The 57,671-nt window shown below is 48.0% G+C and carries 42 protein-coding genes (2 of these 42 cut by a window edge); 14 read left to right on the top strand and 28 right to left on the bottom strand.

Annotated features, from left to right (window positions below; genetic code table 11):
- Positions 1-1,096, bottom strand: the 5' portion of a protein-coding gene (dnaA, locus tag QZT80_RS23375) for a chromosomal replication initiator protein DnaA (RefSeq protein WP_295128081.1). 338 nt of this gene lie to the left of the window's left edge; only the first 1,096 of its 1,434 coding nucleotides appear in the window; its start codon is at positions 1,094-1,096; its stop codon lies off the left edge, out of view.
- A gap of 557 nt (positions 1,097-1,653) precedes the next feature.
- Between dnaA and QZT80_RS23370 the strand changes: the two genes are divergently transcribed.
- The 9 genes from QZT80_RS23370 (at position 1,654) to QZT80_RS23330 (ending at position 11,839) form a co-directional block, all read left to right on the top strand.
- On the top strand, positions 1,654-2,046 hold the full coding sequence (locus tag QZT80_RS23370; RefSeq protein ID WP_295128078.1) for a DUF3127 domain-containing protein: 393 nt from the start codon (positions 1,654-1,656) through the stop codon (positions 2,044-2,046).
- A gap of 335 nt (positions 2,047-2,381) precedes the next feature.
- Complete coding sequence (locus QZT80_RS23365) at positions 2,382-3,947, top strand: NAD(P)/FAD-dependent oxidoreductase (RefSeq protein WP_295128075.1); 1,566 nt, start codon at positions 2,382-2,384, stop codon at positions 3,945-3,947.
- 571 nt (positions 3,948-4,518) lie between these two features.
- The gene (locus QZT80_RS23360) at positions 4,519-5,439 is read left to right on the top strand and encodes an ABC transporter ATP-binding protein (RefSeq protein ID WP_295128072.1); all 921 of its coding nucleotides are present in this window, start codon (positions 4,519-4,521) and stop codon (positions 5,437-5,439) included.
- Between the two features lie 15 nt (positions 5,440-5,454).
- A complete protein-coding gene (locus QZT80_RS23355; protein WP_295128069.1) occupies positions 5,455-6,750 on the top strand; it encodes an ABC transporter permease in 1,296 nt (431 codons plus the stop codon).
- 358 nt (positions 6,751-7,108) lie between these two features.
- Entirely contained in the window at positions 7,109-7,969 is an 861-nt protein-coding gene (locus QZT80_RS23350) for a hypothetical protein (protein WP_295128066.1), read from the top strand.
- 298 nt (positions 7,970-8,267) lie between these two features.
- Positions 8,268-8,660 carry a hotdog domain-containing protein gene (locus QZT80_RS23345; protein ID WP_295128063.1) on the top strand — a complete coding sequence of 131 codons (393 nt, stop codon included), beginning with the start codon at positions 8,268-8,270 and terminating at the stop codon, positions 8,658-8,660.
- A 177-nt stretch (positions 8,661-8,837) separates the two neighbouring features.
- Positions 8,838-9,548, top strand: coding sequence for an RNA ligase family protein (locus QZT80_RS23340; protein WP_295128060.1), 711 nt, complete (start codon positions 8,838-8,840; stop codon positions 9,546-9,548).
- Positions 9,517-10,641 carry an AAA family ATPase gene (locus QZT80_RS23335; RefSeq protein ID WP_295128058.1) on the top strand — a complete coding sequence of 375 codons (1,125 nt, stop codon included), beginning with the start codon at positions 9,517-9,519 and terminating at the stop codon, positions 10,639-10,641. Before QZT80_RS23340 ends, QZT80_RS23335 begins: the two co-directional genes overlap by 32 nt.
- A gap of 94 nt (positions 10,642-10,735) precedes the next feature.
- On the top strand, positions 10,736-11,839 hold the full coding sequence (locus tag QZT80_RS23330; protein ID WP_295128055.1) for a mechanosensitive ion channel domain-containing protein: 1,104 nt from the start codon (positions 10,736-10,738) through the stop codon (positions 11,837-11,839).
- A 72-nt stretch (positions 11,840-11,911) separates the two neighbouring features.
- Here QZT80_RS23330 and QZT80_RS23325 read toward each other — a convergent pair whose 3' ends face one another.
- From QZT80_RS23325 to dusB, 3 genes are all read right to left on the bottom strand, one after another.
- Positions 11,912-12,499: a hypothetical protein gene (locus QZT80_RS23325; protein ID WP_295128053.1), complete on the bottom strand. Its 588-nt coding sequence runs from the start codon at positions 12,497-12,499 to the stop codon at positions 11,912-11,914.
- A gap of 144 nt (positions 12,500-12,643) precedes the next feature.
- The gene (gene pepE / locus QZT80_RS23320) at positions 12,644-13,351 is read right to left on the bottom strand and encodes a dipeptidase PepE (RefSeq protein ID WP_295128050.1); all 708 of its coding nucleotides are present in this window, start codon (positions 13,349-13,351) and stop codon (positions 12,644-12,646) included.
- Positions 13,352-13,357: 6 nt separating this feature from the next.
- On the bottom strand, positions 13,358-14,395 hold the full coding sequence (gene dusB, locus QZT80_RS23315) for a tRNA dihydrouridine synthase DusB (protein ID WP_295128048.1): 1,038 nt from the start codon (positions 14,393-14,395) through the stop codon (positions 13,358-13,360).
- Between the two features lie 225 nt (positions 14,396-14,620).
- Here dusB and QZT80_RS23310 point away from each other — a divergent pair, with 225 nt between their 5' ends.
- A complete protein-coding gene (locus QZT80_RS23310) occupies positions 14,621-16,165 on the top strand; it encodes an alpha-L-arabinofuranosidase C-terminal domain-containing protein (protein WP_295128045.1) in 1,545 nt (514 codons plus the stop codon).
- 170 nt (positions 16,166-16,335) lie between these two features.
- On the opposite strand, the gene QZT80_RS23305 is transcribed toward QZT80_RS23310, so the two are convergent.
- Genes QZT80_RS23305 through QZT80_RS23295 form a run of 3 tightly spaced genes read right to left on the bottom strand, consistent with a single transcriptional unit; the run spans position 16,336 to position 17,883 of the window.
- Positions 16,336-16,740, bottom strand: coding sequence for a hypothetical protein (locus tag QZT80_RS23305; protein WP_295128042.1), 405 nt, complete (start codon positions 16,738-16,740; stop codon positions 16,336-16,338).
- Between the two features lie 21 nt (positions 16,741-16,761).
- On the bottom strand, positions 16,762-17,295 hold the full coding sequence (locus QZT80_RS23300; protein WP_295128039.1) for a YceI family protein: 534 nt from the start codon (positions 17,293-17,295) through the stop codon (positions 16,762-16,764).
- An 18-nt stretch (positions 17,296-17,313) separates the two neighbouring features.
- Entirely contained in the window at positions 17,314-17,883 is a 570-nt protein-coding gene (locus QZT80_RS23295) for a YceI family protein (RefSeq protein ID WP_295128036.1), read from the bottom strand.
- A 183-nt stretch (positions 17,884-18,066) separates the two neighbouring features.
- Between QZT80_RS23295 and QZT80_RS23290 the strand changes: the two genes are divergently transcribed.
- Positions 18,067-18,432: a helix-turn-helix domain-containing protein gene (locus QZT80_RS23290; RefSeq protein ID WP_295128033.1), complete on the top strand. Its 366-nt coding sequence runs from the start codon at positions 18,067-18,069 to the stop codon at positions 18,430-18,432.
- A gap of 512 nt (positions 18,433-18,944) precedes the next feature.
- On the opposite strand, the gene QZT80_RS23285 is transcribed toward QZT80_RS23290, so the two are convergent.
- Entirely contained in the window at positions 18,945-20,990 is a 2,046-nt protein-coding gene (locus QZT80_RS23285) for a M13 family metallopeptidase (protein ID WP_295128031.1), read from the bottom strand.
- Positions 20,991-21,112: 122 nt separating this feature from the next.
- On the opposite strand from QZT80_RS23285, the gene QZT80_RS23280 reads away from it, so the two are divergent.
- Together QZT80_RS23280 and QZT80_RS23275 are read left to right on the top strand one after the other, a co-directional pair.
- Positions 21,113-21,646 carry a hypothetical protein gene (locus tag QZT80_RS23280; protein ID WP_295128028.1) on the top strand — a complete coding sequence of 178 codons (534 nt, stop codon included), beginning with the start codon at positions 21,113-21,115 and terminating at the stop codon, positions 21,644-21,646.
- A gap of 14 nt (positions 21,647-21,660) precedes the next feature.
- The gene (locus QZT80_RS23275) at positions 21,661-22,932 is read left to right on the top strand and encodes a replication-associated recombination protein A (protein WP_295128026.1); all 1,272 of its coding nucleotides are present in this window, start codon (positions 21,661-21,663) and stop codon (positions 22,930-22,932) included.
- Here the strand turns inward: QZT80_RS23275 and pbpC are convergent.
- The 3 genes from pbpC to QZT80_RS23260 form a co-directional block, all read right to left on the bottom strand.
- Positions 22,926-25,319, bottom strand: a complete 2,394-nt coding sequence (gene pbpC / locus QZT80_RS23270; RefSeq protein ID WP_295128023.1) for a penicillin-binding protein 1C — start codon at positions 25,317-25,319, stop codon at positions 22,926-22,928. The genes QZT80_RS23275 and pbpC overlap by 7 nt on opposite strands.
- A gap of 67 nt (positions 25,320-25,386) precedes the next feature.
- Entirely contained in the window at positions 25,387-30,957 is a 5,571-nt protein-coding gene (locus QZT80_RS23265; RefSeq protein WP_295128020.1) for an MG2 domain-containing protein, read from the bottom strand.
- Positions 30,958-31,024: 67 nt separating this feature from the next.
- Entirely contained in the window at positions 31,025-32,587 is a 1,563-nt protein-coding gene (locus QZT80_RS23260; RefSeq protein ID WP_295128017.1) for an ATP-binding cassette domain-containing protein, read from the bottom strand.
- A 42-nt stretch (positions 32,588-32,629) separates the two neighbouring features.
- Between QZT80_RS23260 and QZT80_RS23255 the strand changes: the two genes are divergently transcribed.
- Positions 32,630-33,073: a GNAT family N-acetyltransferase gene (locus QZT80_RS23255; protein WP_295128014.1), complete on the top strand. Its 444-nt coding sequence runs from the start codon at positions 32,630-32,632 to the stop codon at positions 33,071-33,073.
- Between the two features lie 6 nt (positions 33,074-33,079).
- On the opposite strand, the gene QZT80_RS23250 is transcribed toward QZT80_RS23255, so the two are convergent.
- The 17 genes from QZT80_RS23250 to QZT80_RS23170 all read right to left on the bottom strand — a co-directional run.
- Positions 33,080-33,802, bottom strand: a complete 723-nt coding sequence (locus QZT80_RS23250) for a DUF6048 family protein (RefSeq protein WP_295128011.1) — start codon at positions 33,800-33,802, stop codon at positions 33,080-33,082.
- Positions 33,774-34,262: a DUF6452 family protein gene (locus tag QZT80_RS23245; RefSeq protein ID WP_295128008.1), complete on the bottom strand. Its 489-nt coding sequence runs from the start codon at positions 34,260-34,262 to the stop codon at positions 33,774-33,776. Before QZT80_RS23245 ends, QZT80_RS23250 begins: the two co-directional genes overlap by 29 nt.
- Positions 34,263-34,289: 27 nt before the next feature.
- Positions 34,290-37,166 carry an excinuclease ABC subunit UvrA gene (uvrA, locus tag QZT80_RS23240; protein WP_295128006.1) on the bottom strand — a complete coding sequence of 959 codons (2,877 nt, stop codon included), beginning with the start codon at positions 37,164-37,166 and terminating at the stop codon, positions 34,290-34,292.
- Positions 37,167-37,414: 248 nt separating this feature from the next.
- Positions 37,415-38,785, bottom strand: coding sequence for a metallophosphoesterase family protein (locus QZT80_RS23235; protein WP_295128003.1), 1,371 nt, complete (start codon positions 38,783-38,785; stop codon positions 37,415-37,417).
- A gap of 24 nt (positions 38,786-38,809) precedes the next feature.
- Positions 38,810-41,836, bottom strand: a complete 3,027-nt coding sequence (locus QZT80_RS23230; protein WP_295128000.1) for a TonB-dependent receptor — start codon at positions 41,834-41,836, stop codon at positions 38,810-38,812.
- 10 nt (positions 41,837-41,846) lie between these two features.
- Entirely contained in the window at positions 41,847-42,854 is a 1,008-nt protein-coding gene (locus QZT80_RS23225; RefSeq protein ID WP_295127997.1) for a FecR family protein, read from the bottom strand.
- Positions 42,851-43,417 carry a sigma-70 family RNA polymerase sigma factor gene (locus QZT80_RS23220; protein WP_295127994.1) on the bottom strand — a complete coding sequence of 189 codons (567 nt, stop codon included), beginning with the start codon at positions 43,415-43,417 and terminating at the stop codon, positions 42,851-42,853. The genes QZT80_RS23225 and QZT80_RS23220 overlap by 4 nt, the downstream gene beginning before the upstream one ends.
- Before the next feature lie 167 nt (positions 43,418-43,584).
- Positions 43,585-45,186 (bottom strand): RagB/SusD family nutrient uptake outer membrane protein, encoded by a 1,602-nt coding sequence (locus QZT80_RS23215; protein WP_295127991.1) that lies wholly within the window; start codon positions 45,184-45,186, stop codon positions 43,585-43,587.
- Positions 45,187-45,211: 25 nt separating this feature from the next.
- A complete protein-coding gene (locus QZT80_RS23210) occupies positions 45,212-48,406 on the bottom strand; it encodes a TonB-dependent receptor (RefSeq protein ID WP_295127988.1) in 3,195 nt (1,064 codons plus the stop codon).
- 238 nt (positions 48,407-48,644) lie between these two features.
- Entirely contained in the window at positions 48,645-49,805 is a 1,161-nt protein-coding gene (locus QZT80_RS23205) for a FecR family protein (RefSeq protein ID WP_295127985.1), read from the bottom strand.
- A gap of 209 nt (positions 49,806-50,014) precedes the next feature.
- A complete protein-coding gene (locus QZT80_RS23200) occupies positions 50,015-50,608 on the bottom strand; it encodes an RNA polymerase sigma factor (RefSeq protein WP_295127982.1) in 594 nt (197 codons plus the stop codon).
- Positions 50,609-50,782: 174 nt separating this feature from the next.
- A complete protein-coding gene (locus QZT80_RS23195) occupies positions 50,783-51,652 on the bottom strand; it encodes a hypothetical protein (RefSeq protein WP_295127979.1) in 870 nt (289 codons plus the stop codon).
- Between the two features lie 288 nt (positions 51,653-51,940).
- The gene (fabF, locus tag QZT80_RS23190) at positions 51,941-53,203 is read right to left on the bottom strand and encodes a beta-ketoacyl-ACP synthase II (protein ID WP_295127977.1); all 1,263 of its coding nucleotides are present in this window, start codon (positions 53,201-53,203) and stop codon (positions 51,941-51,943) included.
- 167 nt (positions 53,204-53,370) lie between these two features.
- The gene (locus tag QZT80_RS23185) at positions 53,371-54,858 is read right to left on the bottom strand and encodes an MBOAT family O-acyltransferase (protein WP_295127974.1); all 1,488 of its coding nucleotides are present in this window, start codon (positions 54,856-54,858) and stop codon (positions 53,371-53,373) included.
- A 4-nt stretch (positions 54,859-54,862) separates the two neighbouring features.
- Entirely contained in the window at positions 54,863-56,110 is a 1,248-nt protein-coding gene (locus tag QZT80_RS23180) for a GDSL-type esterase/lipase family protein (RefSeq protein ID WP_295127972.1), read from the bottom strand.
- Positions 56,082-57,470: a hypothetical protein gene (locus QZT80_RS23175; RefSeq protein WP_295127970.1), complete on the bottom strand. Its 1,389-nt coding sequence runs from the start codon at positions 57,468-57,470 to the stop codon at positions 56,082-56,084. Before QZT80_RS23175 ends, QZT80_RS23180 begins: the two co-directional genes overlap by 29 nt.
- Positions 57,471-57,546: 76 nt before the next feature.
- On the bottom strand, positions 57,547-57,671 hold the 3' portion of the coding sequence (locus tag QZT80_RS23170; protein ID WP_295127967.1) for a glucosaminidase domain-containing protein. 397 nt of this gene lie beyond the right edge of the window; the window shows 125 of its 522 coding nt (coding positions 398-522); the start codon falls outside the window, past its right edge; its stop codon occupies positions 57,547-57,549.

The following is a 57,671-nucleotide window of genomic DNA, read 5'->3' as shown; positions in this document are numbered from 1 at the left end:
CAAGGTCCAGGTCGATTTCCTTACGATTGAGGGAAGACTGCGCCAACAGGGAAATAAGGGCCCCTTCAAGCTCGCGTACGTTACTCTGGATATTATAAGCTACGTACTTGATCACCTCTTTAGGCATTTCCAGTCCGTCGTTACGCATTTTCATTTCAAGAATCTCCATGCGTGTTTCGAAGTCGGGCAACTGGATATCTGCACTAAGTCCCCAGCGGAAACGGCTCAGTAACCTTTCCTGTACGCCATCGAGATCTTTCGGTGGCTTATCGGAGGTTAGTATCAATTGTTTGCCAGACTGGTGCAGGTGGTTAAAGATGGCAAAAAACGCATCCTGTGACTTTTCTGCGCGGGCAAAAAATTGTATATCGTCTACGATCAGCACGTCGATGAGCTGGTAGAAGTGAATGAAGTCGTTAATAATATTGTTCTTCGAGTGATCGATAAACTGGTTGATGAACTTTTCGGCACTTACGTAAAGCACGGCCTTGTTTGGGGCCTGGCGCTTAACCTCATTACCGATAGCCTGCGCAAGGTGGGTTTTACCCAAACCTACGCCGCCATATATAACGAGTGGATTAAAGGAAGTTCCTCCGGGCTTATCGCTCACGGTTTTACCGGCGCGGCGTGCCACACGGTTGGAATCACCTTCGATGAACATCTCGAAAGTATAATTGGGATTCAGCTGCGAATCAATCTGCACACGTTTGATACCGGGAATTACGAACGGGTTCTTTACCGGGTTTTGGATGGTAAGTGGAAAATCCACTTCGCTATCCTTTTGGGGTTTAGAGAACTGCGTTGGCATATTCACTGTTTTGGGATGTTGGTGGGGCGTTCCATTCTCCACGACAATGCGATACTCCAGTCTTGCTTCTTTTCCTAATTCCCGTTTAATTGTTTTGCCCAACAAACCTACGTAGTGCTCTTCGAGATATTCGTAAAAAAACTGACTTGGTACCTGAATAGTTAAAACATTGTTTTCAAGCTTGATAGGTTTTATTGGTTCAAACCACGTCTTAAACGGCTGCCACTCCACTATATCCCTGATTATATTCAGACACCTTTCCCAAACTTGTTCGCAAGTTTTATTCATTTAGTAAAAAATAATTATTCGTTTATTAATTAGGGTGATCTCGAATACAAACTTTTCAACGTAGGCTGTTGAAAAATTATTTGACAGGACGACGAATATCTGTAGAAAATGTTGAAAAAAAAAATTTATCTAACCTTGTTTATTAATCTACAATTACAGAATGTCTATCCCCGGCCCGACCCTTTTGCTAATCCTCTCAAACCTCCATTGCATCGGGGTTCTAGCCTTCCCGGGTGCTAAACCCAATGCTAAATTATCCCCATGTTGCTCACAATCATTTTCATATGTTCATACACCATTTAATACAATACTACAGCATACCCGGTAAAATAATATTGGCCTGGCCAGTTACCGCTTCAGCTCCCTCCCGAACCACTTTATGAAGGTCCGTTTGGAGGGGCCGGATTGGGCCCTTGATTTACCGGGCCGGCAAAGGTCGTGCAAATTTAGAAGGATGCAAGCGTTTTTGTGTAATAACTTGTGGAAAAATTTATTTTCACCTGACGAAAGCGAATGACTTATCTTTGGCGCACTGAACTTTTTAAATCAATTTTGCTATGAGTTTTGAAATTACCGGAAAGCTGGTTGTAAAGTATAATACAATGCAACGCAGTGAAACGTTTAAGACGAGAGAATTTGTGATCGAGAAATCCGACGACATTAACGGCCGTATCATCACCAACTATATAAAGTTTCAGGCGGTTCAGGACAGAACAGCGATAGTTGATCGTTTTAACGAAGGTGAGACCGTTAAGGTTTACTTTAACATCAGGGGCACCCGCTGGGAAAAAGACGGCAAGGTGAACTACATTACCAACCTGGACGCATGGCGCATGGAAGCTATGATGCAGGATGGCTCCGGCGGCGACCGTATGCCGGATTACAACGCTCCTCAGGCTCCCTCCTTTAATGGTGGCGGCGCAACTGGCGGCGACGATCTTCCTTTCTAATAGAATTACCTCTCTATACAGAGCCGCGTTCCTCGGAGCGCGGCTTTTTTGTTGGTTACATAATAGGACTACACACATGTATATATAATATCCGCCTGATTCAATATGTCGTCCGTACACATCACCGGTTTGCGCATTCGCTTTTGCGACATCATGTCAGTATAACTGCCAACATCATCTATATCGGTGTATTAATCATTAACAAATCGCTTAACCGCCCATGCAGTTAAAATACGAGTACGTGAGAAGATGCGGGCCGCCCGTGAATGATGGTCGTTTTATCCGTTCTCCGTATATTTGCCCTGTTTTAGGATAAATACCTAACCAGTTCTAACATGATACAACAGGTTTCTCTCAAAGTGCTTCCTGCGGAAGCGTCCTCTCATGTCGCTATTACCCAGCACGCGGCAAAATCCCTGGGCATTAAGCCTTCTGCCATTACCGGCTACAACTTATTGAAACGTTCTATTGATGCCCGTTCCAGGCAACAGGTTTATTATGTATTGACGGTACAGGTATTTATAGATGAGCCCTTCCAGGACAGGCCGCACCTGAGCTTTGATTACGATACGCTGCCATCCACTGCGCCAAGTGCTATTATAATAGGTGCCGGGCCTGCCGGGTTATTCGCAGCCCTTAGGATGATAGAGCTTGGTATTAAACCGGTTATACTGGAAAGAGGTAAAGATGTACGCAGCCGCAGACGCGATCTTGCAGCCCTGAACAAAACAGGCATCGTAAACCCGAACTCCAACTATTGCTTCGGCGAAGGAGGAGCAGGCACATACTCTGACGGTAAACTCTACACCCGCTCCAACAAACGCGGCGACATCAACCGTATACTCCATATATTCTGCCACTTCGGTGCCACAGAAAAAATTCTGTATGATGCACACCCGCATATTGGCACCAATAAGCTGCCGCATATCATTACTGCGATGCGTGAGCAGATCGAGGCCTGCGGGGGCGAGGTACACTTCGAACAAAAGGTAAACGATCTTATTATCGACAACAGTACGGTCACCGGTGTAAAAACAATGAGTGGCAACAGCTATCACGCCAACCATGTTGTACTCGCCACCGGCCACTCCGCCCGCGACATCTTCATCATGCTGAATAACAGGCAGGTGCTAATTGAAGCCAAACCTTTTGCACTGGGCGTTCGTGTAGAACATCCGCAATGGCTCATCGATATGGCACAATACCATTGCACACATCGTGGCGACTTTTTACCTCCCGCCAGCTACAGCCTGGTTGAGCAGGTAGATGGACGAGGCGTATTCTCTTTCTGTATGTGCCCGGGCGGCATTATCGCTCCGGCAGCAACCGACCCGGGCGAACTTGTCGTTAATGGATGGTCGCCCTCCAAGCGCGATAACCCATTTGCCAACTCGGGTATGGTAGTTACAGTCGATGAATCTGACTTCGCACCATTCGCCCAACACGGCCCACTGGCGGCCATGTATTTCCAGCAGCACGTGGAAAAAAGTGCGTTTAATGCCGGCGGTGGCAATTTTGTGGCGCCAGCTCAACGTATGACCGACTTCGTAGAGAAACGTATCTCGTCATCACTACCCGAATGCTCTTACATACCAGGCCTGGCCAGCGCAGACCTTCGTACGGTGCTTCCTGCAGCGGTACACAAACGCCTGTCCGGAGCATTTAAAGCCTTTGGCAAAAAGATGAAGAACTATTACACGTCCGAGGCTGTATTGGTCGCTACGGAGTCCCGAACCTCTTCTCCTGTGCGCATCCCACGCGATACCGATACACTCATGCATCCGCAGATCAAAGGTCTTTACCCCTGTGGCGAAGGCGCCGGCTATGCCGGAGGCATTGTTTCCGCAGCGATGGACGGAGAACGGATAGCAGAAATGATCGGAGCAATGTCCAAAGTCTGACATACGATCCTATTACCATAACACCCTGACAAAAATCCCATGGCTAATTGTAGCTGTGTAGCTATTGCGTCATGCGGTGTTACTGCATTACCATGCAACAATCCCTGCACGAAGTTATACACGCAGCGTTATTTATATTACCTGCATACCCAACGGGTTGCAACAATTTAAGCCCCGGACGAACGTTATTCTAGCCAGTTGGCGCGAATACCCTAACAGGACTCACCATCCCCCCCCGCGCCTGACAACTTACCAGATTGAAGGCGTAGTTAAACATAGAGATCAGCAGCAACCAAAGCCTGCCTGCTGCTATTAACTCCTTTAGGAACAACATTCTTATCCTCCGTACCCAACCAGCAGGTACGATTAAAGGAGGGATTGTAAAGCCCAAAGCGGATTTCAAGACATCACGGCATTGCTGTACAATAATCTCAGGCTCCCCTGCCCGTTCACCGTGCAGCCAAAGGTGTGGCTAAGCATAGCCAGCTTAGTACCGACAAAAAGCCGGTTTGTGTAATTTCCCTTGTAACGCCGCTAATAATCCCGTAATTTGAAGTGATTAATTATTGCTATGAACCTACTCGACATTCAACACCTGAAAAAGTACTATGCTACTCACAAAGCGGTTGATGATGTGAGCTTTGCAATTCCACAGGGCAGCATATTTGGCCTGCTTGGCCCTAATGGCGCCGGCAAAACCACACTTCTTCGCATGATAACAGGCATCTTTTACCCCGATGAGGGTGAAATCCTGTTCGATGGCAGAAAATTCGACCCGGGAAACGACATCCGCCACATTGGCTACATGCCGGAAGAACGCGGCCTGTATAAAAAGATGAAAGTTGGCGAACAGGTTAAATACCTGGCGCAACTGAAAGGCCTCAGCGAAAAAGAAGCGAAACAGAAAATAGACTACTGGTTCACCAAATTCGAAATCACTTCCTGGTACAATAAAAAGGTAGAAGAACTCAGTAAGGGCATGGGACAAAAGGTACAATTCATTTCTACCATTCTTCATGATCCCAAACTTCTTATTCTCGACGAACCCTTCTCGGGTTTAGATCCTATCAATTCTAAACTGATACAGGACGAGATATTCGAACTCAGCCGTAAAGGCACTACTATTATTTTCTCCACACACCGTATGGAGCAGGTAGAGGAAATCTGCAACCAGATCGTACTGGTGAATAAAGGCAAAAAAATATTAGATGGAAGTGTGAAACAAATCAAACATGATTTTAAACACAACCTGTTCCGTATTGGCGTTGGACAAATGCCCAACCCTGCGCAAATGGCTACCCATCACTTTACTATTGTGAAGCAGGATGATCACGCTTATACCGTTAAGGTGAATGCAGATAGCAAAACGAATGATATTCTTTCGCACTTCATCCATCATGATATACCTATTACGTATTTCGAAGAACTGCTGCCAACGATCAACGATGTTTTCATTGAACGCGTAAAATTCACAGAACAGATTCCCAACTAACCAAAATCTTCCGCTATGAACAAAATATGGCTCATCATAAAACGGGAATATATTACCAGGGTGCGCAAAAAGGCATTCCTGATCACCACGCTGCTCATCCCAGTGTTTTTTGCGGCTACCATCGTAGTGCCCATCCTCATGGCCAAATCGGGCAATAGTTCGCAGCGTATTGCCGTAGTAGACGAAAGCAAAATGTTCCAGGATAAGCTGGCAGACTATGACAACGTGCATTTTAAATTTGTGGAAGCACAAATAGACACGCTGAAAAAATCCTACCAACAACTCGGCTACAATGGCCTGCTCCATATTCCGGCGATGGATATTAACCGTCCCTCCGGTATCGTATATTACAGCGAAGGGCAAATGAACTTATCCCTTAGAAGTAAACTCGAAAACCGCCTTCAGGACCTGATCGAAGAAAAGCGCATGGCCGCTGCTGGCATCGATCAGGGTAAACTAAAGGAAATGCGTGCGGATATAGACATTATCAACAAAACCGGTAAGGAAGAACGAGAAGGCAGCTCCGGTGTTGCTTTCGCCGTTGGTTATGCGAGTGGTTTTATCATCTATATCATCCTGCTCGTATTCGGCATGTCGGTGATGCGCGGCGTAATGGAAGAAAAGATGAACCGCATCGCCGAGGTAATGGTATCGAGCGTTAAACCCTTTCAGCTGATGATGGGTAAAATACTCGGCATCGCTGGCGTAGGACTCACCCAGTTCATCATTTGGGTAGGTTTGATCATCGCCATCTACTCCGGCATCATGCTCACCTTCTCACAAAACGAGATCCAGGCCGCACAATCTATGCAGAACGGCAACAGCGCCGCCACTGCAGAAATGATACGTAATATGAAATACGTAGCCGGCAGCGTTAACTGGACGCTCATCATTTCCTGCTTTATGTTTTACTTCCTGGGCGGCTATCTTTTTTATGCCTCTTTGTTTGCCGCAGTCGGAAGCCTCGTAAACGAAGATCCAAACGATATACAGGGACTCACCTTCCCGATTACCTTACCCGTTATCATTGCCATCATCATCATGTTTAAGGCAGTGCAAGACCCTGGCAGCCCAATCGCAGTATGGGGCAGCATCATACCTTTCACTTCTCCTGTGGTAATGATGGCGCGCCTTCCATATGGCGTACCCGGCGGCGTACCGGTATGGCAACTCCTTCTTTCGATGGCCTCCCTGATCGTAGGCTTTATTTTCTCTACCTGGGCTGCCGCAAAAATATACCGCACCGGCATATTACTGTATGGCAAAAAAGTAACTATGAAAGAAGCAATTAAATGGATCGCCAGAAAATAATCCTGCTAACACCAGATAATTTGATCCCCTGCAAAATTGCAGGGGATTTTCTTTTTCCGGAAGCACATTCTAATGCTGCCATTCATACTTCAATTAACCATCACTATATTATTAGCGAAATGTGTTTAAAAATCACAGTTGCCCTGGTCTTTTTTTTAACATCATCCGGCTGGTACCGTAAACGCTGTACAGGACTACATTTTCCTTCTCTTCAACTCATTGCTTCTACACTTTAAGTCTTAGGTATTACACTTGAAACGTAATGACCTTTGCATCCCCATCAACAAAAAAAATAATGATTTAACTTGCAGCGGCCGTTAACCGATACACAAATTTTTTACCCCTAAATCAATACGCCATGCTTAAACATTTGGCAGCCCTGTTTGTTGGCTGCACTCTCATTGTATCATGTACAAAAACAAACGACCCCATCACCCTGGAAAAAAGAGCGGATATCCATTCCCATTTTCCTGACCAATTGGCAAAGGTAACGCTGTACGACACTATAAACGGCGACTATTATGGATACCGCAGGTATGAGTACAACCATCTTAAACAGGTAAAAAGCGTACACACAAGGTTATATTTCGAGCCACAGGAAGCCAACTTTTACATCGCGTATGATACGAACGGCCGCGTAGATTCTGTGATACTCAGGCCATATATAACTGAGCTTAACCGCGAATGGAAATACTTTTATGATGAAAAAGGCCGGCTGGCAAAAACGATTCGTTACCCTTCAAGTCCATTTGAGATTGAGCGCATGCATGACACGTTGTTATTTAATCATGAACCTGTAATTAACATGCCCTGGTTCCCGAAACCGAACTTTCGCATGCACGCTCCTGACGGATATCGCAACCACTTTTACACTTATGGTTACCACGACGAACTAACAGAAGCAAGTGAGGCTACATTTGAAACCTACCGTGAGGTGCGCTACGTGCTAAGAAACACGAGTATTACCAACCCGGAATATCTCTTCCATAAAGCTTCCAGGCTACACGACATGGTAGTTAATTCTACCTGGGACTCGCCGCTCGATATTTTTGAGACCGGCTCCACCATGTTTGATGAACTTCAATACTTCATGTATGACGAAGATCCGGTACTATACCGTTATACACTGGAATCAGATAACCGGCAGCGCCTCAGCAAAATTTATTACATCAATTCAAGGGGCGTAAAAATATTATACAAAGAATATCAGTATCTATAATCCTGATCAATGGGAGAACAACTGCTGTTTACATAACCCTGCAATCAAACGGCTCATCAAAAATACCTTTACGAATGATGCCTGTAACAAAATCGTAGCCGTGGAAGAAACTGTTCTGTTCAGTTTTATTGCCGGCAGGATCAGGCCGATTACGACAGGAAAGGGATTATGAATATCTGAACTAACACGCCAGTGTTTGTCCCCTTGAGGGTTAGGGACCACCATATCCTTAACCCTTTCCTATTTTATGATATATGCCACAATTGCAGTAATTTTCCGGGGGCAAAATTGATATGCAATGAATTTTTATACGCGTAAATGGGTAAAGCCGCAGGATCTGAACGCGCACGGCACTTTGTTTGGCGGATCGCTGCTGGCCTGGATTGACGAAGAAGCGGCTATCTATACTATTATTCAGCTTGGCACGAACGGCGTGGTAACCAAATACATGTCCGAGATCAATTTTATCAACTCTGCACGCCAGGGCGACATCGTAGAGCTGGGAATTAAAGCTACCCACTTCGGCCGCACCTCCCTTACGCTTACCTGCCAGGTACGTAACAAAATCACGCAAAAAACAATTCTTACCATTGATAAAATGGTGTTTGTGAGCGTAGATGAAAATGGAGTCCCTTCTCCACATGGTAAAACAGAAATTACTTATACAGACGAGCGTTTAAGAGAAGAATAATCTCCTGACCCATTTCCCGCTTCTTCCATTTAAGAAGAAGTTGTATCTTTGTGCCCATTATTCAAAAAGCTATAAAGCCTTGAGCCGTGTAATTACATTCACATACTAACATTGGGTTAGCTGCTCCATCCCCCGGAGCGGAAGTGATTGTATTGTTTAATTTAACTATCTTATTACATGGCTATTTCTCAAAAATATGGCCGTACGTACCATTATCCGTTTTCGCCAGGTACTACCAGCGACGACAGGATAAGTCACGATTACTGGCCACTTATTAATAATATTCCGCAGCTCGTGCATACAGAAAAGCTGGACGGCGAAAATAATTGCCTGTCCCGCCTGGGCGTATTTGCCCGCTCGCATGCCGCGCCCACCACATCGCCGTGGACCGAAAGTCTGCGCCGTTACTGGCAGCTTATTAAGCACGACCTGGGTGAACTGGACGTATTTCTCGAAAACCTGTACGCCGTACATTCCCTGCAATACCATAAACTGGAACACCACTTCTACGTATTCGCTGTTCGCGAAGCCGACCGGTGGCTCAGTTGGGAGGAAACGAAGTTTTATGCAGCGATGCTCGACTTGCCCGTTGTACCGGAAATAAAAATCTTTCCCTCACCGGCAAACCGCACGGAATTTGAGCAGGAAGTATTATCCATTACCGCAGGCCCGGGCGCACTGGCGCCACACGACGCCATCAGCGGAAAACCTTCTGTAATGGAAGGCATTGTAACGCGCAATACCGGCAGTTATGCCGTGAACGCATTTTCTGAGAACGTGTTTAAATACGTCCGCAAAGGACATGTTAAAACCGACCAGCACTGGACGCGCAACTGGAAACGCGCACCGCTGGCAAATGAAGGAGGTAAATATGTGGACACTCACTAACAATAAAGAATGGTCACAGCTCGAAGCACAATTCGACTGGGTACGTGATATGCAACATGTACCGCAGGACGCTGTACACCATGCCGAAGGTAACGTGGCCATCCACACGCAGATGGTACTGGAGGCTTTACAACAACAGGAGGCATGGCTGTTATTAGCCGAAGAGGAAAAGGAAATGCTCTGGGCGGCTGCTTTACTACACGACGTAGAAAAACGCAGTACTACGGTAACTGAACCCGATGGGCGCATTACCGCGATTGGCCATACCCGCAGAGGTGCTGCTACCGCCAGGCAAATTCTTTACCGCGATATAGAAACACCGTTCGCCATCCGTGAAATGATTTACGGACTGGTCAGGCATCACAGCCTGCCGTTATGGTTACTGGAACGTCGCGATCCTTTAAAAGAACTGGTGAGCGCCAGTCTGGAAGTAAACACCGCGTGGCTTGCGCTGCTGGCAAGGGCTGATGTTATCGGCCGTTTTTGCCAGGATAAGGCCGACCTGTTGTACCGTATCGATTGCTTCGAAGAGTTTTGCAAGGAAAACGACTGCTGGGGCACTTCGCGCAACTTCGCTGATAACCACGCGCGTTTTCACTACCTGCAACATGATAATACTGATCCCGGTTATGTTCCGTTTGAGCAACCCGTGATGGAAGTAATAGTCATGAGTGGACTACCAGGAGCCGGAAAAGATACCTTTATTAAAAGGAATTACCCGCAACTGCCCGTTATTTCCCTGGATGATTTGAGGGAAGAGCTGGATGTAGCGCCAACAGACAAACGCGGTAATGGACAAATTATACAGGCTGCAAAAGAACAGGCCCGCGTATACTTACGCAAACAACAACCGTTCGTTTGGAACGCCACCAATACCACGAGGCAAATGCGCGCACAACTCATCAGCCTCATCCTTACTTACAAAGCAGCAGTAAGGATCGTGTACCTGGAAGTACCTTACCGTAAGTTGCAGGCGCAAAACAAAAACCGGGAAGCAGTAGTACCTGCCGCAGCCCTGGATAAACTGGCAAGGAAGCTGGAAGTGCCTGCCAGGTGGGAAGCGCAGGAAGTGGAGTATCACGTGGCAGGATAATCTATCCATATTCTTACCATTTTTTAACTTTCAAATACCTAAGCTGGACTGCTTTTTGCGGCAGTCCAGCTTCATTCACTAAACAATCGGCCTAATGTGGACAAACCTGGAGAACTACTTTGAAACGCTTCCCCCTATATTCTGGAATCTCTTACTGGCTTTTTTAGCCATCGTTTCGGGTCTTATTTTAAAGACGCTTTTTACACTCGCCTCAAAGTTTTACTCAAAAAGAAGCAATGATTTTTCCTGGTTTTACTCCATTATACGAAGGCTTGGCAAACCACTGAACTACTTTCTGCCATTGTTTATATTCAATATGGTGCTGCCCCTCATGACTTTAGGACCCAAAGCCTATAATGTGCTGGACCGCATCACTGGCATCCTGATCATCATTTCCTTTGCGTTCCTGCTTATTGGAATTATCAAAATCATTGAGGACTACATGTACAGCATCTACGATCTTTCCAAAACAGATAATCTGAAGGAAAGAAAGGTGCGTACCCAATTACAGTTCATCCGCAAATTCGCGGTGTCTGTTATCGTAATACTGGCAACCTGCGCTATCCTGCTTAGCTTCGATCATCTTCGTAAAGTAGGCACCGGCCTGCTTACCGGTGTGGGCGTGGGCGGTATCATTATCGGTTTTGCTGCACAACGTTCGCTGGCCAACTTCCTGGCGGGTTTACAAATAGCCTTTACACAACCTATCCGAATAGATGATGTGTTAATTGTAGAAGGTGAATGGGGAAGGGTAGAAGAGATCACACTTACTTATGTAGTGCTTAGCATCTGGGATAAAAGAAGACTGATACTCCCTATCAATTACTTCATTGAAAAACCTTTCCAGAACTGGACACGTAGTAGTTCAGACCTATTGGGCACTGTTTTTCTTTACCTCGATTATACCGCACCAATTGACGCTATCCGGGAGGAATACCGCCGGTTGTTAAAAGAGAATGAATTATGGGATGGAAATGTGCAGGTAGTACAGGTAACGGATGCCAGGGAAAAAGTGATTGAAGTAAGGATGCTCATGAGCGCCGCTACCTCAGGCCGTGCGTTTGACCTGCGTTGTTATATCCGGGAAAACCTTATCAGCTTTATCCAGAAAAATTATCCTGATGCATTGCCTAAAACACGGGCGATCATTGAAGACAGGTCCTTCAAAGATGAAATTAAAGATCTGCCTGAAGCATAAAAGCATTGCTTCTGCAAATATTAAAACAACCATATCCGCAACAGGCGGAATAACCCAAAGGATATAGCGCCGTTACGCAACATTGATATTTTCTGTTTCTTTTTTGACAGATACGGAAACAAAGTGGGTGGCTTTTTCCTGCAAATCATCGTCGCTTACCAACACCACGGCCGAGCCGCCGATATCGGCATATTGTTTCACCACTTTATACACCTGCCTGGCACCCGCTTTATCCAGTTCGCCCAGGTCAATGATCATGCGGTGGGACCAGGACAATGCGGTGTACAAAGCCACCAGCTTACGACCTGCCGGGGTAAGTGAGTTAAAACGATCGTTCGGAAAAATGTTCTCATCGGTATCGTATACCTGCCTTGCCACTGCATTGGCCGGACTGCCGTACTTCCTGATATAATCTTTTACGCTTACCGGGTGTAGCAAACGGCCCATAAACGATTGCTGCGCCTCATCCACATAAGTAAACGGCACTTCCGTTCGTACCGCCATATCAGTTACGGAAAGCAGCATGTCCAGGCATACCTTTTTCATTTCCTGACGCCTCGCGCCGGCGGGTATACGAATGACTGCAATTTCTCCATCCTGCAGGGTAAACGGCGGAATAAACACATCGCCGTGTTGTTGTCCTTTAAAGCTAATTAACATAGGGATCTGATTAAGCCAAACTGCTGCATTACTATTTGTACTATGAAGATCGCAAAAAATACTCCAATAAATACGCAGGCCGCCTAAATTAATAAGCGGCCTGCGTACTACAGGTTTAACCTGTTAATAATGAAATATTTGTTGCTATAATTTATCCAGTGTGCTGCCTGCAGGTAATTCGTAGGGATCGTTCCCCGCAGTAAAAATCCTGGCCGGTTGCGAACCCTCCATCGTAATTACGCTTCCTTTCACCCTTATCCAGCTCCCTTCGCGGAGGCCAACTACCGGAATATTGTTTTGGGTATGAAACTCTTTGATGCGGGTTTCCCTGGTTTCGCCCATATGCACTACTCCGGGGATCGGGTCGAGATAGTGAGGATTGAGATTGAACGGAACGAGTGCCATCGTTTCGAAGCTGGGCGGATAAACGATAGGCATGTCGTTGGTAGTTTGCATATTGATACCGCCGATATTGCTGCCTGCACTTGCGCCCATATAGGGTTTACCACTTTCAACGGCTGTTTTAAGCACGTTCATCAACCCTAACCCGTGCAGTTGTTTAACGAGCAGAAAAGTATTACCTCCGCCCGTGAAAAAACCTTTCGCACTGGTAATCGCTGCTGCTGGATCACTGTAAGTATGGAGACCTGTAACCTTAATACCAAGTGCTTCAAAAGCACCTGCCGCCCTGGCCGTGTATTCGTCGTGCGAAATACCACCCGGGCGGGCAAAGGGGACGAATATAATTTCATCTATCCCGGCAAACAGTTCTTTAATTACAGGCTGCAGATAGGCCAGGTAAGCTTCTCCAAACAATGTAGAGGTACTGGCCAGTACGATATTTTTATTCATAGCCGTTTAAACCGGGCATTTTTCGTGATAGTTAATCAGTTCGATGGGGCTGCGTTCGATCTCTACCCCGTCGTAAGTGGTAAGCACTTCGTCCAGCACAGCTTCCACTTCTTCTGGTGTTTTTAATACCACCAGCCTGTTGCGGAATTCCTTGATATTGGGCAAACCTTTCAGGTAACTCGCGTAGTGACGGCGCATTTCGTTGATACCAACGATCGGGCCTTTCCATTCTACAGATTTACGCAGGTGATTTTTGCAAACCAGCACACGTTCCTGTACGGTTGGTCCTGCCAGCACTTCGCCCGTTTGCACAAAATGTTTGATTTCGCGGAAAATCCAGGGATAACCGATGGCCGCGCGACCGATCATGATACCGTCCACACCGTAACGGTTTTTATACTCCAGCGCCTTCTGTGGGCTGTCGATGTCGCCGTTGCCGAAAATAGGTATTTTGATACGAGGGTTGTTCTTCACTTTGGCGATGAGCGTCCAGTCGGCTTCGCCTTTATACATTTGGGCACGGGTGCGGCCATGTATTGACAGGGCTTTGATACCCACATCCTGCAGGCGCTCGGCCACTTCTTCAATATTTTTGCTTGAATCATCCCAGCCCAGCCTGGTTTTTACTGTTACCGGCAGCTTGGTGGCTTTCACACAGGCGTCTGTAAGACGCACCATCAGGTCTATATCTTTTAAAACACCGGCGCCAGCGCCTCTGCAGGCCACTTTTTTAACCGGGCAGCCGAAGTTAATGTCCAGCAGGTCCGGATTAGTTACATCTACGATCCTTGAGGCCATAGCCAGGCTGTCCTCGTCGCCGCCGAAGATCTGAATTCCTATAGGGCGCTCATAATCAAAGATATCGAGCTTTTTACGGCTCTTAATCGCATCGCGTATGAGGCCTTCGCTGGAAATGAACTCCGTATACATCAGGTCGGCCCCGTTTTCCTTGCAAACCGCGCGGAAAGGGGGATCACTCACATCTTCCATCGGCGCCAGCAGCAGCGGGAAGTCAGGCAGCACTATGTTTTCGATCTTAACCATTAGCTATAAAATGAATATATTCCTTTGAGCCTGCAAAGATACTCCAAATCCGGGATATTAGAGGGAGATGGGCAGCAACCCGCTGACCCGGCCGCCGTTGTGTCACTCCCTTCAGCGGCACTGCAAAAATAAGCAGTAGAAATTGCGCTACCACCGGTCTAAAAAATACTTGTCAAACCGACATTTATTATTATTTTGTCGGTACAAACAACACAAACATACGTTATGAAGAAAACGATACTCCTGGCCGCTGTTATGGCGGGCGCAGTAATTTCAACCTATGCGCAAAACCCAGCCCGGCTCCTTGTTAACGCTCACGCACCCAAAGAAACTATTAGCCGCCATATTTACGGGCATTTTTCGGAACACCTTGGCCGTTGTATTTACGACGGTTTTTGGGTAGCCGATAGCATGCAGGTACCTAAAAAGGACCGCATCCGTTTGGACGTGGTGGATGCGCTGAAAAAGATTAAAGTACCTAACCTTCGCTGGCCCGGCGGCTGCTTCGCCGATGAATACCACTGGCGCGATGGTATTGGTCCGCGCGAGAACCGGCCTAAAATGGTAAACAGCAGCTGGGGTAACGTTACGGAAGACAATAGCTTTGGCACCCACGAATTCCTGGAACTTTGCGAACTTATTGGTTGCGACCCTTACATCAGCGCCAACGTGGGCAGCGGCACCGTACAGGAAATGAATAACTGGGTGGAGTACCTCAACTTCGACGGACTGAGCCCCATTACTGATACGCGTAAAAAGAACGGCCGCGACAAACCATGGAAAGTGCAATTCTGGGGTGTTGGCAATGAAAGCTGGGGCTGTGGCGGTAATATGACACCTGAGTATTACGCAGGCGAATACAGGCGTTATGCCACTTTCTGCAAAAACTATCCTGGCGTAGCGCTCAAAAAAATCGTATCGGGCGCTAACAGCAACGATTATAACTGGACAGAAGTGATGATGCGTAATATCCCACTTGGCATGATGTGGGGCGTATCGCTGCACCATTACACTGTTCCTAAAACCTGGCGCGAGAAAGGTTCTGCCACACAGTTCGATGAAAAGGAATACTTCCTGGCCATGAACAGTTGCCTTAAAATGGAAGAACTGATCAACAGGCATTCCACTATTATGGACAAATACGATCCGGGTAAAAGAGTAGCACTGGTAGTGGACGAATGGGGCATCTGGACAGATGTGGAGCCTGGCACCAATCCAGCCTTCCTGTACCAGCAAAACAGCATGCGCGATGCGATTATTGCCGGCACTACCCTCAACATCTTTAACAACCATGCCGACCGTGTAAAGATGGCCGAACTCGCACAAACGGTGAACGTGCTGCAGTCGGTTATCCTAACCAAAGGGCGCCAGATGGTATTAACACCTACCTATCACATTTTCGATCTGTACAAGGTACACCAGGATGCAAAGTTGCTGCCCGTACAACTCTCCGCGCCCGATTACAGCTTAGGTGGCGATAAACTGGCTGCGGTAAACGTTTCTGCTTCGCAGGATGCTTCCGGCGCTATCCACATTTCCTTCGTAAACATCGATCCGAATAAAGATATTACGATCCGTACTTCGCTGAACGGCGCCAATTGGAAAACGATCGACGGGCAGATTATGACTTCTCCAAAATTCACCGACATCAACAGCTTCGAAGAACCTAATAAGGTTAAACCTGCTGCGTTTAAAGGTGCTAAGAAAGAAGGCAATGACCTTACCGTTACACTTCCTAAATTATCAGTTGTGGTGCTTGAACTAAAGTAACTGCATCAACGTAAAATGAAGAAGCCCGCTCCGGAAAAGAGCGGGCTTCTTCATTTATCAACTTCGATAAAAATGCTTTTATAACTATAACAGTGAATAAACCCATCCACCTAAAAAAAAGCCCGCTCCTGAAACGGAACGGGCTTTTAGTATAGTACTTACCTTATTACTTATGCATCCGGTGCCGGTTTAAAAAACAGCGGCTTGAGGGTATACCAACCCAACGCAGGGAAAAAGTGCATCGGAATTGTGAGGCCGAGGAATAACTCGGGTAAAGTCTCAGCATCCAACGGCAGCCTGTGCGAGATGGGACCCAGCAACGAAGCGAAAGTAAAAATGGTAAAGAGCAGATTAAAAACTGGCTCCGTCCGTTGTTTCAACAGTTTGTGCAGCAGCCAGTAACCAACAGCTGCCAGCAAGGTACCGCCGATACAGGTGATGAACATGCCGGAAGTAGTGACTACGCCCGGGAATTCGCCCGCTGTATTTTCTGCATACACCTTGGCATATACCGTGGAGGCTATGCCTGCGAGTACACCGGAAACAACCGCCAGCAACAAAAGTTTCTTAAACATGCGCTATCGTTTAAAGTTGAATTATTTGGTAACAGGAACAGATACTTCCAGTTTGATTTCGTTAGATACATCGCCACCGGCTTCACCGATTTTGAAATCGGAACGGTTTACCGTAAACGTGCCTGCGAAAACGCCACCAGCACCTACTTTCTTAAATGTGAAAGGAAGGGTAATTGCTTTTTTAACACCGTGCATCTCGAGTGTGCCCTGTGCCTGGTAGCCAGTACCTGCCTTTACAATTTTAGTAGTGGTAAAAGTGATGTTGGGATATTTCGCCGCATCGAACCAATCCGTGCCTTTGGCATGTTTGTTCATCATTGCATTGCCTGTATTGATAGAGGCAACGGGGATGGTAACATTGAATTTAGAAGCGTTGAGGTTATTTTCATCAAAGCTGATCGTTCCTTTTAGCTCCTTAAATATACCTGCCGCTTCCCCTGCCGAAAACTTAACGGAGTAACCTCCGGCAATCTTCCAATCTATGCCCGCTACGGGTTTGAATGCGCTGGCCGCTACCGCGACAACGAGCGCTATTGCATAAAATAACCTCTTCATAAATCCTTTGTTTTAAAATTAGCCTTTTACAAACTCAGTATCGGCCTGGATCGTTACCACGTCGCTCAGGATAGCTTCTGGCATACCTTGCGCCACGCCAAAGTCAGAACGTTTGAAAGTACCGGTTACTTTGAAACCAGCGATTTCTTTCTTGTTCATTGGGTGTGTAGCAGTGCCCACCAGTTCAGCTTTCAGGATAACAGGTTTAGTTACACCGTGGAAAGTCAATTCGCCTGGTACATCGTAAGTTTTAGCACCTGTTTTTTTGAAGGTAGTGCTTTTGAAAGTAACTGTGCCGAATTTAGCAGCATCCAGCATATCTTCTTTCTGCAGGTGCGCATCACGCTGAGTATTGTCGGTATTGATGTTTGCTACTTCAGCTTTGATATCGATAGTAGCGTCGGTAAAGTCAGGCTTAGCGGAAGTGATAGTAGCATCGGTTTGTTTAAACGAGCCATGGAATTCGTTAACACCATAGTGTACCAGGCTAAAACCTACACGTGAGTGAGCGGCATCCAGTTTCCAGGTTTGTGCAAATGCGGATACAGAAAAAATTAAGCTTGCTGCAATAAATGTAATCTTCTTCATTTTTGTTCTTTTAAATTTAGGTAGTATGTTTTTTGTAAATTTAGTTACCTTTAGTAACTCAAAGCTATTTAATAACTCGATTACCACCAAGAGGGTACCGCGTCAAACCTTGGTAACATGATAGTAACTAATACTGAAAATCAAGAACTTACAATCGAAAATAAAATTGAAAAAGTTTTCGATATGGAACATTGTGAAACGGTTCTTTGTCCAATTAAAGATGTTTTAGCGCATCTTGGCGACAAATGGTCGATTTTTACGATACTCGCGCTCGGCCAAATTAAGGTAGCACGATTTAACGAGTTAAAAAAACAGGTAACCGGTATCTCCCAGCGTATGCTGACGGTAACCCTTCGTTCCCTGGAAGAAAATGGCCTGGTTTCAAGGCAAATCTTCCCGGAAATTCCTCCCCGTGTAGAATACTCCCTTACCTCGCTCGGCTGCAGTTTACTGGGACAAATGCTGCAACTGGCCGAATGGGCCACTTCGCACCAGGACGAAATCGAAACGGCCAGAAAGAACTTCAAAGAAAAGAAACTCGCTTTTTAAGGCTATCCCCCACAATATCTCAGGCTAAAGCTTACGGCGTTCGCGCTGTTAAGGTTGCCTTTTATCCTACACAGCCAGCGGATTACACCCGCTAATTTTTCAAATATAGCGACTTTAAACATCCTGCAAAGCCAGGTGATGTGTATTTGCATCAACAACCATGAAATAGACATTAAAAGGTGAAGGCGTATCAACGAAGCAGCTTCCTACAAACCACCGGTAGTAATTACATATAAAACATGCAAAAAGGCTCAATACCTAACAACCAGGTATCAGATTTGAACAAAAATGATAAAACCCTGCATAAAAAAGAGTTAACCTAGAACGAAAAAGATGCGACGTTGAATGAAAAAGAGTCAAGATTGAACAAAAAAGATAGAGGTTAAACGAAAAAGGTGCAAGGTTGAACGAAAAAGAATCAACCTCCCACGAAAAAGAATCAGGGTCGCACCAAAAAGAATCAGGCTTGATGCAAAAAGCACCAAGCCTGATGAAATAAATATCTAAGTTTCTTACCAGATCACTACACGGGCAGAGTCGCCCAATACCATCTTATCGCCGGGTTTACAGCCCCATGCTTCAGAAAACTCTTTCAGGTGCGGCAGCGGACCATTTATCCTTTCGCGGGCCGGAGAGTGCGGATCGGTTTGGATCTGGTTGCGCAAAGCGGCTTCCGTGATATTGGCGTGCCATACCTGCGCCCAGCCCAGGAAGAAACGCTGTTTCCAGTTATAACCGTCCACCAGTGGAGGTTCGGCTTTACCCTCGAGGGATTTCTTAAGGGCGTAGTAGGCCAGTGTAAGACCGCCCAGATCTGCGATATTTTCACCGATCGTGAGCGCACCGTTCACTTTAAAGCCTGGCAGCACTTCAATACCACTAAAGTAGTTGATGTATTTACCAGCAAGTGTGTCAAAACGTTTACGGTCCTCTTCTGTCCACCAGTTTTTCAGGTTACCCTCTGCATCGAATTGCGAACCCTGGTCGTCGAAACCATGGGTAAACTCGTGACCGATTACGGCAATGATACCACCGTAGTTAATCGCATCATCCGCATCCGCATTAAAGAACGGTGGCTGCAGGATGCCTGCGGGGAACACGATCTCGTTGTTCAGCGGATTGTAATACGCATTCACCGTTTGTGGCGTCATCAGCCATTCTTTACGGTCTACGTCTTTACCTATTTTAGCTATATTTTCGTTGTGCTTGTAAAGGGCGGCGTTAATCACGTTCTCTACCAGTTTGTCGCCCTGAATATCGATGCTGGAATAATCTTTCCATTTATCAGGATAACCGATTTTGTAGGTGAAAGCTTTCAGCTTTTTATGTGCCATCTCTTTTGTTTCCTTACCCATCCAGCTCAACTGATCTACGCGTTCGCCATATACTGTGCGTACGTTCTCGATCATTTCTGATACCTTTTCTTTAGAAGATTCGGGGAAGTATTTCTTCACGAACAGTTTGCCCAGCGGCATGCCCATAATACCATCTGTAGAACGGATAGCCCTGTCTACACGCGGACGCTGTGCTTTGGTACCGCGCATCACGGTAGCGAAGAAGCGGAAGTCCTCGTCGTCGAGCGGTTTGGGAAGAAAACCTGCGAAGTGTGTAAGCAACTGCCAGCGGGAATACGTTTTCAATGTTTCCAGCGGTGTTGCTTTCAATAACTTGTTCAGGTTAGAAAGGTACGCTTTGTTCTGGATGATCACCGAATCGGATTTAATACCCTGCGCAGTGGCAAAGCCAGTCCAGTCGTAGTCGGGCATCAGTGTTGCCAGTTCTGCGAAGGCGGCCTTGTTGTATGTTTTAACAGGATCGCGCAGTTCTACATTCGTAAGCTGCAGCAGTGCTACTTTCTTCTCGAATTCGAAGATCGTTTTGCCTGCGGTGGTATCGCTCCAGCCGGCAAGGGCAAACATTTTGTTGATGTGTTGTACAAACTCTTTACGTACGTTCTCCGTGCTTTCGTCGGCACGTTCGTAGTAACTTCTTTCACCGAGGCTCAGGCCATCCTGCCCCTGGTACAATGCATTTATCTTACTATTCTTCAGATCGCCTTCCACGCCAAAACCGGCCACGGTGGGTACGCCGAACTTCTGCATTTCGCCTGTCACGGCCGCCCATTCTTTCAGGCTGGTCACTGCAGCAATCTTATCGAGGTAAGGTTTCAGTGGTTCCACCCCACGTTTTTCGATGGTGGCAGAATCGAGGAAGGATTTGTAATAATCGGCTATCTGTTGTTCTTCGGTCCCTTTCTTAAGATCGGTTTTGCCTACTATTTCATTGATGATACCTTTAAGGCGAACTTCTTTATTCTCCTTGTCCAGCACGTTAAAAGCACCCCAGCGGCTTTCTGTACCGGGTATGGGGTTCGACTTTTTCCAGCCGGCGTTCGCAAATGCGTCGAAGTCTTCGCATGGAGCAATGCTCCGGTCCAGCGAAGCGGTGTCGAAGGCAGGCACAGCCTCAGCCTTCGCTTCCTGCTTGGGCGCGCATCCTGTAAATGCGGCGGCGCCAGCAACCAGCGTTGTTGCAACTACCAAAAAATGTTTGTACATGAAGTCAGGTTTTTAGATCGGTTAAAGTTATGGAAAATCCGGTTCCGGCAGTCAACCTGGCAGGCCGCCTGAAAATTTCGTACGTTTGCAGGGTTATTAGTTTGCAAAATTGTATATATATTATGACATTCCGGTTTGGGCTCTTCCGTTTTCTAACGATTGGTAATACAATAGTGCTTTCCTTCTTTGGTTTGATTCTGTTTATGGCGATGTTCGTGAATCCAATGGCAGCCATGTTCAGTCTGCTGCTTATTGTTGCAGCGTTCCTCCATAACTGGAACTGCCTGTCCTTACAGCGCCACTTCCTTACACCAGGCACTCCTGCAAAACCAGGTTTGCCGATGGCTATCAACTTAACTTCAATTGGCGCATTTATCTGGGGTATCAGCATCGTGACGGGTATCATCAATACGCTCAGAACACCTGCTACCGAAATGCAGAAAACGTTGAAACAGATGATCCCGAAAGATGCGACTGCGGAAGAGAAGCAGTTGTTTTTATCCAGCGCTCATGCCAGTATAAATATTGCCCTCATATTAGTGGGCATCCATGCTATTGCTATTATCGTGAACTGCATCATCTCCATCCAATACTCCAGGCAACTAAGAGCTACATTACCGGAGGAAGAAGAAACACCCGATGGAGACAATCAATAAATTAACCATATAGTATGCAACAGAACTCCGCACCACTGGCGGAACGCCTCCGCCCGGCCACGCTCGCAGATCTTGTAGGCCAGGAACATCTTACCGGCCAGGGTAGCATATTACGCAAGGCACTGGAACAGGGTAAAATCCCCTCCATGATCCTCTGGGGCCCTCCAGGTGTAGGCAAAACTACGATCGCGAACATCGTGGCGCATACGCTTAATGTACCCTTCTATACGCTCAGCGCTATTGCTGCAGGCGTTAAAGAAGTAAGGGAGGTGATAGAGATGGCGAAACACCAGCAACAGGCGGTGTTGTTCATCGACGAGATCCACCGTTTTAATAAATCGCAACAGGATGCCTTACTGGGCGCTGTTGAAAAAGGCACCATCACACTCATTGGCGCTACTACCGAAAATCCATCGTTCGAAGTAAATGCGGCCTTGCTTTCGCGTTGCCAGGTATATGTTTTAAGAGGATTGGGCGAAGAACAGCTGATGCAGTTGTTACAACAGGCCATCGACCGCGACGAATGGCTCAGAAGAAAGCCGATCGTATTTTCGGAAACGGAAGCGATGTTCAACATCTCCGGCGGCGATGCGCGAAAACTGCTGAACCTTTTCGAACTGGTGGTACAAACACTGGGTACTGAAGATACGATCGAGATCACGAATGAAAAGGTGATGGAGATCGCGCAACAGCGTGTGGCGATCTACGACAAAACAGGCGAACAGCATTACGATATCATTTCTGCTTTCATTAAATCCATACGCGGCAGCGATCCTAACGGTGCTGTGTACTGGCTGGCGCGCATGCTGGCAGGTGGCGAAGATGTGAAGTTTATCGCCCGCAGGTTATGTATACTTGCTTCGGAAGATATCGGTAATGCAAATCCCAACGCACTGCTGCTGGCTACGAGTTGTTTCCAGGCGGTTAACCTGATAGGCAACCCTGAATCGCGCATCATCCTGTCGCAATGTGTTACTTACCTGGCCTCTTCGCCAAAAAGTAATGCTTCTTACGAGGCGATTAACCGTGCGCAAAGTGTGGTGTCGCAAACAGGTGACCTGGCTGTGCCCATGCACATCCGTAATGCACCCACTAAACTGATGAAGCAGCAGGGATACGGTAAAGATTATAAATACGCACATAGTTACGACGGCAACTTCTCCGAGCAGGAGTACCTGCCGGACCGCCTTGCAGGTACTAAGTTTTACAACCCGGGTAATAATGCAAGGGAAGATGAATTACGCCGGTACCTGAAAAATCTCTGGAAAGATAAATACGGTTATTGATCTGCCCCTTTGTCCTTATTCAGTATCTCGAACTGCAACTGTAGTTCCTCCCCGCTTTCATCAACCAGCGTAATCGTATGTTTACCTTCCGATGGCCGTAGTGGCAATTGGTGGAAGGTAGCGGTAGTACCCACATAAGCATTGTCCAGGTGCCAGAATATTTTTGCTTCCGGATCGCGGTGGGTGGCGCGGAATATGGTTTCACCACGACTCCCGTCTAGTTCCAGCGGCACATAAATCCGGGCATCAGGTCTTGGATAAATGAGTCCCATCGAATGCCCGCCTGCTTCGCCGGTATTACAACCTGGTTTATAGGCAGGCAGCGGCTCGTAAATATGTTTACTGCGATAATAATACTCTATGGAAGGTGGCAATACAAACCAGCTTTTATGCACCATCTGCTGCGGTAATTCACAAGCCTCTGTTACCCGCCATTTACCGGTAGCATCAAGATGCACCAGCTGGTGGTACGGACACACGGCAGAACGTAACCCGGGCGTGGGCACCAACACCGAATCAATGTCGTTACAATACTCGCCTGCCCGTTGACCGCTTTGCCTGCACACACTTATTTTACTCATCTTATTAGCCGGCATATCGAACCAGCGCGAAATATTCAGTTGCCTGAAAATATCGAACATCACCGGCGCCGCAGTGGCCACACCTAATAAACCCGGCCGTCCTTCTCCATCTGTATTACCTACCCACACGCCTACTACGTATTGGGGCGTTACACCAATCGCCCATCCATCTCTAAAACCAAAGCTGGTACCTGTTTTCCAGGCTATGCGCTGGGAGGAGGAGAATTGCTGCCAGAGAAATTCTTCTCCAGGTCGCATCACATCTTCCATGGCCTGAAAGGCGTACCATATCGCTGCGGCATCTACGACGCCGTACGGACTTAGCTTATGTTTAGATGGCCTTGTTTCGCGCAAACGAAACCCGGCAGCATGAAAATCATCTTCATCATATTTACCTTCATTTTGCTCCATATGATCGAGCGTGCGGGCCAGGCTGGCGTATACACCTGCCAGCTCCCAAAGATTGGTACCTCCACCGCCCAATATCAGCGAAAGACCGTAGTGATTGGCGGGTTGTGTAAGTGTAGTAATACCCAATCTTCTTAACAGTGCATGAAAACGCTGGTAACGGTATTGCTGCAGCATACGCACCGCCGGAATATTCAACGAGCGCGAAAGCGCGCGATTGGCCGGTACTGCCCCATCAAAATCAAGATCGAAGTTCTGCGGTGTATAGCCCGCTATCTGCGTGGGAATATCCGGGATAAGGGTGTTCGGTAAAATCATCCCATCGCTCATCATGGCCGCATACAATAAAGGTTTCAGCGTACTACCCGGACTCCTTACTGCCTGTATCACATCTACATAACTTTCTAATTCGCTGTTGGAAGGATCGTATACATTACCTACGTAAGCGAGCGCATTGCCCGTTTCTACATCCAGCACCAGGGCAGCAGCGTTGTTAATGCCGTTAGCCCGGAAGCCCGTATGGTAGCGATTCAAAATATCGATCACGTTGCGCTGCAGGCTACCGTCGATAGAACTGCGCACGCGTGTATCTTCTTTGTTGCTGGCCTGCTGTGTGCGGAATAAATCCAGCAGGTGGGGTGCAGATTGTGGTAAAGCGAGCGGCTGATCGGGAATAGGTTCGAGTTTGGCCAGTGAACAGGCGGCGCTATCCAGCTTACCATCTTCCATCAGTTTATCGAGCAGCCTGTTTCGTTTGTTCAGTAAGGTTTGCCGGTTACGCCCCGGATGCACCAACGCCGGACTGTTAGGCAATACGGCGAGGGCAGCCATCTCGCCCCACGATAACTGCGTGGGTTTACGGCCGTAATAACGCCACGATGCCGCTTCGAGCCCTACTACATTACCACCGAAAGGGGCATTGGCCGCATACAGACCTAATATCGTTTTTTTGGAATAGCGAAACTCCAGCCTGGTAGCCAGCACGGTTTCCACCATCTTTTGCCAGATGTTACGGGGCTGATTACGATACAAACGAATAACCTGCATCGTCAACGTACTGCCACCGCTCACGACTTTTCTTCCACCAAGGTTTTGCTTTACAGCGCGGCCTATCGCAATAGGATCTACGCCCCAGTGATAATAAAATCGTTTATCCTCATACGCCACAATGCAGTCGGCAAACTTTTCCGGCACTTCTTTATCACCGGGAAACCGCCACTGCCCGTCCTTTGCGATAGCGGCGCTTAACAGCTCGCCATTATTATCTTCTACCACGTATGAAGTTGGCGCCAGGAACAGTTTACGGGGCAGGCAGAAATAATAGCAAATGAGTAATACCGCGAAGGCTGCCAGCCACCACTTCCTTTTAATCGCCCATCTTTTCAATCGTTCCTTCATACTTTTCTTTAAGCGCAAGCCCCATTCCGGGTTACGGAATGGGGCCGGCTGCCATTACATATTGTTCTTACTTCGTTACTTCTACCCACTTGCCCGGTACAAAGGCATGTATGCTGTTGTCATACATCGCTTCGGCCGCGGTGGCGGGGAGGTAGTATTTACCGGTGTATGCTGCGTTCAGCAACACCTGGTAAGTAACAGTTTTTGTTTCTTCAATATTGAAATAAGTATACACCCTGTCGTCGCGAATGTCCTGGTAAGTAAACGGCGATACACGTACCGCGCTGTCGTTACCCATCAGGCGGGTGTTAATAATTTCCCATCCAGATGGAAATACCTGTGTAAGTGCCATTTGCTCGTAGTAACCACGTTTACCAGGATTACGCATGGTTACGGTGGCTACGAAGTCGCTGCCCTGACGCAGTTGCGCCGGATCAATAGCCTGACCGTTGCGGTTTTTATATTGTACGTCCATCGTTAACACATCGGGATTATTGGATGCGTATGGATTTTCGCCAATCTCTGGCTGCCCTTCGAGGATGAGGCGCACAAACAACAGGCTCTGTCCCCTGTTAGTCACACCGGCGTTTCCTTCGGCTGTACCACGAATGGTGATAGGCACCTGTGCCAGGTAGGTGGCGCTGTTAAGGTTACCCGCCGTTCCGTTCAGGGTGTACGCTGCATTCATCTTTGTACCTGGCTTATTCGCGCCGCAGTATTTAGCGATCGCGATCAGTGAGTACGCAGTAGTTTGCGTGCTATACCAGGTGTCTTTCGAGAGATCAGCGGCTACCTGCCTTAACAGGTTGCCTGCCGATGCACGTTGCCCCATCAGCGTCAATGTTTCCAATATCATGGCGCGGTCGCGGAGGTCGGAACCGTACGTACCGCTCAACTGATTGTAAGGCTTAATTTCCGTGCCCAAACCTTTCAGCAAGGCAGCCGCAGTTTCCGGCTGACCCGCTAATTTATAAGCAGCAGCCAATCTCCATTTAGCGGTAACAGATAAATATTTGAATTCTTTCAACCTGTTCATCGCTCCCAGTTCCGGCGCTTTCGCCATGGCGAGCAGGTACAGGCGATAAGATTGATCAAGGTCTGCGCCGTAGAAGTTCGAAGAGTTCACCGTCCAGCTCACTGCTTTGTTCTTCTGGTATTTCTTCCACTGGTCCAGGAAGCCCGGAGGCAGGGTGTAACCTTTCTCCTGCGCTTCTAACATAAAATGACCAGCATAGTTGGTGCCCCATTCGTCGGAGCGGGAAGCACCAGGCCAGTAACCGAGTCCGCCATCAGACAATTGGAAACCACGCAGCCTGTTAATACCTGCTTTTACGTTTTTGTCCATCTCGGCCTGCTTGTTAGGCGACAGGTCGGTAATGCTACCCAGGAATAATTGCGGGAATACGGATGATGTAGTTTGCTCTACGCAACCGTGCGGATATTGTATCAGGTAGTTCAGTCGTTTACCAAGGTTTAACGGTGGTATGGACGATACTTCCAGTACACCGGTATTGCTGCCCGCCATGCCCACAGGTTTGTAAGCCGAATTCCAGTTAGTGCCCGGTTCTACGGTGGCTTCTATTACATTACTGATGACAGGGTTAGGATTACGAACGACCAGCTCTACGCTCTCTTCTGCTTTCTCTTTACCACTGGTAGCGGTTACGGTGATTTTACCCACGCCTGTTTGCGCCCTTACCTGTACATCGAAGTATACCATCTGCTCGCCGGGCTGGCTAAATGTTACTGTTTTAGTACGCTCGCCCACCACATCGAATAATCCGTTGGGCGTGATGGTTACGTTAGCACTGCGCACGTGCGGCTCCAGGCCAAACACGGTTACAGGCAGTTGTACGGTTTCGGTAGGACCTAATACACGCGGCATAGAAGTAAGCAGCATCAGCGGCTTTTTAACGGCTACTGTTTTTTCTGCATTACCGTATGCACCTTCGTAACCAGCAACCACCATCGCTTTTACAGAACCAATGTAAGGCGGCAGCTGGAACTGGTGGGTTTGTTTTTCTCCTTTTTTAAGATAGAATGGACCCATGAATTTCACCACTGGTTTAAAGCGGTTCGCTTTCGCGCCACTGGCGTTTTTATTCAGCCCCTCGTCACCACCGATACTTAATATTCTTTCAAGATCGGTACCCCATGCACCAATTACATAATCGAACAGGTCCCAGGTTTTAACACCCAGTGCTTCGCGGGCGTAGAAGGAACTGTGCGGGTCAGGCGTTTTGAAACGCGTGAGGTCCAGCAGGCCTTCGTCTACGATAGCGATGGTGTACGTCATGGCTTTACCGCCTGCCTCTGCTACCGTAATACTTGCTTTATCTTCCGGACGCAGTTTATCGGGCATTGTAATGGTTGGTTTAAGGATCGTGTTAGGATCTTCTACCAGGATAGGCACGGTGCCGTACATGCGGATAGGGAGGTCGTTAACGGTTTGTGCATGTGGCTGCAGCAGGCTGATATTCACATACACGTTAGGTGCCATGGTGGCATCGGCCTTAAACTTATAAATGGTTTGTCCTTTTTCGGTATTCACCCAGTCGGTCTTTAATACCTTACTGCCCGATTCAATACTGATCAGGGCACGGCCACCTGTTCCGCTGGGGATGGTCAGTTTCACTTCTTCTCCAACCTTGTACTTCTCTTTATCCGCATTAAACACCAGCATGGCTGCCTCTCCAGGATTCTCTTTCGCCATACGGCCTGCCCAATCGGGCCAGTCGATATATACCGTCTGACCAGCGGCGTGACCACTTTCCTTATCTTTCACACGGATCAGGTAACGGCCCCAGTTGGGTTCATCTACACGCAGCAGGTATTTACCCTTGCCACCCGTTAATACCACATCTTCTTTTGTCAGGAACTGGTTATAGCTATCATTGAAGAAGTTGGAGTAATCGTTCTCATTCTCATCCCACCACCATCTCCATCTTACTTTATATACACTTACTTCTACGGTACGGGTGCCGCTCAGCAATCTTCCATTATCATCTACGTTTACAATGCTTACTTCATGATTCTTGCCCGTTACCAGCATACCCGTAAGCCTGTCGCCCTCAGGAGCGCTTACACCTACATAACTTTCGTAAACATGGTAAGGCATGGAGAAGTGGTCGATGCTGAAGTCGCCGCCCGGCTCAAATACCTTTACTTCGAAGTTGGCATTCAGTACACCAGGTGCCTGTTTCTCCACGTTTAGTGCGGTAGACAATGGCGCGCTGCCACTTTCGCCTAAACTACCTTCGAATATCGTTTTGTTCTCTACCTCAAACCGCGATGCAGGATCGTCGAAGTGATAGGATTCAAACTTAGGGAAGCTGGTATTTTTAGAGGTGAGCGATACATCTACTTTCGCCTTTAAGTTCTGCGCGGTAGCGCCAAACAACCACATCGCACTTAAAGTACCTGTGCTACCTTTGGACAATGATTCTTTTCCAAAGTCTACTTTTATCTTCAGTCGGTTAGGTTTTACCGTTTCTATGCGAACGTTTTTGCTGAAGGTGGCGCCACCTACTTTTACTTTAGCAGTGTAACTGCCCGTAATGGCTTCTGACTCCGTAAATGTCTGGAACTTATAAAAGCCGTTCAACGACTGGCTTTGCGTAATGCGGCGGTACAACTGTCCTTTCGGGTTATACAGTTCCATCGTCACCGGGTGGTTTTCAGGAAGTTTATTATCCTTGTCTTCCAGCACGAAGGTGAGGAACAGGGAGTCGCCGGGGCGCCATACACCACGCTCGCCGTAGAGGAAACCTTTAATACCGCTTTGTATTTCTTCTCCTTTTACATCGAAGCGGCTAAGGGGCAGGGAGTTGCCATCGTCCAGTTTCAGGTAACCTCTTTCGGTTTCCTTTTTGGCGATGAGCAGGTAAGGTTTACGTTTAAGCTGGATGTGCGCAATGCCATCTCCATCGCTCTTCACTTTTTCCAGTACCAGGCCCTGGTAATCGAGCAGTTCCAGTTCTACGCCACTTAAAGGTTTGGCGTCGCGGATGTCTGTTACGGCTACCACCATGCTGTTATCGTTACCACGTTTGGCGATGATGCCAATGTTGGAGGCGATAATGTTACGGCTGGCCCATTTTTCTTTATTGTAGTAGGAATTTGAACAGGGGCTGTTACGTTCGTCCCAGTTGTATCCATAAGGATAATAGCTGTCGTAACGGCTCCAGAAGTCGTCGTCCTCATCGATCTTATCTCCATAATAACGGCCGTCCTCTTCTTCACCATCACTATTTTCACCGGATGCCGTGCCTTCGCCGGCACAGCTACTCAGCGAATAATCTTTACGGAAACCGATGGTCACGCGATAGATAGCGCCCGGCTCTGTGCGCAGCAGTTGCTCCAGGTCGAGGTTAAAACGGTTGCTACGGTGCAGGTTCAGCGATTTATCCAGGTCCAGGCGAACTGTTTTTCTTACCACCGGCGTACCTACGCGGCGCAGTTCATCCTGCCCGTCGAGGTTGTTCCTTTGTAAATATTGAGGGATATTTCTTTCGTAGATCTTGATCACTGTTACATCTACCGCGTTCAGGTTTACGGCTTCGAACGGCAGCACCAGTTTACCGGACGAAGGCAGTATCACACCTTTACCGGGAATGCTTACCGAAGGCAGCCTGTTCTCGAAGGTTACAGCACTTGAAAAGCTATTATCGAGTTTTTTATCGTTCGCATTAATAACACCTTCGTTAACGGCAACGTTATAACTTCCCTGTAAACGCTCGGGAGCGTAAACTTTCACTTCACTTCCCTCTATGGTATAACGTAAATCGCTGATACCCGCAATACCCAGCAGGCCTTCCAGCGACTGGGTGGCATTAAGGGGATCGGAGAATTGTACCAGCAGGTATTGTTCAGGCTCGTATACCGGGCGAACGTCCAGCACTTTGAAGTCACCGATCGCCGGCACCTGCAGGTTACGCGCGCCATTTACATCGGCCGCAATCGTTTTTCCGTCCCAGGAAATATTGAGCTGTGTTGCTCCTTCTGCCCGGCGGATATTATCGATGGTAAATTTATATTCACGGTTAGTGGCGTTATGCGCCCAGGTAACGGGCAAACGTTTACCCTGGTGTTCGGCCGTAAATACTTTTTCAATCTGCTGCGGGTCTTCCACATCCGCCGTATAAATAACGCCTGTCAGCGTCATCCTGTCCATGGAGGTATTGCCAAAGGCTTTCAAACCATTGTCCTCTACAGAAAAGCTCGGCTTAATTACCTGGAAGTCGAAATTGAATTGCTTTAGTTCCGAGGGAATGTCCTTATATACTTTCGAGAGTTTAAACTCCGCCTTGTAATCCTTACCGGCCGTCATGTTCTCCGAAGGGCGGAATTCGATCGTACTCGCATCTACCCAATACGCCTTTCCTTTAATGGAGGGCGAAAAGCTGAATACGTCTTTATCCATTTCTTCGTTCTGCGCGTGCGGTTCGCTCACCGGCGTGGCTAGCTGAATACGGATGGCGCTTTGCTTGGATATAATGCCCGTAGTATAGGCATCTATATACTTCGCAAATTCGGGATTCATTACTTTTTTGGAACTGCGACAGGCGAAGAAAAACACGAGCGCAGTAAAAAGAAGCACGGCTGCAGGTAGTGCCGACCTAAGTTGTTTTGGGTACATGTACCAGGTTTTATAAGGACTAGAATAATTAAAGATAACTAATAAATGATTCCGTTAGAAAGAACGTTTATACCATCTTCCCTTTCTGCAGGCGGATAAACTTGTCTACACAGGCCGGGAGTTCTTCTTCGTAGTGCGTCACATAAATCATGGTCACAAAAAGGTGGCTGCAAAGTGTTTCGAGTATGTTCCTGAAATGCGCTTTCTGTTGTACGTCCAGTCCCTGGCAGGGTTCGTCGAGAATGAGCAGTGGCGGGTTCTTTACCAGGGCCCTGGCCAGCAGTGTTAATCGCTGTACACTTTCAGGAACGCCTTTAAAAGCGGTTTTCGTATAGCCGCCGATACCTAAGATCTCCATCCACGCCGCGGCGGTGGATAATTGTTCGGGCGTACAGCTGCGCATGTACCCCATTGTATCGTGAAACCCTGAACCGGCTACCTGTTCGCAGGAGGCGGCAGATGTAAAGTACTGGTGTAATTCGGGCGATACAAAACCTATCTGTTTCTTAATATCCCAGATGCTTTCTCCGGTACCGCGCTGGCGGTCGAACAGCACGATCTTATTAGCGTACCCCTGGGGATTATCGGCATTCACAAGACTGAGCAGGGTGGATTTACCGGCGCCATTGGGGCCGGATAACGCCCATTTATCACCAGGCCTCACCGCCCAGTTAATCCCGTCAAGAATTATGTTCTCTCCATATTGTACATGCACATTCTCCATGCGCACCATGTATTCGAAACCTGGATATTTGGGGGCATTGGCCACCAGGGCGGCAATACGTTCGCCATCCATGCTAAATTCTTCCTTATGCACTTCCGGTTTCGGCCGGGCCATAAACGCTGCGCGGGTAAACGATCCGACAATACGGCCTTCTTCCAGTTCCAGTACATGGGTAATGGAAGATGGTATTTCAGTATAGGAAGTTACCAGCAACACGGTGGTGCCCGAAGCCACCACCTCGTCCACAATTTCCTGGAAGTTCTTACGCGCCTGCACGTCCAACCCGGTAAAAGGATTATCGAGCATTAACAATACCGGCTTCTTCAGCAGCGCTTTGGCAATCATTACACGACGGGTTTCGCCGTTGGACAATTTAATCACTTCCTTATCCAGCAGGGGACGGATGTTAAGCGCTTCAAAGGCACGGTCTTCTACTTCGCCTTCTTCAAACAGATATTCCCGCACCTTTAAGGCATCGCCGGAATCGGAACTGTTGAATCGTTGCTGGTAGTAAAAGTCGCCCGCCAGGTTAGAGCGGTTGCGGAATTCGTGGTGATGCGATACCTGGGCGATGAGGTTGCGATAGGTAAAGTAAGGATCACTAATGGTATGCGTGGCAGCATACTCCTGGTAGAAATGGTGGCGGATAGCGCCGTTAATTACGTTAAACTTACCGGCAATTGCCTGCAGTAAGCTCGATTTACCAGCCCCACTGGGCCCTACAATCGCCCACTGTTCTCCTTTTTTCACTTCCCAGGTAAGACCTGTAAATAACGTTTTATCCAGGTACCTAACTGTTATATGCTCTAACGAAAGAAATTGCTGATCTGCCATAATCTCCATATCTATTGATCTCCAGGGCCTAAAATTGGGAAATTTAGCGGGATAACCGAAGCCCTTTCTCATAAATTTATCCTAAACTTGGGGCTGATTATATAGTGTTTGATTATGAAATGGATCCGGAAGTCCTTTACAGACCTTACCCCAAACGAGCTGTACGACATTCTTCACCTGCGTAGTGCGGTGTTTGTGGTAGAACAAAACTGTGTGTACCAGGATATGGATTATAATGACCAGCAGGCCCTGCACCTCATGGGTTTTGATGATACAGGCAAACTGGCAGCCTACACCAGGCTGTTTCCTGCGGGCGTTACTTTCGAAATGGCTTCTATCGGCAGGGTACTTACAGGCCCATCGGCCAGGGGAACTGGTGCGGGCAAAGAATTAATGCAGGTAAGCATCGACGCGGTGGAAGCCGTATGGGGCAAAGGGCCCATTAAGATCGGCGCACAGCAATACCTCAAAAAGTTTTATGAGTCGTTCGGGTTTGAGCAGGTAAGTGACATTTATCTCGAGGACGGTATCGAGCATATTAAAATGGTGAGAAAGTAAGAACGCTTACTTCTTCTTCGGCTTTATCTCCATTACATTCGTACGCACCTTATATAGCGGAATGAAGTACGATACGGTGTACTGTACATCAAAAGCATTTGACTTATTACCCTTACCGTAACCGGGGATGACCAGTGCCGGGAAGTCCTGTGTAGCTATCTTTCTATTAAGAAGAATACGGTCGCGCAGGCTCCAGCCCATATAGAAGTTCTTGAAAATCTCTGCCCTTATACCGATTAACAATTCTATCCAATGTGCGGTAGCGTTCGTCCGGGGATAGCTGGCTGTGTAATTGCCGAAGTACGGATCGTGTACGGTGTAACTGGGTATATCGTAGTTAAATACCGCCAGGCCATAACGGATGCCGGTATAAATGATGTTCTTTTCTCCCGGCTCTCTCTTCTTCAATAAGTTATAATCAATGCCCAGGGTAATGGAACCGCCATTGCCTTTATAGCTGTAATTGGTATCGGTGTGCGAGGTATTATTAAAACTTACTTCCGAGGCAAAGTACAGGTTACGCTTGAACTGCGCATCGGCGGTAATGGTAACATCGGTGCGGTACGGCTGAAAGTATTTGATGGCAAAACGGGTAAGGTCTACGCCCAAACGCAGCCCTGCCTGTATGTCTACAGGTTTATACACCGTATCCTTTTGTTCCTGGGCGGTGGCGCTAACGGCGGCAGCCAGGAGAAGGAAACTAAAAAAACAGCGTAAGCGTAGTTGCATTATCCGTATTTACTTGCTTTGAATTGATAACCACCGAATCGACTTCGTTGCGGGTCGTAAAGATAGTATCAATGTTAAAATAATTTACAAACCCACAACCGGCAGAAATAAAATGCGGTACACGTTTGTAAACGAAGGTTAGGGTATCGGCCCCGAAGGCGGCGCCGGGCTTCAGGTAAAAAGCACTGGTATCGCGGTTGCCGTTTAAAGGCAGGTTAATTACATAGTAATTGGCGGCCTGCGCATAAATACTGTCACGCTCCAGGGCGTAAACGGTGAGGCTCGGCAGCACGGTATCTCTTACCACATCGGTTTTACCGGCGGTATCCAGGTATTTGAAGCTCACACTGGCGTAAGTATCTGTTTTTGAATTACAGACCTTTGTTTCATCGTCGCAGGCGGCAAAACCGAGGGCCGCGAGCGCCAATACTACCAGCACCTTGTTAACCAATTTCTTCATGAGGGCAATATTAATAAAAAGCCGGCATTAACCCTTTAACTCCAGTTTAAGAAACTTAGCGGTATGACTTTCTTTGCACTTCAGCAGGTCTTCCGGCGTACCGGTGCAAAGTATCTTACCACCACCTTCGCCCCCTTCGGGACCAAGATCCACCAGGTAATCGGCGGTTTTAATCACATCCAGGTTATGCTCAATCACCAGCACGGTGTTACCGCGGTCTACCAGTTTATTCAGTACGCCCAGCAACAGCTGAATGTCCTGGAAGTGGAGGCCGGTGGTAGGCTCATCGAGGATATAAATGGTTTTACCGGTATCTTTTTTAGAAAGCTCGGTCGATAACTTTACACGTTGCGCTTCGCCCCCGCTGAGGGTTACGGCACTCTGGCCCAGGGTAATGTAACCCAGGCCTACATCCTGCAGGGTTTTAATTTTGCGGTAGATGTAGGGAACGGGCTGGAAAAACTCCACCGCCTCATCCACCGTCATATCCAGCATATCGGAAATAGATTTGCCTTTATAGCGGATCTCTAAAGTTTCGCGGTTATAGCGGCGGCCATTACATTTTTCGCAATGCACGAATACATCGGGCAGGAAGTTCATTTCAATGGTGCGCACACCTGCACCTTCACAAACGTCGCAACGCCCGCCTTTTACGTTAAAGGAGAAACGGCCTGCGTTGTATCCCCTGATCTTCGCCTCGGGCACAGCGGCCAGCAGCGTGCGGATGTCGGTAAAAAACCCGCAATAGGTAGCAGGGTTACTGCGTGGGGTACGGCCAATCGGCGACTGATCTATCTCTATCACCTTATCGATATGCTCCAGGCCCTTGATGCTTTTGTAAGGCATAGGCACCATCTTGGAATCATAACAATGTTTAGAAAGAATGGGATAGAGCGTTTCGTTGATGAGCGTAGATTTACCGCTTCCGGAAACGCCGGTCACACAAATAAATGATCCCAGCGGCAGACTGAGGTCTACGTTCTTCAGGTTATTACCATTAGCGCCTTTCAGCTCCAGCTTTTTGCCATTGCCTTTACGGCGCACCGGTGGTGTATCTACCTCGTGGATACCGTTCAGGTATCCTGCCGTGGCAGTTTTAAGTTTAAGGATGTCTTTAGGTGTGCCCTGGGCTACTATCTGGCCACCGTGTTTGCCGGCGCCCGGACCAATATCGATCAGGTAATCGGCGTGCAGCATAATGTCTTTATCATGCTCTACCACGATTACGGTATTGCCCATTTCCCGCAGGTTGCGTAATGCATCGATGAGGCGCATGTTATCGCGCTGATGCAAACCAATGCTCGGCTCATCCAGGATGTAGGTAATGCCCATCAACTGGGAACCTATCTGGGTGGCCAGGCGTATACGCTGCGATTCACCACCGCTCAGGGTGCGGGTGGCGCGGTTCAGGGAAAGATAATTTAAACCAACGTCCAGCAAAAAGCCGGTACGCTCGCGGATCTCTTTCAGAATGTCTTTGGCAATGGCGTTCTGCTTTTTGTCCAGGCGTTTCTCCAAATCCTTGAACCAGGCAGCCATATTGTCCAGGTTTTGATTACCTACTTCGGAGATGTTTTTACCATCTATTTTGAAGAACAGGCTCTCTTTTCTTAACCTGGCGCCGTTACAATCCGGGCAGGTACTCAACTGCATAAAACCTTCGGCCCAGCTACGCACATGTTCAGAAGATGTATCGTTGAAGTAACGTCTTACCATGTTTACCACCCCCTCGTATTCGGATGCTACCATGGCCGCGCTGTCGCCGTCATAATCCATTTCCATGTCCAGCTTGCCGTTTTCATCGCCAAACAATATCAGGTTCAGCGCAGTTGCGGGCAGGGAAGAAACGGCGGCGGTAAGGGAGAATTTATATTTACGGGCCAGTGTCTGTATCTGCTTAAACGAAAACGAATCGCGCGATTCGCCCAAGGGAACAATAGCACCATCGTTAATGGATTTAGAGCGATCGGGGATCACTTCTTCCATATTGATCTGGTAAATGGTACCCAGCCCTTTACACCTCGGACAGGCGCCATATGGCGAGTTGAAGGAGAAGGTATTGGGCGATGGCTCTTCGTACGACAGCCCTGTTTCTTCACACATCAGCTGGCGGCTGTACTGCATCAGTTTACCCGAATCGTGGTCCATTACGAACATCAGTCCCTTACCCATTTGTAAGGCCTTTTGCACGCTCTGGCTCATCCGCACGCGGGCATCATCCTGCACCTGTATACGGTCTATCACCAGTTCAATGTCGTGGATCTTGTAACGGTCGAGCTGCATACGCTCTTTCAGGTCCAGTATTTCCCCATCCACCCTTACTTTTAAATACCCCTGTTTACGCACCTGCTCGAACAGTTCGCGGTAATGACCTTTACGACCGCGGATAAGCGGGGCCAGTACAACGATCTTTTTCTTACTGGCAGTTTTAAACAGGTGGTCCATAATTTCCTCTTCGGAGAAGCGGGTCATGGCCTTTCCGGTATTATAGGAGTAAGCCGTGCCTACGCGGGCGTAAAGCAGGCGGAGAAAGTCGTATATCTCGGTGATGGTACCTACCGTTGAACGGGGGTTTTTATTGGTCGTTTTCTGCTCAATGGAAATAACCGGCGATAAACCAGTGATCTTGTCCACATCGGGACGTTCCATATCGCCTATAAACTGGCGTGCGTAGGCGGAGAAGCTCTCCATATAACGGCGCTGCCCTTCAGCATATATCGTATCAAACGCCAGCGATGATTTACCGCTACCGCTAATGCCGGTGATAACAACCAGTTTATTCTTGGGGATTTTTATATCCAGGTTCTTAAGATTATGCTCGCGGGCGCCATAAACTTCAATCTGTTCATCGCTTGTAATTACCGGAGCTATATCTGCTTTTTGACTGTTCTTTTGCTTTGCCATAACATTCCTCGAAACCAAAGTACTAAGTTACGGGAAAGCGGGGAGAATGCAATTTTTGTGGTAAAGGCAGAGGTCGTAATTGATAGTATTTTACCAAATTGCTCCGAGTATAGCTGAAGAGTACCTGAAGACTACCTGAAGTATAGGAGAAGAGTACCTGAGGACGGAGAATATACCATCACTATTAGCTAAAAAAACGCCCCACCGCCCTTAACAGGCAGTGAGGCGAAAAAACAGGCAAACAGGGTTTATTCAGATGTTTTCTGTTGATGTTCAATCACTTTCTTCCGGTAAGTTTCCTGCTGTTCAGCCGTCAGCTCTTCGGTGTAGGAAGGTGGCAGGTCCAATAGCTCTTTCATAGCCGGCGCTTTATCTACCAGCACATTCGCGCCCTTCTTCCTTTCCAGGTCAAAAGCATCGTACAATTCACCGGTGATGGTGAACGACTGGTAGCGGAGGGTATTCTCTCCGACGTTCACGATCTGGTAAAACTGGGTATTGGCACCTGCACGCTGCTGCCAGCCGTCGAGGGCAGGCACATATTGTTTGGGACCGCTCACCGAAGTAAGGTACACCGGACCTTTCAGTTTTATCTTTTTGCCACGGGCCGATTGCTCCCCAATTCCACGGCCATAGGTATGGTCGTGGCCTGTCAGTACCAGGTCAACTTTGTATTTTTCGAACATAGGCCTCAGTGCATCGCGGAGCGACTTGTTATCGCGGCCTTCTTTTGAAGAAAATACGGGGTGATGCATGGTGACTACCGTCCAGCGGTTCGGGTTGTTTTTCAGCAGGTCTTCCAGCCATGCCATCTGGCTTACGCTATCGGCCGGGTTGAGTAAAAAGGACTGGCTACAGATGGAGATGACACGCAACTGCTGGTAGTCTACGTAGTACGCTCTTTCTTCCAAACCGTGCGGACCGTTCTCCGGAAATGCGAACATCGGGCGCCAGTGTTTGGTGATGGTGAGCGTACGGTTTTCGTCGCGGTAATACTCGTGGTTACCGGGTGTGGCGATGGTCGGCATCATGCTGTAAATCCAGGAGCCGGCATAAAACCATTCGCCCCATTCATTATCTACATTTGTACGGTTAATCAAATCGCCTGCATGCAGCATAAAACGGGCTTGCGGATCTTTAGCGTAGGCAGCACGAATGGCGCGGCTCCAAAGACTTTTATGATCGTTTTGCGCATCACCCATATAAATGAAGGAGAAAGGTTTAAATCCTTTTTCGGCTGTCGTAAAATGAATCCATTCGCTCCAGTTCTGTGCGCCGTCGCCTACCCGGTACATATACTGGGTGGCGGGCTGCAGGTTAGTGAAGTTTACAGTATGATAACTCGCCGTGGCTCCTGCCAGTTGCAACGGCTGTGTTACCGCGTCAAACACCTGAGGTTTCACTTCACGGGCCGGGTGCGGCGACGCCAGCTTCAACTCTGCCACCCCTTTTACGGTTACCGAATCTGTTCGCCAGGTTACGGCCTGCGAAGTAGCAGGTTCGCCGGCAAAGGTGAGCATAATACGGTCGGGCACGGGCGATGCCGGGTACAACGTTTTATCCTGCGCTTTCAACATTGCAGGCAGCAGGAGGCCCATCAAAAATAACTTCTTCATCATCGTCATCATTTATCAACCTAAAAATTAAAACCGGAAACTTAAACCTACGCTACCCCACCAGCCATCGATATAAGTATTAAGCGGGTATTTTTCGCTGCCGAAATAATCGCTGCGTTTAGCGGTGGTTAAGTTGCTAAGATTAAGTGTTGCTTTAAAGTGTTTGCCTATTTGCTGCGATGCTGAGAAGTCCAGCTGCATACGGCCTTTTTCATGTGTATCGAAAGCTGCCACATCACCCACTTCTGCCAGGTAGCTGGCGAAGAAGTAAGAAGATACGCGGCCGGAGAAGCCATACTTCTCGTAAGTAAGCGATACGTTACCTACGTGCGGACGCATTTCGGGCATAGCTATTTTACGTTTAGTATCGGCAGTTGGCGTCGTTAACTCTGACTGAATGTAAGTATAGTTAGTATATATACCGAACCCGTTCAGGAACCCGGGCAGGAAGGTAAACTGCTGCTGCCAGGCCACTTCGAAACCATAGAGTTTACCACGGCCACCGTTCGTTTTAGTATTGATGCGGTAACCATCAAACTCACCACCGGCTTGTACATAAGAGTAATCGAACAATACTTTATCTACATCTTTAAAAAACACACCACCCGATAACAAACCAATAGAAGAGAAATAATGCTCGGCCAACAGATCGTAGTTAATCGCCGGTTCCTCTACCAGTTCCGGGTTACCCTGGTTAATACGTTTACGCCTTTTCTCAATCTCTTTCCAGGGCACCAGGTCGTAATAGTTAGGGCGCGAAAGTGAACGGGTAACCGCTGCGCGCAGGTTGGTGCGGTTCGACAGTTTATATTTAATGTTCAGGGATGGATAAAAACCGTAAAACGAATTTGCATGATCGATTTTAGTGGTAGAAATGTAAGTACCGTTTTCGTCGAGCAGTACTTCATTGCCTTTGTATTCGAAGGAAGTACGCTCAAAACGAACACCTGCCACTACATCCAGCTTATTCAGTTTTAAAGTACCCATAGCATAAGCAGCCATCAGATCTTCGTTACCGGAATAAGAATCCGGGTCGGTGTTCTGGCGGGTGTAAGTAGGATCATCCTCGAACTTCGCCAGGTTGTTCTGGAAGTATTGTTCCATCCGCTCTGTTTCGGGGAAGCCATTGAGGTCCATGAAGTCGTTCAGGAAGTTTTCCCTTTTATAGTCAGACAGGAAGTCGGTGAGTTTAAAATCTTCTTCACCGGCACGCAGTACGTGGTTATAGTAGTTACGGAAACGTTTGTTGGTTTTGTAACGATAACGGCCGCCAAACTTAATATCCAGCCTGTTTTCTTTACCCAGCGCAATTTCACGTATCGCGTTAAAAGACGCCTGTGCATCTTTATCATCCACCCGCTCGTGACGATTAATATAGTTACGGGTGGTATAACTTGACATATCGGTAGCAGCGGCATCGTCGTAAACCACCGCAGGCTGCGACGGGTTAGCCAGGTTGATGTTAGCTGCCTGATCGCCAAGATTGAATGACGCATTCCAATACTTTGGCTGATCGTACAAACCTTTGTTGAGGTTCACATCGTAATCCACCTTCAGTTTACCCAGCAGCGATTTACCTCCCAAGTTCAGGGTAAATATATCGCGGTGGTAATCGCGCCAGCGGCCATCGCGGTAAATAGTAATATCAGAAGCGTGTTGCTCGTTATCCCATTCGCCAATGCTATTGCCTACACTGCCTGAATACTGAAACTCGTAATATTTATTATAGATACCGCGCAGGTAAAGCTTCGTGTTTTTAGCCGCATCGTAGTTCAGGTCAATCGTCAGGCCCAGGTTCTTACGATCGATCTTAAACGCTTCGTAAGTGATGCTTTCCGGTTTACGCATTTCATTTTCACCAATTTCAAAATCGGCGTAGGAAATATCTATACGGTCCTGCCCGCGGGTACTCTGGAAGTAGCTACCGCTTAAGAGATAACCGAACCTATTTTTCTTGCGGCCATATGAAAGCGACAGGTCGTAATTCGCTTTTTCGGTAAGACCATTGTAACCCGCCAGTGCTTTGCCGGCCAGTACAGGCTTTTCTTCCTGTGCGCTTTTGGTAATAATATTGATAACGCCGCCTGTAGCATCCGCATCACGGTCGGGCGTAAGAGTTTTTACTATTTCGATAGATTCTACCGTGTTGGACAAAACGCCGTTAAGGTCCGTAGTGCGCGACTGGGTTTCAGTAGCCGGTACACGGTTGCCGTTCATCTGCACGGCGTTACGGGTAGGATCGAGGCCACGGATAATTACATCTCTCGCCACACCATAACTGTAACCCACCGCTACACCCGGTACACGTTGCAGCGATTCGGCCACTGTATTATCCGGGAACTTCTCAATCTGCTCAGACGACAATACATACTTGATGTTATCCGCATTCCTCATCGCCGTTAAAGCCTTCACCTCTCCGCGGCGAATGCCCGAAATGGTAACACCGCCCAGCGCTTTCGTCAGCGATTCAAGCAGAAAAGGCAGGTGCATCGTTTCGCCACTGTTAAGTACCACCTGTTTTTCCACCGTTACAAAACCGATATAACCGGTAACGATCGTGTAGTTACCCGGTTTGATGTTTGCGATCAGGTAATCTCCGTCTTTATCAGCCGTAGCACCCATTTCAGTGCCTTTTATACGCACAGTAGCGTAAGGCAGCACCTGGGTATTAGCAGCATCGCGTACAGAACCTTTCAGCACCGCGTAACGTACCGGTTCTGGCTTACGGGCAGTTATAAATACTTTATTACCCTGTAGCGAAGCAGCCAGGCTGCGGCTGGGCAACAGGCGTTCCAGCACCACGTCAAGCGGGGCGTTGTTTACATTTACGCTTACCGGGGCGGCGTGTTTAATGTCTTCTTCAAAGTAGGTAAAGGAAAGGCCAGTGCTTTGCTGCAGACTGCTGATCGCCTCTTTAAGCGGGCGGTTAGTAAGACTGAGCGACACTCTGTAATCGTTCATTTTTTGTTGTGCCTGTACGGCCAAACAAGCGAACAGTAAGGTAAATAAGAGCCCTGTACGCCATAAACAGGCGCAGGCATTCAGTTGCTTCATATAAGGTTGTTTAATGTTTCTTTTTCAGATAGATAGTGCTGTCGCGGATGATATAATCCACTTTATTAGCGGCCTTTACAGCCTGTAATATTTCGCGTAATGAAGGCTGCCCGAACATACTGGAGAACCTTAACTGCTTAAGTCCCGCATCTTCGAACACCACTTTTACATCATAGTACTTCTCCAGCAGCGAGGCTACCTCCAGTAAGGGCGTGGCGTTAAATACAATGCCTCCGTTCCTGATGATCGCCGCTTCCTGCTCACTTATCTTCTTCACTTCCCAGCTTTCGTCTTTAACATCGTAACGCAGGCTTTGATTCGGGGTAAGTACTGCCAGCGACAAGGTTGTATCGGCCGATTGTTTCTGTACCTGCACTTTACCTTCTACCAGGCTTATGCATACTTCTTTTTCACTGTTCGCATTTACTGAAAAAGCAGTGCCCAGCACGCGCGTGGTAATATTACCGGTGTGTACAAGGAAAGGCTTTTCACCTTTAGCGACGTTAAAAAATCCTTCACCGCTCAGGAACACTTCCCTGCGGCCGCCTGCGAACTGACTGGGAAAACGGATGCTACTAAGAGGTGCCAGGCGCACGGAAGAACCTTCGGGGAAGGTAACCGTGGTAAGCCTGCCCGCCACGGCCTTTATCTGTTGCCAGGCCACCGTTTGAGCTGCTGACTGACGTTTTAGTCCAACCAGGTAAGAAGTAACACCGGCCACCGAACAACAGATCACGAAAGCGGCAGCCGCTTTCCAGTGACGCAGGTATTTTATACCGGCCGGTTGCTTTACCGGCGGCGCGTAACTACCGTGCAGTTGCGATACAAACTGCAGGCGTGTAAATGTATTACTGCGTTCGGCCTCCAGGAACGATGGTTTCAACTGCTCGTAAATAGTACGGTACTGCTCCTGCGACAAAAACAGTTCGCGCCACTGCGCTTCCTGCTGCTCATCGGCTTCTCCCGCCAGTATGGCGTATACCAGCTCCCAGTTTATATGGTCCTGTTCCTGTTTCAATCTGTTGATAGTTGGCCTGTCTTTTTGGATAATACCCTGAAGTACTCTTTTAATCTTTTATTCGCCTTATGCAACTGGTAGTTTACGGTGCCTTCCGAAAGGTTGAGCAGTTGCGCTATTTCTGCGGCATCGTAGTCCTGGAAACGATACATGCGGAAAATTTCCCGCTGCCTGGCAGTAAGTTGGGCCAGGGCTTTGGTTATATCATCTTCTATATCTTTTACCGCCAGCCGGTCGTCGGCCGCGGTGCTGTAATCGTTGGCCACATTGTCGGTGAGTTCCTCCATTACAAGCATCTTCTTACGCAACATATTAAAGGTGGCGTTGCGGGTGGCTACTTTCAGGTAGGCTTTTAAACTGCTTCCTATCTCCAGCGCGTCCCTGCGCTGCCACAAACGATGTAACACATCGGCCGCTACTTCTTCTGCCTCTTCACTATTGCTGCTGTAATAGAATGCGGTATTCGTGAGCTCCCTGTAATATCTTACAAAAAGCACCTCGAAGGCTTTGTGATCATCCTGCCTTATATACTCCCATAAAAGTTCGTCCACGTGCTGACTCATACCCGTAAAGCGGCTGGTTTGATTTCTCTGTTCACATAAAAAGACACATTTACGGGCGATTTTTTATACCGGCACGTGTTACCATAAGGTTAACAATGGGGGACATAAAAAATCCCCGCCCGGGAAGCCAGGCAGGGATATCATCCATGTGATTTTTTCTGTAAAAGCTATTTTATATAGTCCGGGTTCTGCTCCAGCTTCGCGTCCTTATTCAGGTCGATTTCTGATTGCGGAATGGGGAGGAGGTTATTATGGTCCATGATGGTAGGACCGGCTACCGGGTTGTATTTCTTTGTTCTGGCCACCAGGGTTTCGGTACGGGCCAGGGTAAGGCGGCGATTCTCCTCACCGGTAAGTTCGCGTGCCCGTTCGTCCAGAATAAAATCCAGCGTTACCTGTGCGCCGCTGACACCGGCAACATTTGCGCGTGTGCGCACTTCGTTGATGCTGATGGCCGCATCGTCTGTTTTATTCTGCATCAACTGTGCTTCGGCCTGCAACAAATACGTTTCGGCGAGGCGCATCATAATACGGTCTTTGTAGGTATTGGTTACCAGCACATCGGAAGGATCGCTGTAGTACCATTTGGTGTTGTGCGCATAGGCGTTTTGTGTGGTATCGAGGTTGCCTGTAAGCACCACGCGCTGTCCGTACCTGGCGTTAGCCGGATTATTGTAGTAATAGTTACGACGCAGGTTGTAAGGAGAATTGCGCATATCGTTCGGCTCATACAACTGGTACACCCACCAGTTCGTCGGACGAATACGCCCGATACCGCGGCCACCCAGTGAATCGGCTACCAGCATACCTGATACGTTCACATAAAAAGGCACCCATTCCCTGCGGTGCTGGTCGCCGGTATTATCGGCAGGCAGGCCGCCACCGTTCACGTTGTACTGTTGTTCTACTACCCATATAGCTTCGGTGTTACCCTGACTGCGACGTTGATTACCATACACGAACATATCGTAAAAAGGGTCGCCTGGCTTGTCTTTATTTATACCATAGCGGGCTTTTACCAGCGAAAACAGGTTGCTGCCAATTATGGCCTTAGTGGCTATTTCAGCACTATCGCCCTTACCCGCACGCAGGTAAGCTTCGGCGAGCAATTGTAATGCAGCCGCCTGGTTTATACGTCCCTGCGATGCTACTTTACTAATATCGGGGAGGTTTTCGGAAGCGTATTTCAGATCGCTGATAATAAGGCGCAGTACTTCGGCTTTAGTAGCCCTTACATAATCCGTTTTAGGTGCCGTAACCGGTGCTGTTAAAACCGGCACACCCCCAAACAGGATCGATAAAAAGTTATAAGCATAACCACGGTAGAAGCTGGCTTCTGCAATGTATAAAGCCTTTTGTGCTGTAGTTAATGTAACAGCCGGACCATTAGCCGCCTGTATAATGTTATTGGAAAGATTGATGATTTTGTAACACCAGGTCCAGTGAAACTTCGCACTGGCATCCTGCGGTATCAGCTGTTTGTAGTCCTGGAAGCCCGACATATAAGCACCCACTATTTGTCCGCCCACAGCAATGTCTGTACCTACTGCCAAACTGGCCAGGCCTCCCTGTACACTGGAGTAATCATTATTGCGAAAAGTTGTCTGCAAACCTGCAATAGCAGCCCTGAAACCGGCATCGTCGATAATGGCGTCGCCGGAGTAACCCGCTTTAAAATCTTCTTCCAGGAACTTATCCTGGCAGGCGGTAAAAAGTACAGCTGCTATAAGAGCCATACCCATGCGATATATAAAAGTTCGTTTGTTCATGTTGTTACTTTTTTTAACTAAGCACTTATTGTAAACCGACATTCACACCCACAATGATGGTACGCACCTGCGGATAATAACCGCTGCCCTGCTGAGTACTCCTGTCCGCGGGGTCGGCCTCCGGGTCCCAGCCTATCCAGTCGGTTATGGTGGCTAGGTTACGACCGCTGATGTAGGCGGTCATATTGGCAATGCGGTAACGGTTCAAAAGTTCTTTCGGTACGGTGTAGCTGAACGTAATATCTTTTAAACGGATGTAGGCAGACGACACCGGGTACAGGTAACCACGCGAGTTTTCGAATGCCAGTGACGGAGCGGTGTTGCTTTTGTTTTCGGATGTCCAGTAAGGCATCGCAGCTGGCAAATTGATACGCCCGTTCTGATCGCGGTTATCGTACGTTGGGTTCGACTTCGTGCCCCCCTGGGATGTTTGCAGGAAGATGTTGAGCGTAAAGTCGCGGTAAGTAAAGGTGTTGGTTAAGCCTGCCAGGTGCCTGGGCAACTCTGTACCCTGGTACACCCTGTCTGCAGAAGTAATACCTTTCACACCATCAATATCTGCGAATTTCAGGTAACCTGGTTTGGCAGTAGCATCACTGGAAAAGTCTTCTCCTTCCTGCCAAACACCAATTACTTTATAATCATAAATGGCCCGCAGTGGTTTACCGATGAACATCTTATTACCCACATCATCTTTGTTATCACCATACAGATCAACGATTTTGTTCCTGTTAAAGGAGATGTTGAAGTTGGTAGTCCAGCCAAACTGACTGCTGCGGATGTTTTCGCTGTTCAGGGTAATTTCAAGACCAGTGTTTTCTGTTTTACCAACGTTATCGAGGATGGTGGAATAACCGGAAATAACCGGAATACTGCGGTTCAGCAACAGGTCGTACGTGTTCGATTTATAGGCTTCAACACTACCGCTGAGTCTTGAGTCGAGTACACTGAAATCGAGGCCCACATTTAACCCTTTGGTGCTTTCCCACTGCAATTGTTTATTACCTAACGTACCTGGAATTACACCAATAGCCGTTACGCCATCGTAAATGTAAGCTGCGGTGCCATACTGGCTGATCGTTCTGTAAGGAGATACGCCCATGTTGCCGCTCAGGCCGTATGAAGCACGCAGTTTAAGTGAATTGATAACCGGCACACTCTTCATAAAAGACTCGTTGGTGATATTCCATCCCAACGCCACAGAAGGAAACGTACCATACTTTTTACCCGGACCAAAACCCGAGTAACCATCGTGCCGTACAGTGGCAGTAAACAGGTACCTGCTGTCGTAATTATAGTTTACCCTTGCCATTTGCGATACCAACTGACTACCAACGTTACGTGAGGCGGTGGTCTGGTTCTGGCCGGCAGCAAGGTTATGGTAAGTAAGCGCATCGTTAATAAAGGTGTTAGCGTTGGCCGATACCAGCTTCATTTTTTCCTCCTGGGCACTGTATAATAACGTTACATCGAAGTTGTGTTTATCAATGGTTTTGGTGTACGAAAGAATGTTTTCCACCAGCCAGTTAACACCTTCTCCGGCTGTTACGCTGGCCGTTCCTTTCATATCACCCATATTACGCCCGGTATAAGATGCAGTATCGCCTTTTACTAACCCGGCCGATACATTCAGCCTGTATTTCAGACCGGAAATAAGGGGCGACAATTCCAGGTAAGTATTGCCACTCAGGTTGCGGTTGCGGTTCAGGTACGGATTATACAAACCCAACAGGGGATTGGTATACAGCGTTTCCGGGTTCATAGGGTAAATGGCATAATCGCCATTGGTGCCGTAAAGATCACCGTACGGGCTCATCACAGTGGCCATATAAAGGTTAGCCACACCACCATCATAGTTGTTGTTCACAAAAAACAAATTCGTGCCCGACTTTAACCACGAAGTAATGTTGGCCTCGAGGTTAGAGCGGATGGAGAAGCGGTTGTACTGATACCCTTTCAGTATACCTTTTTCTTTCAGGTAGCCGCCCGACAAATAATACTTTACATTATCCGTACCGCCTGATATGTTTAGTTCGTGATTATTGATAAGGCCCTGTTGTTGAATTTCGTCCATCCAGTTAACAGCAATCCCTTTTTCGTAGTTCTGCTGCTCTGCAAGGTTTGGCACTACCGGTGCATTGGAAATACCTTTCTGTGTAACGAAATCCTTATACTTCTGCACATACTGCGCTGCGCTCATGGGCTCTACGATATGTCCTGCATTTTCGATGCCGGTATAACCGCTGTAAGTAATAACCGGCTTGCCCGTTTTACCGCGTTTGGTAGTGATCATCACCACACCGTTCGCACCGCGTGCCCCGTAAATAGCAGTAGCCGAAACATCTTTCAGGATATCTACAGAGGCGATGTCGCTCGGATTAATATCATTGTACGAACCAGAGAAAGGCGTACCGTCCAGCACTACCAGCGGGTTGTTGCTGGCGGCAATAGATTTAACACCGCGGATATTAAAAGCCGCTACACGGCCCGGCGCGTTACTGCCCGCACTGATGTTAACACCTGCCACTACGCCCTGCATAGCCTGCAGCACATTTGTAACAGGCAGCTTAGATAAACGGCCGGCTGGAATGGAAGATATAGAACCGGTAACGTCGCTGCGTTTGCGGGAGCCATACCCTACTACTACCACCTGCTCCAGTTGTGCGCGGTCTTCTTTTAACACCACATCGATTACGGTGCGTTTATTTACAGGGATGCGCTCTGTGGTATAACCCATATAGCTAAATACCAGGGTAGCATTTACCGGAACATTTTTAATGGAGTATACACCTTGTGCCGATACGGCTGTGGCCTGTTGCAGCCCCATTACCAGTACCGTAGTGCCCGGCAGCGGGCCGCCCTTTTCATCGCTTACCTTACCGTTAACGGTAATAAGCGTGTCGAGGGCGGCAGGAGCTGCGTCTGCGGGCCGGGATCGGGTAATGATCATATTGTGTTCCACGGTGTAGCCAATTGGCTGGTTTTTCAATGCCTCGTCCAAGACCTGGCGGATAGGTGCATTATCTACATTTATCGTAACCGGCGAGGTGTTCGCCAGCAATTTTTCTTTATATACAATAGATACCCCCGTTTGGCGGGAAATCTCTTTAAAAAGCTTACCCAGTGAGGCATTCTTCAGCGAAAGGGTCACATTTTGCGACACTCCCTTGGCACTAATATGTAAACAGGCGACCAGTAGCAGCAATGCGGTCATTTTCATAACCAATACAATTTTGGCTGATAAAAACTTTGTTGTATACAAAGTCTTACCACGAAAGCGTAAATTCATACTTTTGTAGCGTTTGGGAATTCTGAAATAAATTGTCTTTAACCGGAATAGTTGTTTTACGGATTACCCAAATCTTTTAAACAGGGAGTGTTACCAGCACTCCCTGTTCTTTTACATATGGGTGTTCCCTGAAATCATAGATCTACATATATCTTATAATTGGTTGTTCTTATAATACGATCACTTTTCTACCTTCTATACGGCACTCTACGCCGTTCACGTGTAATAGTCTGAGAATGTCCGACAGTGGCAGGTTACGGCTAATACGGCCGCCAAAACCGTCGGAATGGTTACGTCCTTTATATTCTATCTCCACATCGTACCAGCGCGCTATCTGGCGCATAATAACGGGGAGTGCTACATCATCGAACTCGAAGAAGCCTGTTTTCCAGGCAATCACTTTATCTAAGTCAACGGTTTGTACCTGTACTTGTTTGTTTTGCTGATCTAATATCGCCTGGGAGCCTGGTTTCAGGATGTTTTGTGTGGTGCCGCTGATCACTTTCACCGCTCCCTGCAGCAGCGTGGTGGCATGCAGCTTTTCGTCTGCATAAGCCATTACGTTAAACCGGGTGCCTAATACCTGTACTTCCATACCATCCACCTTTACTTTGAAGGGTTTCGTATGGGCGGCTATCTCGAAATAAGCTTCTCCGGTGAGCGTTACGCTTCTCTCGTTACCGGTGTAGGCTGTAGGAAAAGTGAGAGATGATGCGGCATTCAGCCATACACGGCTGCCATCGGGCAGGGTAACCTGGTACTGTCCGGCCTTTGGCGTGGTGAGGGTATTAAATACGGGCGCAATGTTTTGCGCTGTGCCTTCGTATTTCAGATGTCCCTGTTGCTGGCTAACACCGTTCTGAATAACCCGGTTGCCGGCGCTGTCCAGCTCCACGGTGCTGCCATCGCCCAGGGTGAGCACTGCTTTATCGCTACCCGGCGCCACATCATTGGCGGCCGGTTTAGTTGTGTTAACGGTAAGTGGTTGCGCCGGGCCTGGTGCTATCCAGTGGTAAGCACCTGTTGCCGCCAGCATAATAAGTGCCGCAGCGGCTGCATAACGGAAAACGGGCCGGCGGATAAAGGCCGTTTTACGCGCAGGTTGTATGCTTTGCATGATCCGCTCCTGCATACGCAGGCTTGCTTCGGGGGAAATCTTACCCGGGTTGGCCATGGACTGTTCGTACACTTTGCGGTTATGCTCCACCAGCAAACGGGCTGCCTCATCGCTTTCCAGGTAACTGAAAAGTTCGGCCACTTCCTCCGGTGTGCAGGTACCGTCGGTGTACCGCTGCATTAACTCCCTGTAATATTGGGCACTGTGCTGCATAATCGGGAACACATTAAGGTGTTCTGATAATAAGACAAAAAACAAAAGGGGTAAGGTGGGTGCAGGTAGAAAAAAAGTTTTACGAAGGAATATTAAGGGGTGGAAACGGGCTATGGCACTGTATTCAGCCGCCGTTGTGTCACTCTCTTCAGCAGCTGTAACAACATTGGGCAACATCCAGTTATTCCCGGTCGCGGCGATGTATACGCCTACTTCACATTTGCAAAAAGGAGAAAGAAAAGTACGATGTCGCCATGCTCAAACAGGTACACCTTCAGGAAACGCATGGCATATACCATGTGTTCTTTTACGGTATTGCGCGACAGGCCAAGGATTTCGGCCGCTTCGTTATAGGTTTTGCCCTCTTCGCGGCAGAGCAGAAACACTTTGCGGCGCTGAGGCGGCAACTGGTCGATGGCGTGTTTCATTAAACGTTCGTACTGCTGCATTTTAAGGGGACTAACAGCGGCTTCGGGCACCAGGGGGGCCAGGTGTACCATTACCTGCTCGCGCAGTTCGCGGTCGGAGGCTATTTGTTTAAGGCGATTGATAGCGTGATTGCGGCAGGCGCGGTACAGGTAGGCGGAAAAAGAACTGGTTATCTGTACACGTTCCCGAAGCTCCCAAAGCTTCACGAACACATCGTGCACCAGGTCTTCGGCAAGTGCCGGTACTTTTACAAAACGGAGCAAATAGGTGTATACTCCTGCATGATAACGGCGATAAAGTTCCGCAAAAGCGGCTTCACTCCCTGCAGTAAATAAATTCACCAACTCCTCCTCTTCCGATCCGCTATATTTCATTTACGAACTTGTTTACCGGAATACCCCGCATGTGCAGTTATTAATTGTTGATCTGGTCGATTAAATTTGGTTCGTCTAATTGGTATTCCCGGCTCTCAGATAAATCACAATCCGGCGGCATGCCGGCTACGGTTTTTTCAAAAATAAACAAAATGTCAGAAAAGAAAAGAGGGCTTATTTTTTACACTTCCAGTCGGTGTAGTAGGTATGTGAGGAAGAACTGCTGCTAAAGGCAGTGTAGGAAGTTACATAACCAATGGCGTTTACCACGTGGGCGGTGTATTCCTTGCGCTCCAGCCTGTAATTGCCCGACCATGACTCGGCAGACTTACGCAGGTGGTTAGGCCGCAGGTGAAGATAACCCAGCGACTCCAGCAGGTTAATACCGATCATGGCATCGCCGCGCTCTTCGTCGTACACTACGCCTTTTACCGGCGGCTGCGAATAATCGTAGGTGTATACAAAGCGAAGACCTGTGGTATCGCGGTCGGCTATGGACGTTATATTGCCCTGGGTATCGTAGGTTACGTTAAATACCCCATGAAGATCGTGCCCCCAGGTAAATTTGGACAGGCGACCGTCACTATTATAAAAGAAGTTCATGGAAAGCTTAAATCCTGCCTTACCCTCTGGCGCGGAACGGAACATGGTTTGAACAGCCCTGCCCAAACTGTCGACGGTAGCTACTAACACCTCATGCCCGTCTGTTGGTCTTATCAGCGACACACGATTGCTGTCGCGACTCACCTTTAAATCAAAATGACGGCCATAATTGGCTGCTGTATTGGCCTGCAGCGAATAAGGCTCGCCTGCGGCATTATAGGTTTTGCGGAATATATAGGGATAACCGTTATCAATCTTCTCTGTACCACTGCCATTGCCCCAGCCAAAACGTTCTGGCTCACATTGCAATGCCGCATTAGTATCATAAGCAGCTGTTACCGGATTAGGTGCATCATCGGTCTTTTCGCACGAAAAGCCGTGCGAACATAATATAATCAATAGTACCACCCGTAGCAGGATGCTAACGTATTTATGACCCATAGTAAATTGCGTTAAGCAATAAATGATGCGAATAAATGGTGGAGATTCAAAAGATATGAGTTAACGGAATAGGGGGATCTGTCAGATAATAGTTTCACAAAAGTAGGCAACTTATAGTTGCCGGGCGTGTGAGGCGTGTTATATTTTTGATTTTAATATTAAAAATAGGGTAATATGACAGGAGGAACGGCCTATAATACCGGAGAAATCAGAAATCCGGGTACAGTGATCAGGGTAAAAAAAAGACCGGGCTAACATCGCCCGGTCTTCATTATTACACTAAGTACTTTATTTAACGAACTTCTTAAATACCGCGATGGCATTGTGACCACCAAAACCGAATGTGTTACTCATCGCCACGTTGATTTCGCGCTCCTGTGCTTTACCAACTGTGAGGTTAATGCCCTGCGGCACGTTAGGATCTACGTTGGTAGTATTGATGGTGGGCGGGACCAGGCTGTCGGAAATTGCTTTAAGACAGGCAATGGCTTCGATCGCACCGGCGGCTCCCAGCAGGTGACCGGTCATTGATTTGGTAGCGCTCACGTTCAGTTTTGACACATGATCGCCAAACAGGGTGTGGATCGCTTTCAGTTCGCTGAGGTCGCCAAGCGGGGTGGAGGTAGCGTGGGCGTTGATGTAATCAACGTCCTGGAGGGTAAGCTCACCATCTTCCAGCGCCTGGGTCATACCCAGTCTTGCACCAAGACCTTCAGGATGCGTAGCGGTAAGGTGATAAGCGTCGGCCGTCATGGCGCCACCTACCATTTCTCCGTAAATAGTAGCACCACGGGCAATGGCGTGATCGTAATCCTCGAGGATAAGCGCACCAGCACCTTCGCCCATAACAAAACCATCACGGTCCACGTCAAAAGGACGGGCAGCGGAAGTGGGATCGTCGTTGCGGGTAGAAAGGGCTTTGAGGGCATTAAAACCAGCGATACCTGCACGGGTGATCGGAGCTTCCGAACCACCGGCAATGATCATATTGGCTTTACCCATACGAACATAGTTGAACGCATCTACCAACGCACTGTTGGAAGAGGCGCAGGCCGAAATGGTACAGTAGTTAATACCCATCAGGCCATATTTCATAGCTATCTGTCCGGCAGCAATGTCGGAAATAAGCCTTGGAATGAAGAAAGGATTGAATTTAGGAACAAAGTCTGCCTGCGCAAACTCAACGATCTGGTCTTCGAAGGTTTGCATACCACCGTTACCGGAAGCCCAGATAACACCGAATTTAGTACGGTCTATTTTCTCGAGGTCCACATTAGCGCTCTGCATGGCTTCGTGCGCCACTACCATCGCGTACTGGGTAAAAAGGTCCATTTTACGGGCCTCTTTCCTCTCGATAAAGTCATCGATGTTGAGCCCTTTCAGCTCACAGGCGAATTTTGTTTTGAAGTGTGTAGTATCAAACCTGGTAATAGGTCCTGCGCCACTTTTGCCGGCTTTCAGATTATTCCAGAATGTATTAACGTCGTTACCAAGCGGCGTTATCGCTCCCAGGCCGGTAATCACTACTCTTCTCAGTGTAACAGTGCGCATATTTGTTGTTTCTATAAATTAAGAGCGGCAAATTTACTCACTTATTATTAAGATTACGCATATACATAGAGAAATATTATTATGTCTTTAATTTTAATTTTATCCGCGCAAAGGCTTTACCATCGGCAATTTGCTCCGAACAGGCATTTCTCTTATAAAAATTAATATTAGAACTGGAGGTAAATAGGTAGCATGGGCTCGTCTGTTTTCACCTGTATGAGCAGCCAGATAAACGCTACCATAATCGCTACACTTCCCCATAATGGTAAGCCCGCCAGGCGTAGTTCTATCTTTTCCCAGGTAATATTGGGCAGGAAGTGAAGCAGGAAGCCAAGCGCCATCAGGCCAAACACGATCGGGTAGGCGTTCAGTACGGTCGGTAACAGGTCGGGCCGGAAGTCGTACGCTACCTGGTGCAACAATGCTGTAGCGGCCTCAAAGGTTTCTGCATGGAAAAATACCCAGCAAAAGCATACAAAATGGAAGGTGAACAGGATACCCAGGAACTTCAGTATCCCCTTCTTCATACCCGTCCACTGGTCCCAGCCACGGGCCTTCATCCAGTTGATACGGGATTTATCGAGCCCCAGCAGTGAGCCGTGCATGGCACCCCATAAAATAAAGTTCCAACTGGCACCATGCCAGAAGCCACCGATAATCATGGTGAGGAACTGGTTAATGTACTGCCGCACCTTGCCTTTACGGTTACCGCCTAATGGAATGTACACGTAATCGCGCAGCCACGACGATAAGGAGATGTGCCAGCGGCGCCAGAATTCGGTGATGTTGCTGCTTTTATAAGGGGTATCGAAGTTGGCGGGGATCTTAAATCCTACCCAACGTGCAATACCTATCGCCATATCGGAGTACCCGGAAAAGTCGCAGTAAATCACCAGGGCGTACCCATAAACGCCTAACAGGCATTCTAAACCGGTGCGGCGTGCGGGGTCGTCGAAAATATACTGTACAAAGTTCTGGTTGATAATATCGGAAATCACTACTTTCTTGAACAGTCCTCCAAGTATCAGGTACATGCCCTTACCCATGTCTTCGGCATTCACATGGTAAGGTTTGTAGATCTGCGGGATAAAATCGGCCGCCCTCACGATAGGCCCCATCATCAGTTTAGGGAAAAATGACAGGAAGAAGAGGTAATCCATGAAGTTGGTCACGGGTTTGATCTCTTTACGGTACACATCTATCGTATAACTCAGGTTCTCGAAGGTATAAAAAGAGATCCCGATAGGCAGCAGGATGTGCAGCGGCGTAAAATGCCCGGCCCCGATATCGTTCATCACCCCGATAAAGAAATTGGTGTATTTGAAGTACACCAGCATACCTATATTAATAACGATACTAAACACCAGCAGCGCCTTACGTTTACGCTGATTTTCGGTGGCATGGATAGTATTGGAAAGATAAAAGTCGATAACGGCCGACAGTAATACCAGCCCCACATAATGCCCGCAGGCTTTATAAAAGAAATAAAGGGAGAACAACGTAAACACCCACACCCTGCCGCGTGTGTTGTTAATAACCAACTGGTAACACAGCAGGAAGGCTGCGAAGAAATAGAGAAAAAAACCGCTGTTAAATAATATCGGTTCCTCGGGGTTATACATCAGTTGCGACAACAGCTTCTCTAATGTGAGCATCTTTCTAAAGGTTATGGTATTTTTTAAACGACTTATCTATGGCCTCGTACAATAATGCCCCTTCCATATTATAACCGGTGGCGTTAAAATGAAGGTGATCGCTGCTCCAGCCACGGCTAAAGCGGGCATCTCCTTTCATGATGTTGTAAAAATCCCAGCAGGCCAGGCCGTTCTCTTTACAGTATTTTATAATCTCGTCGCGAATGACCGCTACGTGTGTATTTGTTCTGAACTTACTGCGGTAGTAGGTTTTATACTTACCGTTCACCTTTTTGCGGTAGGGTGTACGTATAGCCTTACCCATACCGCTGGGTGGTGTGGTAAGCAGGAACGCGGTACCTTCCGGCAGCTTATCTCTCAACTCCTGCACCGCCCTGTCCATTTCGTTGCGGAACTGGGCGGCAGCCATGTAACCAAAGGCCTCATTGGTACCTAACGATATAATCACCAACTGAGGATTAAACCATTCGGCCTGCAGCTCCAGCGTATTACCGGCATTGCTGTAGTTCGAGAACATGGCGCCGTTAATGCCGACTGTATGGTAAAGTATCCCCGGTTGCCCGTTCTTCAACACCGCCCCGTAAAACCGGGTATCGGGCAGGCCCGACCAGCGTACATTGAAACTGCTTACGGGATTATCGAACTTCAGCTCTCCCCTCGTAATACTTCTTCCCGGCCCCTGTACTTGTTTTTTATCTATCCCTGGTATATCTCCTCCTTCATAATACAGTTCGGCTGATGTAAAAGTATTCGTACTGTTCCGGAAGCTAAAACTCAAATCGGGTGAGGGCTGCTGCGAATACAAAACTATACCGCCAGGCCCTGTAAACATGTTCGTCCGCTCCACTACCCTTGCCGCACTCCAGCTTGTATTAGAGCCCCAGCGGTAATCATCCGGACCGTTCGTACGGCCTTCGGTGTAGGGAAACACATATCCCCTGCCGGCGTTACCGAATTGCGCCTGTAGCTTAGCCGCCAGTGTACCCGTTAAAAAACCGGCCTGCAGGTGCGAATCGCCCAGGTGCAGTATGCCCGTTACCTCTGCCGCCCCGTTCTCCAGCCGGTCAAAAAAAGGATACAAACATGTATCGTTCAATAACTGGTTAGTTACCGGCACCGCTTTTACGGTGGTTACCTTTTTTGCTACGGGGGCTTTCTTCTTCTTTTTAGTCTGTGCTGTTACTGATACTGTTCCTATGATTAAACCAATAGCAATGGCTACTTTACTGATGCTCTTCCAGCTGATATTCATCCATAATTGCTTTATATAGCAACGCCCCTACTTTGGATGCGCCGCGGAAGTTGAAATGCGTATAATCTTTATTGGCCATGGCCGTATCACTCTCTACCCAACGGGTCATAGAACCTTCGCCTCCCATCGCATGAAACAGGTTCCAGTAAGCGAAACCATATTTGCTCGCTATTTTGTGCTGCGACTTCATCAACGCTTTTACACCGGGGGCGGTAATGTACTCGCCACCTTTACGATACGACTTATCGGCACAACCGACCATTAATATGGAGGTATGCGGCAACATATTACGCAGCGAATCGGCCACCTTGCTCATGGGTTTTTCGTACCAGTCGTAGTTGGTAAGCTCCGGCTTCCACAACACGTTGGCGCCATAATGCAATACCACCAGGTCGTACGGACGCACCTGCTGCACATCTTCCCACATACCGCGACTCAGTTTTGCCAGCTCGATGCCGCTGATGCCGCGGAAAGAGAAGTTATCTACGAAAATGCCTTCACCGCTTTCGAAGGCTGCTCCAAATACAGGCAAATGCTCATCGCCATTAAATCTCAGTGTAAGGTCTTCGCGCGTGGTATCGGCATGCAGGGTAAGAGCGTTTAAGTCTTCATACCCCTGCACCGGGTAAGTATGATCGTTGATCACCAGGTTGCCGGCGGCCTTACCATACAATATACTCACTTCTTCGAAATGGTCGAGGTGCGGGCGTTTCACCGGCGCGTACCTTATCCAGCTGGAGCCCGACGGGTAAAAGGTATGGCCCGATAAACCGAGCATAATATTGGAAGGGGGATCGTTTTTGTAATGATAGTCTTTCCAGTTGGGAGAAAAAGTGTGGACAATACTGCCGCGGAACGAAGCCACTATCGAGGTCGCGGGTACGAAGCCTACACCATTACCGCCAAACTGCGATTGCAACAGGTCGCGGAGGTCCTGGGTAATAAGGTCGCCTTCGATCATAGAGTCGCCGAAGTAGGCAATACGTACTTTTTTACGTTTACCCGCTTTGAGTTCACGCAGGGCGGTCATGAAGTATTCTATACCGGCAGAGGAATCGCGGGGCACCAGCATGCCGTAATCTACCAAACCATCATAGGTAAGGTAATTGCGGGGAGCCGCAGCGCGGGCAATAGTAGCCGAGTCGCCTGCAGGCTTTAATATAGTGGGCAGTTCAGGATCTTCAAAGTCGGAGGAGTCTGCAGGTTGTGCTTTCAGATCGGCCAGTATATCTACCTTTTTAAAGGTATGACCGCTAAAGGAGAAACTATCGCTTATAAAAGATAAAGCGATAAGGCATACCAGCGTAGTGGTGATAATAAAGAGCGGGTAGGGATTCTTGTTTCCGGTAGACGATGACATAAACAACGAATAATCTTAGGTAGTGGACGCCATCCAAAACGAGTTTACAGTGATGGATATTGTTTACGCTGCAAAGCTATTCTTTTGCCAAATTCAATTCATCATCCAGCTCATATAATTTGTAGCGTTTAATCATGGCCGATACTCTCGTAATCCATAGATCACCGGCGCTGGAGTAGCCGGAGTGCGACATACTCCTGA

The sequence above is a fragment of the uncultured Chitinophaga sp. genome (assembly GCF_902168175.1).
Classification (GTDB): Bacteria; Bacteroidota; Bacteroidia; order Chitinophagales; family Chitinophagaceae; genus Chitinophaga.
This window is presented reverse-complemented; position numbering and strand designations above follow the sequence as displayed.

Coding starts and splice junctions, on each gene's coding strand:
- QZT80_RS23370 (WP_295128078.1), top strand. CDS start 1,654: ATGAGTTTTGAAATTACCGGAAAGCTGGTTGTAAAGTATAATACAATG.
- QZT80_RS23365 (WP_295128075.1), top strand. CDS start 2,382: ATGATACAACAGGTTTCTCTCAAAGTGCTTCCTGCGGAAGCGTCCTCT.
- QZT80_RS23360 (WP_295128072.1), top strand. CDS start 4,519: ATGAACCTACTCGACATTCAACACCTGAAAAAGTACTATGCTACTCAC.
- QZT80_RS23355 (WP_295128069.1), top strand. CDS start 5,455: ATGAACAAAATATGGCTCATCATAAAACGGGAATATATTACCAGGGTG.
- QZT80_RS23350 (WP_295128066.1), top strand. CDS start 7,109: ATGCTTAAACATTTGGCAGCCCTGTTTGTTGGCTGCACTCTCATTGTA.
- QZT80_RS23345 (WP_295128063.1), top strand. CDS start 8,268: ATGAATTTTTATACGCGTAAATGGGTAAAGCCGCAGGATCTGAACGCG.
- QZT80_RS23340 (WP_295128060.1), top strand. CDS start 8,838: ATGGCTATTTCTCAAAAATATGGCCGTACGTACCATTATCCGTTTTCG.
- QZT80_RS23335 (WP_295128058.1), top strand. CDS start 9,517: ATGAAGGAGGTAAATATGTGGACACTCACTAACAATAAAGAATGGTCA.
- QZT80_RS23330 (WP_295128055.1), top strand. CDS start 10,736: ATGTGGACAAACCTGGAGAACTACTTTGAAACGCTTCCCCCTATATTC.
- QZT80_RS23325 (WP_295128053.1), bottom strand. CDS start 12,499: ATGTTAATTAGCTTTAAAGGACAACAACACGGCGATGTGTTTATTCCG.
- pepE (WP_295128050.1), bottom strand. CDS start 13,351: ATGAATAAAAATATCGTACTGGCCAGTACCTCTACATTGTTTGGAGAA.
- dusB (WP_295128048.1), bottom strand. CDS start 14,395: ATGGTTAAGATCGAAAACATAGTGCTGCCTGACTTCCCGCTGCTGCTG.
- QZT80_RS23310 (WP_295128045.1), top strand. CDS start 14,621: ATGAAGAAAACGATACTCCTGGCCGCTGTTATGGCGGGCGCAGTAATT.
- QZT80_RS23305 (WP_295128042.1), bottom strand. CDS start 16,740: ATGTTTAAGAAACTTTTGTTGCTGGCGGTTGTTTCCGGTGTACTCGCA.
- QZT80_RS23300 (WP_295128039.1), bottom strand. CDS start 17,295: ATGAAGAGGTTATTTTATGCAATAGCGCTCGTTGTCGCGGTAGCGGCC.
- QZT80_RS23295 (WP_295128036.1), bottom strand. CDS start 17,883: ATGAAGAAGATTACATTTATTGCAGCAAGCTTAATTTTTTCTGTATCC.
- QZT80_RS23290 (WP_295128033.1), top strand. CDS start 18,067: ATGGAACATTGTGAAACGGTTCTTTGTCCAATTAAAGATGTTTTAGCG.
- QZT80_RS23285 (WP_295128031.1), bottom strand. CDS start 20,990: ATGTACAAACATTTTTTGGTAGTTGCAACAACGCTGGTTGCTGGCGCC.
- QZT80_RS23280 (WP_295128028.1), top strand. CDS start 21,113: ATGACATTCCGGTTTGGGCTCTTCCGTTTTCTAACGATTGGTAATACA.
- QZT80_RS23275 (WP_295128026.1), top strand. CDS start 21,661: ATGCAACAGAACTCCGCACCACTGGCGGAACGCCTCCGCCCGGCCACG.
- pbpC (WP_295128023.1), bottom strand. CDS start 25,319: ATGAAGGAACGATTGAAAAGATGGGCGATTAAAAGGAAGTGGTGGCTG.
- QZT80_RS23265 (WP_295128020.1), bottom strand. CDS start 30,957: ATGTACCCAAAACAACTTAGGTCGGCACTACCTGCAGCCGTGCTTCTT.
- QZT80_RS23260 (WP_295128017.1), bottom strand. CDS start 32,587: ATGAGAAAGGGCTTCGGTTATCCCGCTAAATTTCCCAATTTTAGGCCC.
- QZT80_RS23255 (WP_295128014.1), top strand. CDS start 32,630: ATGAAATGGATCCGGAAGTCCTTTACAGACCTTACCCCAAACGAGCTG.
- QZT80_RS23250 (WP_295128011.1), bottom strand. CDS start 33,802: ATGCAACTACGCTTACGCTGTTTTTTTAGTTTCCTTCTCCTGGCTGCC.
- QZT80_RS23245 (WP_295128008.1), bottom strand. CDS start 34,262: ATGAAGAAATTGGTTAACAAGGTGCTGGTAGTATTGGCGCTCGCGGCC.
- uvrA (WP_295128006.1), bottom strand. CDS start 37,166: ATGGCAAAGCAAAAGAACAGTCAAAAAGCAGATATAGCTCCGGTAATT.
- QZT80_RS23235 (WP_295128003.1), bottom strand. CDS start 38,785: ATGATGAAGAAGTTATTTTTGATGGGCCTCCTGCTGCCTGCAATGTTG.
- QZT80_RS23230 (WP_295128000.1), bottom strand. CDS start 41,836: ATGAAGCAACTGAATGCCTGCGCCTGTTTATGGCGTACAGGGCTCTTA.
- QZT80_RS23220 (WP_295127994.1), bottom strand. CDS start 43,417: ATGAGTCAGCACGTGGACGAACTTTTATGGGAGTATATAAGGCAGGAT.
- QZT80_RS23215 (WP_295127991.1), bottom strand. CDS start 45,186: ATGAACAAACGAACTTTTATATATCGCATGGGTATGGCTCTTATAGCA.
- QZT80_RS23210 (WP_295127988.1), bottom strand. CDS start 48,406: ATGAAAATGACCGCATTGCTGCTACTGGTCGCCTGTTTACATATTAGT.
- QZT80_RS23205 (WP_295127985.1), bottom strand. CDS start 49,805: ATGCAGCACAGTGCCCAATATTACAGGGAGTTAATGCAGCGGTACACC.
- QZT80_RS23200 (WP_295127982.1), bottom strand. CDS start 50,608: ATGAAATATAGCGGATCGGAAGAGGAGGAGTTGGTGAATTTATTTACT.
- QZT80_RS23195 (WP_295127979.1), bottom strand. CDS start 51,652: ATGGGTCATAAATACGTTAGCATCCTGCTACGGGTGGTACTATTGATT.
- fabF (WP_295127977.1), bottom strand. CDS start 53,203: ATGCGCACTGTTACACTGAGAAGAGTAGTGATTACCGGCCTGGGAGCG.
- QZT80_RS23185 (WP_295127974.1), bottom strand. CDS start 54,858: ATGCTCACATTAGAGAAGCTGTTGTCGCAACTGATGTATAACCCCGAG.
- QZT80_RS23180 (WP_295127972.1), bottom strand. CDS start 56,110: ATGAATATCAGCTGGAAGAGCATCAGTAAAGTAGCCATTGCTATTGGT.
- QZT80_RS23175 (WP_295127970.1), bottom strand. CDS start 57,470: ATGTCATCGTCTACCGGAAACAAGAATCCCTACCCGCTCTTTATTATC.